The sequence below is a fragment of the Pseudomonas sp. A25(2017) genome (assembly GCF_002001065.1).
GTDB classification, from domain to species: Bacteria; Pseudomonadota; Gammaproteobacteria; order Pseudomonadales; family Pseudomonadaceae; genus Aquipseudomonas; species Aquipseudomonas kilonensis.
The window spans coordinates 57672-114890 of sequence record NZ_MUOA01000044.1 but is presented as its reverse complement, the minus strand read 5'-3'; the positions used below and the strand labels follow the sequence as shown (position 1 = coordinate 114890).

The 57219-nt window shown below is 62.4% G+C and carries 54 protein-coding genes (1 of these 54 cut by a window edge); 24 read left to right on the top strand and 30 right to left on the bottom strand.

The window, feature by feature from the left end; all coding sequences use genetic code 11:
• The 3 genes from dapE to B0E42_RS05600 all read left to right on the top strand — a co-directional run.
• A protein-coding gene (gene dapE / locus B0E42_RS05610) for a succinyl-diaminopimelate desuccinylase (protein WP_018603753.1) crosses the window boundary here: on the top strand, positions 1–460 show its 3' portion. The gene continues 692 nt to the left of window position 1, outside the view; 460 of the gene's 1152 nt are visible here — the last part of the coding sequence; its start codon lies beyond the left edge, outside the window; the stop codon is at positions 458–460.
• Complete coding sequence (locus B0E42_RS05605) at positions 460–1269, top strand: putative RNA methyltransferase (RefSeq protein WP_046065318.1); 810 nt, start codon at positions 460–462, stop codon at positions 1267–1269. The genes dapE and B0E42_RS05605 overlap by 1 nt, the downstream gene beginning before the upstream one ends.
• Positions 1270–1353: 84 nt before the next feature.
• Complete coding sequence (locus tag B0E42_RS05600) at positions 1354–1731, top strand: hypothetical protein (RefSeq protein WP_003198200.1); 378 nt, start codon at positions 1354–1356, stop codon at positions 1729–1731.
• 162 nt (positions 1732–1893) lie between these two features.
• On the opposite strand, the gene B0E42_RS05595 is transcribed toward B0E42_RS05600, so the two are convergent.
• Positions 1894–2103 (bottom strand): cold shock domain-containing protein, encoded by a 210-nt coding sequence (locus tag B0E42_RS05595; RefSeq protein ID WP_003198198.1) that lies wholly within the window; start codon positions 2101–2103, stop codon positions 1894–1896.
• Positions 2104–2329: 226 nt separating this feature from the next.
• On the opposite strand from B0E42_RS05595, the gene plsB reads away from it, so the two are divergent.
• The 5 genes from plsB (at position 2330) to B0E42_RS05570 (ending at position 7120) form a co-directional block, all read left to right on the top strand.
• Positions 2330–4828: a glycerol-3-phosphate 1-O-acyltransferase PlsB gene (plsB, locus tag B0E42_RS05590; RefSeq protein ID WP_077505927.1), complete on the top strand. Its 2499-nt coding sequence runs from the start codon at positions 2330–2332 to the stop codon at positions 4826–4828.
• Between the two features lie 187 nt (positions 4829–5015).
• On the top strand, positions 5016–5363 hold the full coding sequence (locus tag B0E42_RS05585; RefSeq protein ID WP_018603760.1) for a hypothetical protein: 348 nt from the start codon (positions 5016–5018) through the stop codon (positions 5361–5363).
• A 114-nt stretch (positions 5364–5477) separates the two neighbouring features.
• Positions 5478–5810, top strand: a complete 333-nt coding sequence (locus B0E42_RS05580; protein ID WP_077505925.1) for a YbaY family lipoprotein — start codon at positions 5478–5480, stop codon at positions 5808–5810.
• Positions 5811–5993: 183 nt separating this feature from the next.
• Entirely contained in the window at positions 5994–6398 is a 405-nt protein-coding gene (locus B0E42_RS05575) for a YbaY family lipoprotein (protein ID WP_018603764.1), read from the top strand.
• A 32-nt stretch (positions 6399–6430) separates the two neighbouring features.
• The gene (locus B0E42_RS05570) at positions 6431–7120 is read left to right on the top strand and encodes a DUF4197 domain-containing protein (protein ID WP_018603766.1); all 690 of its coding nucleotides are present in this window, start codon (positions 6431–6433) and stop codon (positions 7118–7120) included.
• Between the two features lie 135 nt (positions 7121–7255).
• On the opposite strand, the gene B0E42_RS05565 is transcribed toward B0E42_RS05570, so the two are convergent.
• Both B0E42_RS05565 and B0E42_RS05560 read right to left on the bottom strand, forming a co-directional pair.
• The gene (locus tag B0E42_RS05565) at positions 7256–10321 is read right to left on the bottom strand and encodes an efflux RND transporter permease subunit (protein WP_077505923.1); all 3066 of its coding nucleotides are present in this window, start codon (positions 10319–10321) and stop codon (positions 7256–7258) included.
• Positions 10322–10327: 6 nt separating this feature from the next.
• Positions 10328–11428: an efflux RND transporter periplasmic adaptor subunit gene (locus tag B0E42_RS05560; RefSeq protein WP_018603770.1), complete on the bottom strand. Its 1101-nt coding sequence runs from the start codon at positions 11426–11428 to the stop codon at positions 10328–10330.
• A 94-nt stretch (positions 11429–11522) separates the two neighbouring features.
• Between B0E42_RS05560 and B0E42_RS05555 the strand changes: the two genes are divergently transcribed.
• Entirely contained in the window at positions 11523–12158 is a 636-nt protein-coding gene (locus tag B0E42_RS05555; protein ID WP_018603772.1) for a TetR/AcrR family transcriptional regulator, read from the top strand.
• A 369-nt stretch (positions 12159–12527) separates the two neighbouring features.
• On the opposite strand, the gene B0E42_RS05550 is transcribed toward B0E42_RS05555, so the two are convergent.
• Positions 12528–13310, bottom strand: coding sequence for a class I SAM-dependent methyltransferase (locus tag B0E42_RS05550; RefSeq protein WP_018603774.1), 783 nt, complete (start codon positions 13308–13310; stop codon positions 12528–12530).
• A gap of 108 nt (positions 13311–13418) precedes the next feature.
• On the opposite strand from B0E42_RS05550, the gene B0E42_RS05545 reads away from it, so the two are divergent.
• A complete protein-coding gene (locus B0E42_RS05545; protein ID WP_003198181.1) occupies positions 13419–14039 on the top strand; it encodes a hypothetical protein in 621 nt (206 codons plus the stop codon).
• Position 14040: 1 nt separating this feature from the next.
• Here B0E42_RS05545 and B0E42_RS05540 read toward each other — a convergent pair whose 3' ends face one another.
• The 7 genes from B0E42_RS05540 to ppc form a co-directional block, all read right to left on the bottom strand.
• On the bottom strand, positions 14041–14739 hold the full coding sequence (locus B0E42_RS05540) for an extensin family protein (protein ID WP_024617059.1): 699 nt from the start codon (positions 14737–14739) through the stop codon (positions 14041–14043).
• Between the two features lie 16 nt (positions 14740–14755).
• Positions 14756–15577 (bottom strand): oxaloacetate decarboxylase, encoded by an 822-nt coding sequence (locus B0E42_RS05535; RefSeq protein WP_077505921.1) that lies wholly within the window; start codon positions 15575–15577, stop codon positions 14756–14758.
• Positions 15578–15608: 31 nt separating this feature from the next.
• Entirely contained in the window at positions 15609–16469 is an 861-nt protein-coding gene (locus tag B0E42_RS05530; RefSeq protein ID WP_014336767.1) for a DUF72 domain-containing protein, read from the bottom strand.
• Positions 16469–16780 carry a hypothetical protein gene (locus B0E42_RS05525; RefSeq protein WP_014336766.1) on the bottom strand — a complete coding sequence of 104 codons (312 nt, stop codon included), beginning with the start codon at positions 16778–16780 and terminating at the stop codon, positions 16469–16471. The genes B0E42_RS05530 and B0E42_RS05525 overlap by 1 nt, the downstream gene beginning before the upstream one ends.
• Positions 16781–17041: 261 nt before the next feature.
• Positions 17042–17719: a tRNA (adenosine(37)-N6)-threonylcarbamoyltransferase complex dimerization subunit type 1 TsaB gene (tsaB, locus tag B0E42_RS05520; RefSeq protein WP_018603782.1), complete on the bottom strand. Its 678-nt coding sequence runs from the start codon at positions 17717–17719 to the stop codon at positions 17042–17044.
• Positions 17720–17812: 93 nt separating this feature from the next.
• The gene (gene adk / locus B0E42_RS05515; RefSeq protein WP_077505919.1) at positions 17813–18460 is read right to left on the bottom strand and encodes an adenylate kinase; all 648 of its coding nucleotides are present in this window, start codon (positions 18458–18460) and stop codon (positions 17813–17815) included.
• 291 nt (positions 18461–18751) lie between these two features.
• Positions 18752–21382, bottom strand: coding sequence for a phosphoenolpyruvate carboxylase (gene ppc / locus B0E42_RS05510; protein ID WP_077506044.1), 2631 nt, complete (start codon positions 21380–21382; stop codon positions 18752–18754).
• A gap of 180 nt (positions 21383–21562) precedes the next feature.
• Here ppc and B0E42_RS05505 point away from each other — a divergent pair, with 180 nt between their 5' ends.
• The 3 genes from B0E42_RS05505 (at position 21563) to B0E42_RS05495 (ending at position 23445) form a co-directional block, all read left to right on the top strand.
• The gene (locus B0E42_RS05505) at positions 21563–21907 is read left to right on the top strand and encodes a hypothetical protein (protein WP_003198166.1); all 345 of its coding nucleotides are present in this window, start codon (positions 21563–21565) and stop codon (positions 21905–21907) included.
• Between the two features lie 284 nt (positions 21908–22191).
• Entirely contained in the window at positions 22192–22605 is a 414-nt protein-coding gene (locus B0E42_RS05500) for a DUF4398 domain-containing protein (RefSeq protein WP_018603788.1), read from the top strand.
• A gap of 51 nt (positions 22606–22656) precedes the next feature.
• Complete coding sequence (locus B0E42_RS05495) at positions 22657–23445, top strand: OmpA family protein (protein ID WP_077506042.1); 789 nt, start codon at positions 22657–22659, stop codon at positions 23443–23445.
• A gap of 207 nt (positions 23446–23652) precedes the next feature.
• Here B0E42_RS05495 and B0E42_RS05490 read toward each other — a convergent pair whose 3' ends face one another.
• From B0E42_RS05490 to B0E42_RS05420, 15 genes are all read right to left on the bottom strand, one after another.
• The gene (locus B0E42_RS05490) at positions 23653–23982 is read right to left on the bottom strand and encodes a hypothetical protein (RefSeq protein ID WP_014336759.1); all 330 of its coding nucleotides are present in this window, start codon (positions 23980–23982) and stop codon (positions 23653–23655) included.
• Positions 23979–24884: an alpha/beta hydrolase gene (locus B0E42_RS05485; protein WP_053178288.1), complete on the bottom strand. Its 906-nt coding sequence runs from the start codon at positions 24882–24884 to the stop codon at positions 23979–23981. Before B0E42_RS05485 ends, B0E42_RS05490 begins: the two co-directional genes overlap by 4 nt.
• Positions 24885–25037: 153 nt before the next feature.
• A complete protein-coding gene (locus tag B0E42_RS05480; protein ID WP_014336757.1) occupies positions 25038–26315 on the bottom strand; it encodes a flavohemoglobin expression-modulating QEGLA motif protein in 1278 nt (425 codons plus the stop codon).
• Positions 26316–26351: 36 nt separating this feature from the next.
• The gene (locus tag B0E42_RS05475) at positions 26352–26906 is read right to left on the bottom strand and encodes a hypothetical protein (RefSeq protein WP_077505917.1); all 555 of its coding nucleotides are present in this window, start codon (positions 26904–26906) and stop codon (positions 26352–26354) included.
• A gap of 160 nt (positions 26907–27066) precedes the next feature.
• On the bottom strand, positions 27067–27783 hold the full coding sequence (locus B0E42_RS05470) for a TetR/AcrR family transcriptional regulator (protein WP_003198153.1): 717 nt from the start codon (positions 27781–27783) through the stop codon (positions 27067–27069).
• Between the two features lie 101 nt (positions 27784–27884).
• Positions 27885–29387, bottom strand: a complete 1503-nt coding sequence (lysS, locus tag B0E42_RS05465) for a lysine--tRNA ligase (RefSeq protein WP_003198151.1) — start codon at positions 29385–29387, stop codon at positions 27885–27887.
• Positions 29388–29496: 109 nt separating this feature from the next.
• Positions 29497–30592 (bottom strand): peptide chain release factor 2 gene (gene prfB / locus B0E42_RS29735; protein ID WP_095963568.1). Its coding sequence is split into 2 segments (ribosomal slippage): positions 29497–30519 and positions 30521–30592, totalling 1095 coding nucleotides; the frame shifts between segments, so codons are not numbered across the junction.
• Positions 30593–30878: 286 nt separating this feature from the next.
• Positions 30879–31880, bottom strand: a complete 1002-nt coding sequence (locus B0E42_RS05460; RefSeq protein ID WP_077505915.1) for a diguanylate cyclase domain-containing protein — start codon at positions 31878–31880, stop codon at positions 30879–30881.
• A gap of 45 nt (positions 31881–31925) precedes the next feature.
• Positions 31926–32936, bottom strand: a complete 1011-nt coding sequence (locus tag B0E42_RS05455; RefSeq protein ID WP_077505913.1) for a chemotaxis response regulator protein-glutamate methylesterase — start codon at positions 32934–32936, stop codon at positions 31926–31928.
• Positions 32933–35197 (bottom strand): hybrid sensor histidine kinase/response regulator, encoded by a 2265-nt coding sequence (locus tag B0E42_RS05450; protein ID WP_077505911.1) that lies wholly within the window; start codon positions 35195–35197, stop codon positions 32933–32935. Before B0E42_RS05450 ends, B0E42_RS05455 begins: the two co-directional genes overlap by 4 nt.
• Positions 35194–35865: a chemotaxis protein CheW gene (locus tag B0E42_RS05445; protein ID WP_018611061.1), complete on the bottom strand. Its 672-nt coding sequence runs from the start codon at positions 35863–35865 to the stop codon at positions 35194–35196. Before B0E42_RS05445 ends, B0E42_RS05450 begins: the two co-directional genes overlap by 4 nt.
• Positions 35862–37127 carry a protein-glutamate O-methyltransferase CheR gene (locus B0E42_RS05440; protein WP_024616771.1) on the bottom strand — a complete coding sequence of 422 codons (1266 nt, stop codon included), beginning with the start codon at positions 37125–37127 and terminating at the stop codon, positions 35862–35864. The genes B0E42_RS05445 and B0E42_RS05440 overlap by 4 nt, the downstream gene beginning before the upstream one ends.
• Positions 37124–37660, bottom strand: coding sequence for a chemotaxis protein CheW (locus B0E42_RS05435; protein ID WP_024616772.1), 537 nt, complete (start codon positions 37658–37660; stop codon positions 37124–37126). Before B0E42_RS05435 ends, B0E42_RS05440 begins: the two co-directional genes overlap by 4 nt.
• Complete coding sequence (locus B0E42_RS05430; protein ID WP_018611067.1) at positions 37660–39282, bottom strand: methyl-accepting chemotaxis protein; 1623 nt, start codon at positions 39280–39282, stop codon at positions 37660–37662. The genes B0E42_RS05435 and B0E42_RS05430 overlap by 1 nt, the downstream gene beginning before the upstream one ends.
• 328 nt (positions 39283–39610) lie before the next feature.
• Positions 39611–40321: a tellurite resistance TerB family protein gene (locus B0E42_RS05420; protein WP_077505907.1), complete on the bottom strand. Its 711-nt coding sequence runs from the start codon at positions 40319–40321 to the stop codon at positions 39611–39613.
• Between the two features lie 182 nt (positions 40322–40503).
• Here B0E42_RS05420 and B0E42_RS05415 point away from each other — a divergent pair, with 182 nt between their 5' ends.
• The 9 genes from B0E42_RS05415 to B0E42_RS05375 all read left to right on the top strand — a co-directional run bounded on the left by B0E42_RS05415 (position 40504) and on the right by B0E42_RS05375 (position 49529).
• Positions 40504–41418: a LysR family transcriptional regulator gene (locus tag B0E42_RS05415; RefSeq protein WP_018611075.1), complete on the top strand. Its 915-nt coding sequence runs from the start codon at positions 40504–40506 to the stop codon at positions 41416–41418.
• Between the two features lie 201 nt (positions 41419–41619).
• Positions 41620–43077 carry a gamma-aminobutyraldehyde dehydrogenase gene (locus B0E42_RS05410; protein ID WP_077505905.1) on the top strand — a complete coding sequence of 486 codons (1458 nt, stop codon included), beginning with the start codon at positions 41620–41622 and terminating at the stop codon, positions 43075–43077.
• Positions 43078–43167: 90 nt separating this feature from the next.
• Positions 43168–44319, top strand: coding sequence for a putative ABC transporter substrate-binding protein YdcS (gene ydcS / locus B0E42_RS05405; protein WP_077505903.1), 1152 nt, complete (start codon positions 43168–43170; stop codon positions 44317–44319).
• 192 nt (positions 44320–44511) lie between these two features.
• Entirely contained in the window at positions 44512–45549 is a 1038-nt protein-coding gene (locus tag B0E42_RS05400) for an ABC transporter ATP-binding protein (RefSeq protein ID WP_018611080.1), read from the top strand.
• Between the two features lies 1 nt (position 45550).
• Complete coding sequence (locus tag B0E42_RS05395) at positions 45551–46498, top strand: ABC transporter permease (protein ID WP_018611082.1); 948 nt, start codon at positions 45551–45553, stop codon at positions 46496–46498.
• Positions 46488–47306, top strand: coding sequence for an ABC transporter permease (locus B0E42_RS05390; protein ID WP_018611084.1), 819 nt, complete (start codon positions 46488–46490; stop codon positions 47304–47306). The genes B0E42_RS05395 and B0E42_RS05390 overlap by 11 nt, the downstream gene beginning before the upstream one ends.
• A gap of 126 nt (positions 47307–47432) precedes the next feature.
• The gene (locus B0E42_RS05385; RefSeq protein WP_077506040.1) at positions 47433–48857 is read left to right on the top strand and encodes a gamma-aminobutyraldehyde dehydrogenase; all 1425 of its coding nucleotides are present in this window, start codon (positions 47433–47435) and stop codon (positions 48855–48857) included.
• Positions 48858–49003: 146 nt separating this feature from the next.
• A complete protein-coding gene (locus tag B0E42_RS05380; protein WP_003198119.1) occupies positions 49004–49267 on the top strand; it encodes a CopG family ribbon-helix-helix protein in 264 nt (87 codons plus the stop codon).
• The gene (locus B0E42_RS05375) at positions 49230–49529 is read left to right on the top strand and encodes a type II toxin-antitoxin system RelE/ParE family toxin (protein ID WP_077505901.1); all 300 of its coding nucleotides are present in this window, start codon (positions 49230–49232) and stop codon (positions 49527–49529) included. Before B0E42_RS05380 ends, B0E42_RS05375 begins: the two co-directional genes overlap by 38 nt.
• Positions 49530–49557: 28 nt before the next feature.
• Here the strand turns inward: B0E42_RS05375 and B0E42_RS05370 are convergent, their stop codons facing one another.
• On the bottom strand, positions 49558–49743 hold the full coding sequence (locus tag B0E42_RS05370) for a hypothetical protein (RefSeq protein ID WP_003198116.1): 186 nt from the start codon (positions 49741–49743) through the stop codon (positions 49558–49560).
• Positions 49744–50104: 361 nt separating this feature from the next.
• On the opposite strand from B0E42_RS05370, the gene B0E42_RS05365 reads away from it, so the two are divergent.
• Complete coding sequence (locus B0E42_RS05365) at positions 50105–51730, top strand: glucan biosynthesis protein D (RefSeq protein ID WP_077505899.1); 1626 nt, start codon at positions 50105–50107, stop codon at positions 51728–51730.
• A gap of 202 nt (positions 51731–51932) precedes the next feature.
• Here B0E42_RS05365 and B0E42_RS05360 read toward each other — a convergent pair whose 3' ends face one another.
• The 3 genes from B0E42_RS05360 to B0E42_RS05350 form a co-directional block, all read right to left on the bottom strand.
• A complete protein-coding gene (locus tag B0E42_RS05360) occupies positions 51933–53039 on the bottom strand; it encodes an NADH:flavin oxidoreductase/NADH oxidase (protein WP_024616782.1) in 1107 nt (368 codons plus the stop codon).
• Between the two features lie 395 nt (positions 53040–53434).
• Positions 53435–55144 carry a single-stranded-DNA-specific exonuclease RecJ gene (gene recJ, locus B0E42_RS05355; protein ID WP_077505897.1) on the bottom strand — a complete coding sequence of 570 codons (1710 nt, stop codon included), beginning with the start codon at positions 55142–55144 and terminating at the stop codon, positions 53435–53437.
• A 177-nt stretch (positions 55145–55321) separates the two neighbouring features.
• Positions 55322–55864: a YaeQ family protein gene (locus B0E42_RS05350; RefSeq protein WP_018611098.1), complete on the bottom strand. Its 543-nt coding sequence runs from the start codon at positions 55862–55864 to the stop codon at positions 55322–55324.
• Between the two features lie 147 nt (positions 55865–56011).
• On the opposite strand from B0E42_RS05350, the gene B0E42_RS05345 reads away from it, so the two are divergent.
• A complete protein-coding gene (locus tag B0E42_RS05345) occupies positions 56012–57211 on the top strand; it encodes a CaiB/BaiF CoA-transferase family protein (RefSeq protein ID WP_018611099.1) in 1200 nt (399 codons plus the stop codon).
• The last annotated feature ends 8 nt before the right edge of the window (positions 57212–57219 follow it).

The window sequence follows — 57219 nt, the reverse complement described above, 5'->3', positions numbered from 1 at the left end:
CGACTTCTTCCCGCCGACCAGTTTCCAGATCTCCAACCTCAATTCCGGCACCGGCGCGACCAACGTGATCCCCGGTGACCTGGTGGCGGTGTTCAACTTCCGCTTTTCCACTGAATCCACCGTCGAAGGCCTGCAACAGCGCGTTGCCGATATCCTCGACAAGCATCAGCTGGATTGGCACATCGACTGGGCGCTGTCCGGCCTGCCGTTCCTCACCGAACCCGGTGCGCTGCTCGACGCCGTATCGTCGAGCATCAAGGACGTCACCGGGCGCGAGACCCAGGCGTCCACCAGCGGCGGCACGTCCGACGGTCGCTTCATCGCCACCATGGGCACGCAAGTGGTGGAACTGGGGCCGGTCAACGCGACCATCCACCAGGTCAACGAACGCGTGCTGGCCGCCGATCTCGATGTGCTGACCGAGATCTACTACAAGACGCTGATCAAGTTGCTCGCCTGATGCTCGCCTGCCCGATCTGCAGTGAACCGCTGAACGCGGTGGACAACGGTGTGGTGTGCCCGGCCGGCCACCGCTTCGACCGCGCGCGGCAGGGTTACCTGAACCTGCTGCCGGTGCAGCACAAGAACAGCCGCGACCCCGGCGACAACCAGGCGATGGTCGAAGCCCGCCGCGACTTCCTCAACGCCGGGCATTACGCCCCGGTCGCCCGGCGCCTGGCGGAACTGGCCGCCGAACGCGCGCCCGGGCGCTGGCTGGACATCGGCTGCGGCGAGGGTTACTACACCGCGCAGATCGCCGAGGCGTTGCCCCAGGCCGATGGCTATGCCCTGGACATTTCCCGCGAGGCGGTCAAGCGCGCCTGCAAACGCAACCCGCAGCTGACCTGGTTGATCGCCAGCATGGCCCGGGTGCCGCTGGCGGACGGCTGCTGCCAGTTCCTGGCCAGCGTGTTCAGCCCGCTGGACTGGCAAGAGGCCAAGCGCTTGCTCAGCCCCGGCGGCGGCCTGATGAAAGTCGGCCCCACCGCCGGCCACCTGATGGAGTTGCGCGAGCGCCTGTACGACGAAGTGCGCGAATACACCGACGACAAGCACCTGGCCCTGGTGCCGCCGGGCATGGTGCTGGATCACAGCGAAACCCTCGAATTCAAGCTGACCCTCGACAGTGGCCAGGACCGCGCCAACCTGCTGGCCATGACGCCCCACGGCTGGCGCGCCAGTGCCGAACGCCGGGCCAGCGTGATCGAGCAGGCCGAGCCGTTCGAGGTCACGGTGTCGATGCGCTACGATTATTTCGTTCTTCAATAACCTTTTTGATTCCGGGCCCCGGGCAACCGTCCGGGGCCAGTTAAATCCGCGAATGGATTTTTCAAGACCGCAGCGAGGACATCCATGCGCCAACCCGATATCGAGATTTACCTCAAAGACGCCGACGTAGACCACAAGGCCATCGCCGCCTGGCTCGGCCAGGCCCTGGGCCCGTGCAGCGACTGGGTGCAGAAAGGCCAGACCTACAAGTGCAAGGCCGGCAATATTCCAGTGACCTGGCTGCCCAAGGCCGTGGGCAAATGGAACAGCCTGTACCTGGAAAGTGACCAGACCCCGTGGGAAGACGACATCGCCTGCGCCCGCGCCGCCTTCGCCGCACTGAACGTCGAAGTGCGCTGCGCGCCTGGGTCATGGGTCGAGGAAGAAGGCGAGGAATCGGCGGATCGCTGGATTCGCATCAGCGCCGATGGGGAAGAAGAGATTACCTGGAAGACGGCGTAACACCCGTCTCAGGTGCAGCCTAGATCCAAAGGTGGGAGCACTGTGGGAGCAAAGCTTGCTCGCGATGGCTGAAGTACATTCAACATTGGTGCAAGCCGACCGGGCGCTATCGCGAGCAAGCTTTGCTCCCACAGGGCATCTACTATGGCTTCCAGCGTGGGATTACAACCCCACCACATCCTCAGCCTGCAAGCCCTTCTGCCCTTCCACGACCGCGTACTCGACCTGCTGGCCTTCGGTCAGTGAACGGTGGCCTTCACCGCGAATCGCGCGGTAATGCACGAACACATCCGCCCCGCCTTCACGCTGGATGAAGCCGTAGCCCTTCGCGTCGTTGAACCACTTCACACTGCCGGTTTCCCGTGCTGCCATGATGCTCACTCCCACTTCTTATTTTTAAGTCGGCTTTTCGAGGGAAAGCCGTACGAACGTTAGCTGCCGTCCAGCCGTCCATAAGGGAGGCCATGGCAGTCACTGGCCGAGTATATGACAGACACAAAAACTCTCAACTGACTTTACTTCGGTGCTTTTTTGCCGATTTTCGGCGAATCCGGCACACTGGCGCCCGCCCCATCCCATTCACTCATGCAGAAGCCGTATGACCCGCTCCCCGTTCCGCCGTCTTGTGTTTGGCACCCTGCGCCGACTGTTGTATCTCTGGGTTCGCTCCGAGACGATCAACCAGTCGTCCTTCACCCTCAACCTCGACCGCAGTCGTCCGGTGTTCTACGTCCTGCAAGATCCTTCGCTCACTGACCTGGCGGTGCTCGACACCGAATGCACCAAGGCCGGCCTGCCCCGTCCGGTGCTGCCGGTCTCGGTGGGCAACCTGCTGGAGCCGGCGGCGTTTTTCTACCTGACGCCAGCGCCGGACTGGATCGGCCGCCAGGACAAGCGCGGTGCGCCACCCACCCTGACGCGACTGGTCAACGCCCTGACCCACAATGCCGCCGAAGACGCCCAGATCATCCCGGTCAGCGTGTTCTGGGGGCAGTCGCCCGACAGCGAATCCAGCCCCTGGAAGCTGTTGTTCGCCGACAGTTGGGCCGTCACCGGGCGCCTGCGTCGCCTGTTGAGCATCATGATCCTGGGGCGCAAGACCCGCGTGCAGTTCTCCGCGCCGATCCACCTGCGCGAGCTGATCGAACACGACAAGGGCCACGAGCGTACCGTGCGCATGGCCCAGCGGATCCTGCGGGTGCACTTCCGCAATCTGAAAGCAGCGGTCATCGGCCCCGACATCTCCCACCGACGCAACCTGGTCAAGGGCCTGTTGAACCAGCCGCTGGTCAAGCAGGCGATTGCCGAGCAAGCCGAGCGGGAAAAGATCTCCGCCGAAAAAGCCAAGGCCCAGGCCCTGCGCTACGGCAACGAGATCGCCTCGGACTATACCTACACCGCGATCCGTTTCCTGGAAGTGGTGCTGAGCTGGTTCTGGAACAAGATCTACGACGGCATCAAGGTCAACCACATCGAAGGCGTGCAGAAGGTCGCCCAAGGCCACGAAGTCATCTACGTGCCGTGCCACCGCAGCCATATCGACTACCTGCTGCTGTCGTACCTGCTGTTTCGCAACGGCCTGACGCCGCCGCACATCGCCGCCGGCATCAACCTCAACATGCCAGTGATCGGCGGCCTGCTGCGCCGTGGCGGGGCGTTCTTCATGCGCCGCACCTTCAAGGGCAACCCGCTCTACACCGCCGTGTTCAACGAATACCTGCACACGCTGTTCACCAAAGGTTTTCCGGTGGAGTACTTCGTCGAGGGCGGGCGTTCGCGCACCGGGCGCATGCTGCAACCCAAGACCGGCATGCTCTCCATCACCCTGCGCAGCTTCCTGCGTTCCTCGCGCATGCCCATCGTGTTCGTGCCGGTCTACATCGGTTATGAGCGCGTACTGGAAGGCCGCACCTACCTGGGCGAACTGCGCGGGGCCAGTAAGAAAAAAGAATCGATCTTCGACATCTTCAAGGTCATCGGCGCCCTCAAGCAACGCTTCGGCCAGGTGGCGGTGAACTTCGGCGAACCGATCAAGCTGACGGAATTCCTCGACGCCGAACAGCCGGATTGGCGCCAACAGGAACTGGGCCCGCAATTCAAACCGGCCTGGCTCAACGCGACCACCCACCGCTTGGGCGAGCGCGTGGCCCGGCACCTGAACGAAGCCGCGGCGATCAACCCGGTCAACCTCGTCGCCCTGGCGCTGCTGTCCACCAGCCGCCTGGCCCTGGACGACCGCGCCATGGCCCGGGTGCTCGACCTGTACCTGGCGTTGCTGCGCAAGGTCCCGTACTCGCCCCACACCACCCTGCCCGAAGGCGATGGCCGGGCGCTGATCGAACATGTAAAAGGCATGGACCTGCTGTCGGAACAGAGCGATGCCCTGGGCAAGATTCTGTACCTGGATGAGCAGAACGCGGTACTGATGACCTACTACCGCAACAACGTCCTGCACATCTTCGCCCTGCCGGCGTTGCTGGCGAGCTTCTTCCAGAGCAGCTCGCGCATGAGCCGCGAGCAGATCCTGCGCTACACCCATGCGTTGTACCCATACCTGCAATCGGAGCTGTTCATTCGCTGGTCGCTGGAAGAACTGGATGGCGTGGTCGACCAGTGGCTCGAAGCGTTCGTCGAACAGGGCCTGCTGCGTTTCGAAAATGACCTGTACCTGCGCCCGGCGCCGAGTTCGCGGCATTTCGTGCTGCTGACCCTGCTGTCAAAAAGCATCGCCCAGACCTTGCAGCGCTTCTACATGACCGTCTCGCTGCTGCTCAACAGCGGCCAGAACACCATCAGCGCCGAAGAACTGGAAGACCTCTGCACCGTCATGGCCCAGCGCCTGTCGATCCTGCATGGCCTGAATGCGCCGGAGTTCTTCGACAAGAGCCTGTTCCGCCACTTCATCCAGACCATGCTCGACCTCGATGTGCTGCGCCGCGACGAGACCGGCAAGCTCAGCTACCACGAGCTGCTGGGCGAACTGGCCGAAGGCGCGGCCAAGCGGGTGCTGCCAGCGGAAATTCGCCTGTCGATCCGCCAGGTGGCGCTGCATCGCAGTGAAGATGCCGCGGACGTCGCCATCAGCCCCGACAGCTGAAGGTTGTCGATCACTCACCGAGGAACATGGAACAGTTCCGGTGAGTTTGATCGGGCAGCCAGCGAGTATTCCGACGCTGCCGAGCGGCTAAAGCGACGTCAAACGAAGAAAAGACCTACAGAGAACTCTTGAGCAGGCCTCTAGGATGGGCTCACGTCAATGTCGACGTACTGAAAAGGAATTCAGCATGAGCCTACACACCATTACAGCATCCATTCACCTGCCTGACGGCTATGAACTGCCTGAAAGCGGTGGTACTCACATCAGCTTCACAACACCGCATACCTCCGGTGGCAGTGGCTCCAACCAAATACCTAAAATGCCATGGATCGTCAGCCTGACCGTTGATGGCGATGTTGCCACCAAAGGGGAAGAGTTTTCGCTGAACGTGCAAATCAATGGCCCGACCCCAGTGTTTCTTGATACCCCACACACCTTCATCTGGAACGGTGGTGATCAGGAAGTTGATGTCAATCTGACCCTTGCGCCCGTGTCGAACACCGAAAACACTCAGCCACTCTCGTTTGGTTCCTGAGTCCGCAACGTTCAATTGGATATGAGGCAGCGCCTCCAATCTCTTCGACGCCAGCATGTTGCTGGTGTCATCCAGCGCCACTGACGGCAAAAAACTTAATATAAGGACATTACGATGAACCACTACTACCTTTCTTGCATCGCCCACTACCTGGAAAAAATCGGCCTGGCTCCCAACTCGACTCTCTATGCGTCCCTTGAAGACATCAGTGCCGCCGACGCGCCGGCTGAAACCGTTGCGACTTGCGTGATTAACAACGCCGAAACCGCAGGCCTGGCCTTCGAACTCCGAGTGCCGAAATCGGCTGTCATCGAAAATCATACCTATGTGGTCAGGGCGCGTATCGAAACGGAAGGGGAACTGCGCTTTACCACTAAAATGGATCATACCGTCGACCCTCGCGGCAATTACTTTAAGGCGATCGAGATACTGATGTCTTCGGTTTAATACCTATGCTCCATAAACCCACCTATCAAGAATAGGCAACGTGTTTGGCGTTTGAGTTTCACCCATCGAGGGGTGGAAGAATCGTCTGGGCGGTGACGCTTCGGCTGGATTTTTACCTCTCGATGCTCCAGATTCGCTTTGGCGCCCACACGTTGCCAGGTCAAAGCAAAAAGGAACTTCCAAATGAAAAAACTCGTTCTGCTCGCATTCTTTTCCTTACTGGCCGCATGCCAATCAGCAACGCCACCCGCCGCCTCCGTCGCGAGCCTCGATGGCGAAGTGTTCTATCTGCAACGCATCGCCCTGCCGCCCAATGCTACCTTGAGCGTGAGCCTGCAGGACGTCTCCCTGGCCGACGCCCCGGCGGTGGTGCTCGATGAGCAGAGCGGCCCGATCAAAGGCCAGGTCCCGCTGCCGTTCCACCTCAGTTATGATCCAGCCCAGGTCAAGCCCGGCCATCGTTATGCCGTGAGCGCCCGCATCGAAGTGGACGGCCAGTTGATGTTCATCACCACTGAACAACACGCCGTGCAACTCGATGGCAAGGATCCGCAGCCGTTGAAGATCCGCGTCAACGCCGCACGCTGATTCCTTTTTCCAACTTTTTCAAGGACGCCATCATGCTTCGCTCAACCCTCCGTTTCACCGGCCTGTGCGCAGGCCTGCTGATCTGCGCCAATGCCATGGCCCTGTCCCTGGGCGACCTGTCGCAAAAAGACGCCACGGGCGGTCTCAAGGACGCCTTGACCCAAGGCGCGCAGGTAGCGGTCAAGCAACTGGGTACCCCCGGCGGCTTCAGCAACAACCCGGATGTGAAGATCGAACTGCCAGGCAAGCTGGGCAAAGTCGCCAGCAAGATGAAAGCCTTCGGCATGGGTGACCAGGTCGATCAACTGGAAACCAGCATGAACCAGGCCGCAGAGGCTGCCGTGGTCCAGGCCCAGCCAATCCTGGTCAATGCCGTGAAGAACATGAGCGTGGACGATGCCAAGGGCATTCTCAGCGGCGGCCAAGACTCCGCCACGCAATACCTGAACAAGAGCAGTCGCGAGCAGATCCGCGCCAAGTTCCTGCCGATCGTCAAGCAAGCCACCGACAAGGTCGGCCTGGCGCAGAAATACAATGCTTTCGCCGGCCAGGCCGCGACCTTCGGCGTGCTGGACGCCAAAAGCTCCAACATCGAAAACTACGTGACCGAGCAGGCGCTGGACGGGTTGTTCGAGATGATCGGCAAGCAGGAAGCCACCATTCGCCAGAACCCGGCGGCTGCGGCGACCAGTTTGGCGAAGAAGGTTTTCGGCACTCTCTAAGCCAAGCGCAAAAACACTGTGGGAGCGAGCCTGCTCGCGATAGCAGTATCAGCCATAACATCTCTATTGGCTGTTGCACCGCTATCGCGAGCAGGCTCGCTCCCACACTTGATCTTCAGTGCTATCAGAATCGGCTCAGGTTTTCTTGACCCTGAACCACGCCGCATACAACGCCGGCAGGAACAACAGCGTCAACGCCGTCGCCACGATCAAGCCGCCCATGATCGCCACCGCCATCGGACCGAAGAACAGGCTGCGCGACAGCGGGATCATCGCCAGCACCGCCGCCAGTGCGGTGAGCACAATCGGACGGAAGCGGCGTACCGTCGCTTCAATGATCGCCTGCCAGGGCGCCAACCCCGCCTTGATGTCCTGTTCGATCTGATCCACCAGGATCACCGAGTTGCGCATGATCATCCCCGACAGCGCGATCGTGCCGAGCATGGCGACGAAACCAAACGGCTGGCGGAACATCAACAGGAACAGCGTGACACCGATCAACCCCAGCGGCGCGGTGAGAAACACCATGGCCGTGCGGGAGAAACTGCGCAGTTGCAGCATCAGCAAGGTCAACACCACCACGATGAACAGCGGCACACCGGCGTTCACCGATTTCTGGCCGCGGGCCGAATCCTCTACCGTACCGCCCACCTCCAGCAGGTAACCATCCGGCAGTTGCGCACGAATCGGCTCCAGGGTCGGGAAGATCTGCTGCACCAGGGTCGCCGGTTGTTCCTTGCCGTAGATATCGGCCCGTACGGTCACGCTCGGCAGGCGGTTGCGGTGCCAGATCACGCCCTCTTCGAAGCCGTACTCCAGGGTTGCGATCTGCGACAGGGCCACGCTCTTGCCGTTGTCAGTCGGCACCGCCAGGCTCGGCAGCAACGACAACTCGGTGCGCTCATGCAGCGTGCCGCGCAGCAGGATCTCGATCAGTTCGTTGTCTTCCCGATACTGGCTGACGCTGGAGCCGGTGAGGGAACTGCGCAGGAAACTCGCCAGGTTGGCAGTGCTCACGCCCAGGGCTCGGGCACGGTCCTGATCGACGTTCAGGTACACCACCTTGCTCGGCTCTTCCCAGTCCAGGTGCACATTGGTCACGTAAGGGTTTTCGCGAACTTTCGCCGCCACTTTGCGCGCCAGGGCGCGAACCTTTTCGATGTGCTCGCCCGTGACGCGGAACTGCACCGGATAACCGACCGGCGGGCCGTTTTCCAGGCGCGTGACCCGCGAGCGCAGGGTCGGGAACTGTTCGTTCAGGGTACTGATCAACCAACTGCGCAGGGGTTCGCGGTCTTCGATGGTCTTGGCCAGCACCACGAACTGGGCGAAGCTGGACGCCGGCAATTGTTGATCCAGCGGCAAGTAGAAACGCGGCGAACCGGTGCCCACGTACGCCACGTAGTTGTCGATGCCGGCATGGTCCTTGAGCAGCGCTTCAAGGCGCTTGACCTGCTCGGCGGTGTTGCTCAGGGAGGCGCCTTCCTGCAGCTTCAGGTCGACCATCAGTTCCAGCCGCCCCGATGCCGGGAAGAACTGCTGCGGCACGAAACGGAACAACACCACCGAGCCGACAAACAACAGCACGGTCAAGGTGATGACGGTTTTGCGGCGACGCACGCACCACTCCACCATCCGCCGGACACGCTGATAGAACGGCGTGCCGTACGGGTCGGTCTGGCCGTCAGCCGTGCCATGTTTGGCCGCGTGAATTTTCGCCAGGTCCGGCAGGAGCTTTTCCCCCAGGTACGGCACAAACACCACCGCAGCCACCCAGGACGCCACCAATGCCAGGGTCACAACCTGGAAAATCGAACGGGTGTATTCGCCAGTACCCGATTGCGCAGTGGCGATGGGCAGGAAGCCGGCCGCGGTGATCAACGTACCGGTGAGCATCGGGAACGCCGTGCTGGTCCACGCAAAGCTGGCGGCCTTGATCCGGTCGAAACCCTGCTCCATCTTGATCGCCATCATCTCCACGGCGATGATCGCATCGTCCACCAGCAGCCCCAGCGCCAATACCAGCGCGCCGAGGGAAATCTTGTGCAGGCCGATCCCCAGGTAATACATCGCGGCGAACGTCATCGCCAACACCAGCGGGATCGCCAGGGCCACCACCATCCCGGTGCGCAGTCCCAGGGAGAAGAAGCTCACCAGCAACACAATCGTCAGCGCTTCCACCAGCACCTGGACGAACTCACCCACCCCGGTCTTCACCGCCGCCGGCTGGTCCGACACCTTGCGCAATTGCATGCCGGCCGGGAGCGTGTCCTGGATACGGGCAAAATCGACCTCAAGGGCCTTGCCCAGCACCAGGATGTCACCGCCGTCCTTCATGGCCACGGCCAGGCCGATGGCGTCTTCGCCCATGAAACGCATGCGTGGCGCCGGTGGATCGTTGAAGCCACGGCGCACATCGGCCACATCACTGATACGGAACGTACGATCGGCGACCCGGATCGGGAAGTTGCGGATCTCTTCCACGGTCTGGAAATTCCCGGAAACCCGGAGCTGCAATCGCTCGCTGCCGGTTTCGAAGAAGCCGGCGGTCGATACGGCGTTCTGTTCTTCCAGGGCCTGCTGGACCGCCGCCAAGGGCAGGCCAAGGGTCGCCAGCTTCACGTTCGACAGCTCGATCCAGATCTTCTCGTCCTGCAAACCGAGCAGTTCGACCTTGCCCACGTCCTTGACCCGTTGCAGCTGGATCTGGACGCGGTCGGCGTAGTCCTTGAGCACGGCGTAGTCGAAACCATCGCCGGTCAGCGCGTAGATATTGCCGAAGGTGGTGCCGAATTCATCGTTGAAAAATGGCCCTTGGATACCCGGCGGCAAGGTGTGGTGGATGTCGCTGATCTTCTTGCGGATCTGGTACCACAGCTCGGGAATCTGCGCCGAATGCAGGGAGTCGCGTGCCATGAAGGTCACTTGGGACTCGCCCGGCCGGGAGAACGAGACGATCCTTTCGTAATCGCCGGTTTCCATGAGCTTCTTTTCGATGCGCTCAGTAACCTGCCGCGAGACTTCCTCGGCCGTGGCGCCCGGCCAGTTGGTGCTGATGACCATGGCCTTGAAGGTGAACGGCGGGTCTTCGCTCTGGCCAAGCTTGGTGTAGGAAAGCGCGCCAACGATGGCCAGCAACAGCATCAGGAACAGTACGATCTGGCGGTTGCGCAACGCCCATTCGGAAAGATTGAAACCCATCGGGGATTACTCCTTGGCCGTCAGGTTGACCACGCGGTTGGAGCGATCCACCGGCCGCACCTGCTGGCCGTCGAGGAGCACATGCACACCGGCCGCCACCACCCAATCATCGGGGCTGAGGCCTTCCAGCACCGGAACGGTCTTTTCGCCGAAGGCGCCGACCCGCACCGGGACTTTTTTCAGGGTGTTGTTGGCGTTGAGCACCCAGACATACGTCGCGCCGTTTTCAGCCGTCAGGGCCGACAACGGCACCGACAGCGGCACCTTGTCGGCGGTCTGGATAAACACCTGCGCGCTCTGGCCCAGCTCGGCCGGAACACTGCCGGCGGTGAAGGCCACGCGGGCGGCGAAGGTGCGGGACTTGGGGTCGGCGGCCGGCGACAGTTCGCGAATGCGTCCGCTGAAACGCTGGTCGGGCTGGCTCCACAGCTCGACCGAAACCGGCTGGCCGATCTTGAACCGGCCAAAACCCTGTTCCGGCAGGCTGATCAGCACTTCACGCTCACCGTCGGTGGCCAGGGTGAAGACGGTTTGCCCGGCTGACACCACCTGCCCGACTTCTACCGAACGCCGGGCGACGACGCCATCCTGGGGCGCACGCAGCACCGAATAGCTGGCCTGGTTGTTGGCGACATCGAACTCGGCCTTGATCTGCTTGAGCCGCGCGGTGCCGGAGCGGTAAAGGTTTTCGGCGTTGTCGTACTGGGAGCGGCTGACCATCTGCCGTTCCATCAAGGTCTTGTAGCGGTCACGCTCGGCGCGGACCAGGTTCAGGTTGGCCTCGGCGGCGGCAACCTGGGCACGGGTTGCTTCCAATTGCAGGCGCACATCTTCGGGATCGAGTTCGGCCAGCGGTTGATTGGCCTTGACCCGCTGGCCCTCTTCGACCAGCCGTCGGCTCACCTTGCCGCCAATGCGAAAGGCCAGGTCGGGCTCGAATCGGGCTCGTACTTCGCCGGGATAACTGTCCATCGCCTGGGCCGAAGGCTCTGGATTGACCACCATGACCGGGCGCACGGCGACGGGCACCGGCTCGTCATGACCGCACGCAGACAATAAAAAAGCCAAGGCGACTGGCACGGCGAGGGGCAGGGCATAGCGGAACATGGCGAGTGACCTTTCGCTAATGGTGCTTGGAATAATTATACTGGCGAGTATGTTATTAATAGCAAACTCACCAGTCCAGTATTAAAGCGAAGAAATGTCGAACAATCCTCCAACTCCCTCCGGCCCCGGCCGTCCCAAGGACCTGGCCAAGCGCCAGGCCATCCTCGACGCGGCGAAGCGCCTGTTCGTGAGCATGGGTTACGCCAGTACCAGCATGGACGCCGTCGCTACCGAGGCTGGAGTCTCGAAGCTGACGGTCTACAGTCACTTCAACGACAAGGAGACGCTGTTCTCCGCTGCCGTGATCGCCAAGTGCGAAGAACAGGTGCCGCCGCTGTTTTTCGAATGGCAGGACGGCGTTCCGATCGAGCACGTGCTGCTGAACATCGCCCGTGGTTTTCACCAGCTCATCAGCAGCGAGGAGTCGGTGAACCTGCATCGGGTGATCATGGCCCTGGGTAGCCAGGATCCGAAACTCTCGGCGATTTTCTTCGAAGCCGGCCCGCAGCGGATGCTCTCAGGCATGGAACGCCTGCTGACCAAGGTCAACCAGAGCGGTGCCCTGTGCATCGACAAACCGCGCAATGCCGCTGAGCATTTTTTCTGCCTGATCAAGGGCGCGGCGAACTTCCGCCTGTTGTATGGCTGCGGCGCGCCACTGGAACCTGCTGCAGCCGAGGCCCATGTACAGGAAGTGGTGGGGTTGTTTGTGCGGGCTTATCGGCCTTAGGCCTGCCACAGTTTTTTCTGACTGAGATGGACCTGTAGGAGCAAAGCTTTCTCTGACTGAGGTGGACCTGTGGGAGCAAAGCTTGCTCTGACTGAGGTGGACCTGTGGGAGCAAAGCTTGCTCTGACTGAGGTGGACCTGTGGGAGCAAAGCTTGCTCTGACTGAGGTGGACCTGTGGGAGCAAAGCTTGCTCTGACTGAGGTGGACCTGTGGGAGCAAAGCTTGCTCTGACTGAGGTGGACCTGTGGGAGCAAAGCTTGCTCGCGATGGCGGCGGCGCGATCTCTCAGAAGACCGCGTCATCGTTCATCGCGAGCAAGCTTTGCTCCCACAGATCATTCTCCTCCCCCAGAACACCTTTTCCCACAGTTCAGGGCTTGAGCGCTTTCTTGGGGTAGATGTCGTAGCGACTGGATTTACCATCGAGCCCATGGCTCGGCTTCGGCCCTTCGATGCACGGGGCCTTGCGCGGGCGCTTGACCACCACCCGGTGGGTCGCCAGGGCCAGGGCCGCAGCAAGCAGCGCCGGGGCGTCCGGGTCATCGCCCACCAGAGGGCGGAACAGGCGCATTTCCTTCTTCACCAGGGCGGTTTTCTCTCGATGGGGAAACATCGGGTCCAGGTAGATCACCTGGGGCGGCTCGCCTTCCCAGTTGCGCATCACCTCGATGGAGTTGCCCTTGAGCAAACGCATGCGCGCCACGATCGGCGCCACGTCGAAGTCCTCCGCCGCGCGGGCCAGGCCATCCTCCAGCAGGGCTCCAATCAGCGGTTGACGCTCGATCAGGCTCATTTCGCAGCCCAGGCTGGCCAGCACAAACGCATCCTTGCCCAACCCGGCCGTGGCATCCAGCACCCGCGGACGCACACCTTGGGCAATGCCGACCGCCTTGGCGATCATCTGGCCGCTGCCGCCACCGTACAAACGCCGATGGGCCGCACCGCCTTCGACGAAGTCCACCCGCACCGGCCCTGGCGCGTCCGGGCCCAGTTGCTGCAACTGCAGCCCCTGCTCGCCGACCTGCAAGGCAAACTCGCCATCGTCCACTTGCAAAGGCAGGCCAAGCCGCTCAGCCCAGTGCTCGGCCTGCGGTTGGAAGGCCGGGGCCAGGGCCTCGACATGGATGCGGCAGGCCGCGGGTTGCTCACTCATGGAAGTTGTTCATTCTTGGAAACATGCTCAAAAAATTAAGGATCGGCAAAAACGGCCGATAACAACGGTGAACGGCATTTTGCCAGAGCTGAGCGTCGACCGAGAAAAATGTCAGACATTCAATCCACATCGATAGGCGTTATCTCCCCTTACGGCGATTACAGCCTGCGTAACACCCAAGCGCTGAGCGGCGTCAGTCACCTGTGGCAGGATTTTTTTGCCCGGGCCCTGGCCGATCAACTGGGTGATAACGCACCGGCACCTGGCAGCTACCAGCCAGTGGCCCTCGATGAGGCCGTTGAACCGACCCTCGGCGCCGAACTGCTGGAGCACATCGTCAGCCAGCGCACCTGCGAAGTGACCGAAACCCCGGTCAAGCCGCCTGAGCCGCTGTTCCTGCCCATCGCCGAATTCGAACTCGACCTGCTGGACAAGCCCTTCCCGCCCTTCCCAGCCGAAGAAATCGCGGCCCAGCAAAAACAGCAGACCTTCGAAAGCAACTGGGTTCGCCCACTCGTCCTCACCGCCGGCCAACCGCTGCCGGAACCCGGCCCGGCACCGCAACCGCGCCCACTGCACCTGCCAATCGCCGAGTTCGAACTCGACCTGCTGGACAAGCCGTTCCCGCCCTTCCCGGAAGAGGAATTGGTGGCGCAGCAGAAACAACTGGATTTCGACACCCGCTGGGCACGTCCGATCGTGCTGCAGAACCTGCGTATCGCCGCTTAAATCAACGACAGATCCACCATGGCCCCACGTCCAGATGAAAATGGTTGCGGTGCGCCGCGTTGTAATCCGGGCTCAAGACCACACTGAACATATCGCAGGCGCCGTCGCGGGCCTGACGCAGAAACCGCGCATCGGCATCGTCCTTGGGCCAGTCCTTGAGCACGCTGACCGTGCGGCCATCGGCCAGGCGAAACCCAGCGATGTCCAACGCACTGGCGGTGGCGTGCTGGCTGCGCGAGCCGCTCTCACGGCCATACATGTTGCGACAGGCGAAACTGCCGAGATGATCGACCCGCGTCACTTTCTGCCCGTAGACCGCCATTGCCGCCGGCTGCAACCCATGGCGCTCGAACAGCGCGAAGGCCACGGCCAGTGGGCAACTGGCGAGGAAACTGCTGCTCAGCGCCACTTCACCACCCTGCACCCTCAGCACATTGGTCAGCGGGCACGTCGAATTGGCGCCGCTGTCCGCCTGGCGGGCGGTGCGCAGCCCCGAGGTGGCGAGGGCCTGGTCGCACAGCTGTGGGTCATTGCGCAGGGCCATGAGCTTGAAGCGGGTCAGCAGGTTGGGCGCAAGGTTGACGTCCAGGGGCGCCCAGGGATTCCATTGGGGCGGCAGCGCCACCCAACCACGCCATACCCCCAGCACTGCAACACCAACGAGCAGTGCCACTACCGCAAGAACTTTCAAAAACCGCACGACGTTGCCTCGGGCCTCAACCCTTGAATAATTGATTGGCCTGCTTGAACGGCATCGAGCGGCGCGTGAAGGTGAACGTGCCTTTTTGCTGGATTTCCTCGGCGGCGCGGAAGAACTCGCCATACGCCGCCAGGGCCAACGCCGATCCGACGCTGATGCGCTTGACGCCCAACTCGCTCAACTGCGCCACCGTCAGGTCCAGCGCCCCGGACATCAGCACGTTCACCGGTTTCGGCGCCACGGCCTGTACCACCGCGAGCACTTGCTCGGCGCTGCTCAGCCCCGGGGCGTACAACACGTCGGCCCCCGCGTCTGCGAAGGCCTTCAAGCGGCGAATGGTGTCGTCCAGGTCCGGATTGCCATGCAGGAAGTTCTCCGCCCGGGCCGTCAGCAGGAAGGGATACGGCAAGCTGCGCACGGCCTCGGCGGTGGCCTTGACCCGCGCCACGGCATGGTCGAAGCAATAGATCGGGCTGTCTTCGCGCCCCGTGGCATCTTCGATCGAACCACCCACTGCACCGGCCCCCGCCGCACGGAGCAGATTACGCGCGCAATCGTCGGGGGCATCGGCAAAACCGTTCTCCAGGTCCACGGCCACGGGCAGGTTGGTGGCCGCCACAATCGCCCGCACATTGGCCAGCGTGTCCTCCAGGCCCAGCGCGCCATCGGGCCGGCCCAACGAAAAGGCGTGGCCGGCACTGGTGGTCGCCAGGGCTTCAAAACCGAGGCTGGCCAGCATCTTGGCCGAACCGGCATCCCACGGGTTGGGAATGACAAAAGCCCGTTCACGTTCGTGCAAGGCCTTGAACGCCTGGGCTCGACGAGTTTGCGCATCCATGTAGTTCGCTCCTGAGCAGGTAGGGTTGGCCTCAGAGCAAACCCAGTTGCTCGGCGGCGGGCTCTCTATATAGCTCAGGCAGGGCCGGCAAGCCAGGTAAACGACTCATCAGGCGAGTGTGGAAGCGTTGCGCGAGTTTGGCTGCCAGCAGGTTGTCGGCGGTGTGCAAGAAGATATAGGGCGTGCGCCCTTCTTCGATCCACGCGGCGATTTTTTCCACCCAGGGCGTCAGGAACGGTTCATTGGCTTCCAGCACCGGATGACCAATGAAGCGCACTTGCGGACATTGGGTGAACGCCGCGGGCCGGGGTGGTACGCGGGGCTTTTTCGATTGCGCGTGGAGCACCGCAGGATCAGTCGAGGTGCAACTGAACAAGGCTCGGGGATCGAGGCAGATGCGTTCGACACCACGATCGAGCAACAGACGATTGAGGCGCCGTTCGGCGTCGCCCTTGGCAAAGAACTCATCGTGACGGACTTCCACAGCCAAGGGGCGCTGCAAGGCGTCGATGAACCCCGCCAATTCCGGCAACCGATTCGGGGTGAAGGCCTTGGACAGTTGCAGCCAGTACGGCGAGACACGCTCACCCAAGGGGCTGAGCAGTTGCAGGAAGGTTTCGGTGGCCGTCAGGCGCTCACGCAAGTCGCCGTTGTGGCTGATGTCACCGGGAAACTTGGCGGTGAAGCGAAAGTGCTCGGGCATGATTTCGGCCCAGCGCTGGACCGTGGCCGCAGAAGGGCTGGCGTAGAAGGTCGTATTGCCTTCCACGGCATTGAACACTTGGGAATAGAGATTCAGAAAGTCGGTGCTTTTCGCGTCCTGGGGATAGAGATAATCACGCCAGGCGTTTTCGCTCCAGGACGGACAGCCCAGGTAGTAAGGCAAGACCATCAGATGTAGAGATCGAGTCCCAGCACTTCCATATCCCAATCGACGAAACCGGCGGTGCTCAGGTAGCTCGCCAGGGCCGTGGCGACACTGCGGCTCATTGCACGGTGATAAAGCATGTCTTGCTGACGGGCGGGGAGATTGCTCAGGCGTTGCGCGGAGGCCTTGGCGGCGCGGGCGGCCAGTTGCTCTTCAGACGGGAACTCCAGTTCGCCATCGATATCATCATCGAAGGACTCTTGCTCAGCGATTTTGCCTGCACGAGGCTTGCGCTTGATGGGATAGGACTGGGATGAAACGCCGTCTATACGCATAACAGAATGCTCGGTATCAATGATGGCAATTTAGCGGCACTTTCACAGCCGCGCAAATGCGCAAGTGATAACTAGAACACATAAAGTCCAAAAGGTTTAAAAACGGGCTGAAAAAGTGACGACTGGCAATATTGGGTGTGACTTTTGGCAGGTGAAATGTCTTTGTGGGAGCAAGGCTTGCCCGCGATGAAGATGACGCGGTCTGCCCGGGAACCGAGGCGCCTGTATCGCGAGCAAGCTTTGCTCCCACAACGCCTGGGGTTATCGCTCGGATTTTGGCGTGGCGACTTTGTCCCGCAGGTACACCGGTTGCGCATCATCGGCCACAATGGCTTCACCACGGGCCCAGGCGAAGCGGGCCAGGGCCAGCAGGTCTTCGGCGTGAGGCAGCAGGGTGGCGTCCTGGCCGGCCAGGTTGACGGCGATGCGCTCGCCGTAGCCCCAACCGGTACCGGCGCCGAACCAGTCACCGCCGGCGTCGCTCGGCAACGCCGCCGCTTCGGGCGGCAATACCGCTTCAGCACCGACCAGGCGCATCTCGCCGTCGGTTTCGCGATAGCAGCCCCAGTACACCTCGTCCATGCGCGCATCGATGGCCGCTGCAACTTGGCGGGCGCCTTGTTCGCGCAAGGCGCGCTGGGCCAGCACCGCCAGGTTCGACACTGGCAACACCGGTCGCTCCAGGGCAAACGCCAGCCCCTGCACCACGCCGATGGCGATGCGCACGCCGGTAAAAGCCCCCGGCCCGCGACCGAAAGCAATCGCGTCCACTGCCTGCAAGGTCGTCCCGGCATCGCTCAGCAGTTTCTGGATCATCGGCAACAGTTTCTGCGCGTGCAGGCGCGGGATCACCTCGTAATGGCTCGTGACCTTGCCGTCGTGCAGCAAGGCAACGGAACAAGCTTCAGTCGCGGTGTCCAGGGCCAGCAAGGTGCTCATCGTTGTGTCCGTAAATCAGGTGGAAAAAAGTGCGCCAGTATAAACAACTACGGCCCGCAAGCGGGCCGTAGTTGATGCAACTGATCAGACTTTTCAGCTCAGCGCTTCGAGCACCTTGCCGGTGATCGCATCGACCGAGCCAACGCCCGGGATGTGGCTGTACTTCGGCTTGCCCTGGGCAGCCGACAGATTCTGGTAGAACGCCACCAGCGGCTTGGTCTGGGAATGGTAGACCGACAGGCGATGACGCACGGTTTCTTCGGTGTCGTCCTTGCGCTGCACCAGCTCTTCGCCAGTCACGTCGTCCTTGCCGGCGACTTTTGGCGGGTTGTAGACGGTGTGATAGACACGGCCGGACGCTTCGTGAACGCGACGGCCGGCAATGCGCTGGACGATCTCTTCGTCGTCGACCGCGATTTCGACCACGTGATCGAGCTCGACACCGGCAGTCACCAGGGCTTCAGCCTGGGGAATGGTGCGCGGGAAGCCGTCGAACAGGAAGCCGTTGGCGCAATCGTCTTGAGCGATGCGATCCTTGACCAGGGCGATGATCAGGTCATCCGACACCAGGCCGCCGGCATCCATGATGCTCTTGGCTTGAACGCCCAGTGGCGTGCCCGCCTTGACCGCGGCACGCAGCATGTCGCCAGTGGAGATTTGCGGGATACCGAATTTTTCGGTGATGAACTTTGCCTGAGTACCTTTACCGGCCCCGGGAGCTCCCAGCAGAATGACGCGCATCGATGTGCTCCTCAATTTTTTTATGTAAAACGCTCGGATTCGCCTCGTGGGGCCAATCTTCGAAAAACAGGATCGTGACCGCCCAAACGGCCAAAGGCTGATCAAGATACACAGCAGGCCCGACCCACACAAGCCGCCGAAAGTCGGAGGAACCCGCGCCCGATACGACCTTCGCAGGGGGTGGCGAGAGTCGCAACCGGGCAACAAACTGTCGCCTGGCCAACCTGTCCCCTCCCCCGGCGGACAACGCCCGGGAACACCGGGCGAGCCGTTTCGGTGCGCTGCCTAACCTTAGCCGGTATTGCGCAAACCGGCGGCAATCCCCGCCACAGACACCAGCAACGCCTGTTCCACGGGGCTGCCCTGGGCCACATCCTGCTGCCGCGAGCGCGCCAACAGTTCGGCCTGCAACAGGTGCAGCGGGTCGAGGTACGTGTTGCGCAGGCGAATGAATTCCAGCGTGGCAGGGCTATGTGCCAGTAGCTGCGACTGACCGGTCAACCCAAGGACCACCCCACAAGCCTGCGACAATAGGTCGCGTAAATGCGCCCCCAAAGGCAGCAGCCCAGGTTCCACCAAACGCTCGTCGTAGGAGCGGGCAATATCGGCGTCGGCCTTGGCCAGCACCATCTCCAGCATGTCGATGCGGGTCCGGAAGAACGGCCATTGCTCGCGCATCTGCCCCAGCAACTCACCTTCGCCGCGCTCCAGGGCCTTGCTCAGTGCGGTTTCCCAGCCGAGCCAGGCCGGCAGCATCAGGCGGGTCTGGGTCCAGCCGAAGATCCACGGGATCGCCCGCAGGCTTTCGATGCCACCGGCCCGACGCTTGGCCGGACGGCTGCCCAGGGGCAGGCGCCCCAGTTCCTGCTCGGGGGTGGACTGGCGGAAGTACTCGACAAATTGCGGGTTTTCCCGCACCACGGCGCGGTAGGCACGGACGCCATCGGCCGCCAGTTCGTCCATCAGGTCCCGCCACTGCGGCGTGGGCGGCGGCGGTGGCAACAGCGTCGCTTCAAGCACGGCGGCGAGATAAAGGTTGAGGTTCTGTTCGGCGATATCCGGCAGGCCGAATTTGAAACGAATCATTTCGCCTTGCTCAGTGGTGCGGAAACGCCCGGCCACCGAACCCGGTGGCTGGGACAGGATCGCCGCGTGCGCCGGACCACCACCACGGCCCACGGTGCCGCCGCGACCATGGAACAACAGCAGTTCGACTTGCTGCTCGCGGCAGATGTCCACCAACCGCTCCTGGGCCCGATACTGCGCCCAGGCCGCCGCCGTGGTCCCGGCATCCTTGGCCGAGTCGGAATAGCCGATCATCACTTCCTGAGGACCTTGCAGCCGCGAGCGATAACCGGGCAGCAGCAACAGCCGCTCGATCACCGGCCCGGCGTTGTCCAGGTCGGCCAGGGTCTCGAACAGCGGCACCACGCGCATTGGCCGCAACACGCCAGCGTCCTTCAATAACAGCTGCACGGCGAGGACATCGGAAGCCGCACCGGCCATGGAGATCACGTAGGAACCCAGGGACGCCGCTGGCGCCGCAGCCACTTCCCGGCACGTCGCCAACACTTCCGCCGTATCGGCCGACGGTTTGAAATGGGCCGGCAGCAGCGGACGCCGGTTGCTCAGTTCCGCCAGCAAGAAGCTGATGCGCTGCTCCTCGTTCCAATCCTCATAGCGGCCCAAGCCCAGGTAGTCGGTTATTTCCGTCATGGCGGCGGTATGGCGCGTCGAGTCCTGGCGCACATCGAGGCGCACCAGGAACAGGCCGAAGGTCACCGCCCGGCGCAGGCAATCGAGCAGCGGCCCGTCGGCAATCACGCCCATGCCGCATTCGTGCAACGAGTGGTAACACAGCTCCAGGGGGTCCAGCAGCTCGCGGTTGTGCTGTAACACGTCGGCGCCTGGCGGCGTGGCGGCGCTCAGGGAGGCGTGGGCCCAGTTGCGGGTGGCGCGCAGGCGTTCACGCAGTTGCTTGAGCACGGCGCGATAAGGTTCGGCGCTGTCGCCGGCCTGGGCGCGCAAGGCCTCGCTGGCGTGTTGCATCGACAGCTCGGCCGCCAGTTGATCGACATCACGCAGGTACAGGTCCGCCGCCATCCACCGCGCCAGCAACAGCACCTCGCGGGTCACGGCGGCGGTGACATTCGGGTTGCCGTCACGGTCGCCGCCCATCCACGAGGCAAAACGGATCGGCGCGGCCTCCAGCGGCAGGCGCAAGCCGGTCGCGGCATGCAGGGCCTGGTCGGCCTTGCGCAGGTAATTGGGGATGGCCTGCCACAACGAGTGCTCGATCACCGCGAAACCCCACTTGGCCTCGTCCACCGGGGTCGGTCGGGTGCGGCGGATTTCTTCGGTGTGCCAGGCTTCGGCGATCAACCGCTGCAGGCGCTCGTGAATCTGCGCGCGCTCGGTGCTGGTCAGGTCGCGGTGATCCTGGGCCGCCAGTTGCGCGGCGATGGCGTCGTATTTCTGGATCAGCGTACGGCGAGCCACTTCCGTGGGGTGGGCCGTGAGGACCAGTTCGATCTCCAGCCGCCCCAATTGCCGGGCCAGGGCTTCGGCGCCATGGCCCTCGGCGCGCAGCCGGGCGAGCAACTCGGGCAGCACCCGTGCCTCGAAGGGCGCCGGTTGCGACTCTTCGCGGCGGTGGATAAGTTGGTATTGCTCGGCGATGTTGGCCAGGTTGAGAAACTGGTTGAACGCCCGTGCCACCGGCAGCAGTTCGTCCTCGCTCAACTGGTTGAGGCTGGCGCTGAGTTCGGCGTCCACAGAGCCGCGTCGGTCAGCCTTGGCGCCCTTGCGGATCTGCTCGATCTTGTCGAGAAACGTGTCCCCGTACTGTTCGCGGATGGTATTGCCCAGCAGTTCGCCGAGCAGGTGGACGTCCTCGCGCAAGCGGGCATCGATATCGGTCATCAGCATTTCTCCAGCAAAAAAGTCCGGACAGCTCTTGGATCAGAGAGTGCCGATGCCCGTCGCTTATGACAAGCGACGAAGGGACTTTAAACCTTGCACAACAAAGCTAGTCTCATGAGTAAGCCACACAACGGCTTGTCACTCACCGCGCCTGCCACGAGCAGACTGATTGAGGTCATCATGAAAATTCGTGAGCTTGCCCAGCATTGGGAAGAAAACGCCAAGGGCCGCCTGACCCAGACCGGCTACACGATCCATCTGGACGTGGAAGCCGCCGCCCGGCTGGCAGCGATCTGCGACATGTACCCCAAGCGCCAGCCCGAGGAACTGCTCGGCGAGCTGATCGGGGCGGCGCTGGAAGAGCTGGAAGCAAGCTTTCCCTACATCAAGGGCTCACAAGTCGTCGCCACCGATGAAGAAGGCGACCCGCTGTACGAAGACGTCGGCCCGACCCCGCGATTCCTCGCGTTGTCCCGCCGGCATCTGCACGAACTTTCCTCGCAGAACGACAAATCCAAACACTGACTTCTTTCATTCCTGGTTGCGACTTTCCGGCGCGGTGGCTTTTCCACCTGCGCCGCAATACCGCTGCGCGCCTTGAAAGTTCAGCTTTTCTGCCGCTGACCGATCAGTCAGTAATTCTTTTGGCGAATGGCCATCTTCGCTGAACTTTTGAAAAACGCCTCGGGTCACACCGAGTAACCATACTGGAACGGTTGTTTAAATAAACGCGCCTTGGCGCCAGCGCCAAACCAGACGTCACGGCTTCGGTCCCAGCATGGATTTGTCGTTTTTTCAGGAGTTTCCCAATGGAGTTGAAGCCTATGAATACCTGCACTGCCAAACCCTCATCCACTGGCCTGCGCGGCTTGAAGTTGGCTGCCCTGGCGATCGGTAGCAGCTTCATTCTCGCCGGTTGCGCCGGTAATCCACCTTCGGAGCAGTACGCGGTGACCCAATCGGCGGTCAACAGCGCCGTCAGCGCCGGCGGTACCGAATTCGCCGCCGTGGAAATGAAATCGGCCCAGGACAAGCTCAAGCAAGCCGAAATCGCCATGCATGACCAGAAGTACGACGAAGCCAAGCGACTGGCCGAACAGGCCGAGTGGGATGCCCGCGTCGCCGAGCGCAAGGCCCAGGCCGCCAAGGCCGAACAAACACTCAAGGACTCCCAGAAAGGGGTTCAGGAACTGCGTCAGGAAGGCATGAACAAGGTTCAGTAAGCCGTTCACGCCACGACGTACTTCTCATTGATAAAAGGACGACAGACTATGATGCACAAACACTTGATGATGCCCGCCCTGCTCGCTGCCTGCGTAGCCCTGGCCGCTTGCTCCCACGACCCGAACGCGAACCTGGAACAGGCGCGCACCAACTACAACGGCCTGCAGGCTGACCCGGCGGCGACCAAAGTGGCTGCCCTGGAAACCAAGGACGCGGCGGACTTCCTGGCCAAGGCCGACAAGGCCTACCTGGACAAGGAAGACGAAGCCAAGGTCGACCAGTTGGCCTACCTGACCAACCAGCGCGTTGAAGCGGCCAAGCAGACCATCGCCCTGCGCAACGCCGAAGCCGAACTGAAAAATGCCGGTGACGAACGTGCGCGTGCCTTGCTCGATGCGCGTAACGCGCAGATCAAGCAACTGCAGGACAGCCTCAACGCCAAGCAGACCGAACGCGGTACGCTGGTGACCTTCGGCGACGTGCTGTTCGCCACCAACAAGTCCGACCTGCGCGCCAGCGGCATGACGAATGTGAGCAAACTGGCGCAGTTCCTCCAGGAAAGCCCGGACCGCAAGGTGATCATCGAAGGCTATACCGACAGCACCGGTTCGGATTCCTACAACCAGTCGCTCTCCGAGCGCCGCGCCAGCTCCGTGCGCACTGCCCTGGTGAAAATGGGCGTGGACCCGGCCCGCATCGTGACCCAGGGGTACGGCAAGGAGTTCCCGGTGGCCGACAACACCAGCGTCTCGGGTCGTGCCATGAACCGTCGCGTGGAAGTGACCATCTCCAACGACAACCAGCCAGTGGCCCCGCGCTCGACCTTGAGCGCCAACTGATCGGCTGAGAGCCACAAAAAAGCCCCGCCTGACTTCAATCAGGCGGGGCTTTTTCATGGTCGCATACATTGTGTCGAGCCGGCCATATTCCTTGTGGGAGCGAGCCTGCTCGCGATAGCGGTGGTTCAGTCAACACCTATATCGACTGACCTGCCGCCATCGCGAGCAGGCTCGCTCCCACAGGGGGAGTTGTGGTGTGCTGGGGGACTACGGTTGAAGTTTCTGCGGCGTTTCCTGGCCCATGCAGCGCACCGCGCGTTTCTTCTCGTTGATCAGCACGCCGGTCAGGCCTTTCTGCTCGGTGTCGAACAGCACCAGCACGCCATCGATGCATTGGGCGACCTGGGGGGCCGGTTCCAGGGACACCTTGTAGTCCTCGCCTGGTACGGTCTTGAGCATGGTGAACTGGTTGAGCAGCAACGCGTCCTCGGGCTTGGCGAAGTGCAGGTAACCGTAGTACCAGAGCACCCCCACGGTGCCGAGGATGCTGCAGATACCGGTGATGATCAGGGGGATGGCGTTACGTTCTTCGCTCATTGCGGACTCTCTGGTGATTCAACGGGTGATTTCGGGTAGTTCGGGACCTCGCCCAGGCGGCGCAGGCCGTCGAAGTGCTGGGGGTCGTCGAGGTAGCGCAGCATCACGGTGCGCCAGGTTGGGTCGGCGAATGTCTGCACATGGCCGCCGCGTGTCAACTGCAAGACCCGCGGCGGCGGCGCAGCTTGATACAGACGGATGCCGTTGGAAAGGGGCACGATGGGATCGTCCAGGCTGTGGTAGATCAATTTCGGCACGCCATTCAATTGCGCCACGGAACTGATCGCGCTGTCACCGTCCGGCACCAGCCAGGACAACGGCACCTGGAACGGCCAGGTCAGCCACGAGGTACTCAGGGCAAAACGGCCAACGTCGCGATAACTGGCGGGCACGCCATCGAGCACCAGGGCCTTGAGCTGCCGTTGGCGCTGCGGGTGCTCGACCAGGTAATGCACCGCCAGCGCGCCGCCCAGGCTCTGGCCGAGCAACACCAGCGGCTTGCCCTGCACCTCCGGCGCCTGGTCGAGCCATTGAAACGCGGCGTCGATGTCCTGATAGATCGCCGGCAGGCTCGGCTCGCCTTCGGACACGCCGTAACCCCGGTAGTCGACCATCAACACCTGGTAGCCCTGCTCCGGCAACCACCAGCTCCCGCCCAGGTGCCAGGCCAGGTTGCCGCCGTTGCCGTGCAAATGCAGGACCGTGCCCTTGACCTCCACACCCGGTTTGACGGGTAGCCACCAGCCGTGGAGCTTGAGACCGTCGGCGGTGGTCAGGGTGACGTCGCGGTACTCGAGCTTGGCCCGCTCCGGGGTAAACGGCAGGCCGCGTTCGGGGTAGAACAGCAGTGAGCTGCAACCGCTCAGGGCCAGCAACAGGCAAATGATGCCGAGGGTTCGCATCCGGTGAAGCCTCGCAAAAAATCAGAGTTGGAACACCGTCCCTGTGGGAGCGAGCCTGCTCGCGAAGGCGGCATTGCAGTCAACATTGATGTTGAATGTTCAATCGCTTTCGCGAGCAGGCTCGCTCCCACATTTTTCGGACAGTGTGGGTGTTCAGAGGATATTGGAATAATCCGCTTCGATCCGGTCCAGGCTCAGGTGGTTCAGGAAGTTGGAGAAACACATCCAGGCCGACAGAGCGTTCATGTCGCGGAACTGCTCGGGCAGGTACTTGGGTGGTACGACCAGGCCTTCGTCCACCAGTTGCCGCAACGTGCGCATGTCCTCGAGGGTGGTCTTGCCGCAGAACAGTAGCGGCACCTGTTCCAGCTTGCCCTTGCGCACGGCCAACTGAATGTAGTTGTAAACCATGATGAAGCCTTTGAGGTAGGACAAGTCTTTGGTGAATGGCAGACCCGTCGGCACCGACCCTCGGAAAACCCGACTGGCGTTGCCGTAGCTTTCGGCCATTTCAAAACCCTGCTCGCGGAAGAACTCGAAGACCTGCAGGAAGTCGGCGCCCTCCTCCACCATGTGAATGGCCCGGGTGCGGTTGGTCAGTTTGCGCAGGCGACTCGGGTAGGAGGCGAAGGTGATGATTTCCATCAGGATCGCCAGGCCTTCCTGGGTCACGGTGGACGAGGGCGGGCCCTTGGACAGGAAGGTGCAGATCGGCTGGTTGAGGCCGTTGAGGGTGGTGCCGACGTGCACCAGCCCTTCGTGGACTTCCAGCGCTCGCACGTCGCGCTCGTTGAACATCGCATCGGTGCGGATCTTGATGTAGTCCGCACCCGCCGCTGCATCGGCCACAATGCCATCGGACTCGAACACCCGGATGGTTTCCTCGGCTTCGCCAAACACCCGGTTGAGGCGGTGCTGCAGCAGGCTGACGGCTTCCTTGGCGCTGAGGACTTTCGGCTCGTCCTTGAGGTCGCCACGGCCATCGATGTTGTTCAGGTAATCGGAGAGCATCAGGCCCAGGTCGGCCAGGGTCGGGTCGCCGGCGTGGAAGGCATCGGAGGCGGCGCCATAGAGCTCCTGGGAGATCAGCCCGAAATCCTCGGTGCCACGCGCTTCGAGCATGCGCACCACCATGCGGTATTCCTTGCACATGCGGCGCATGATCTGGCCGACCGGGTTGAACTGCCCCAGTTGGCGGGTGATGTCACGCTCGATGTTCTGGAACTCCAGCTTCACCTTGCTGGAATCGAAGGACAGTGGCCGGTTGAGGTAATAGTCGCGATCCACCGCAGGCATTTCCTTGCCCTTGGCCTTGAGAAACCCCTTGCGGATGCTCTCGTCCCACTTCACCGCGTCGAGGATGCGAATCGGCGTTTGCGCCAGCACAATGCGATCGGACAAGGTGCGTATCGTCTGCTGGTAATCGTCCACCCGGAACTCCTGTGAAAAAACGTCCGCTTGTTGCTGTTATTGGGATTTGACCAGCCGCTGGTAGCGCACGGCCTCCGAGAACACGTCGGAATTGGCCGGGTCATCGAGGTAACCGAAAACCTTGTTCATGTCGCTGTCCACCAGCACGCCGTCACCTTCCTCGCTCTGGTTCGGTAGGCCGCTGAGGATCTTCTGGCCGATGGCCTGGTTGATCTGCTCCAGGTCCAGGTTGTAAACCACCAGCTCCTGCTTGTCGGTCAACTCGAAACCGGCGATCAGATAATGGCCGCCAAACCGGGCCGGCACCTTGGCCGACACGTACCAGCGGCTGCCATGACGGGACACCGTCAGGGGAATGGCTTCGCGCTCATGGGGCCTGGCCCTGAAGTAGCTGATGGCCTGGTAGCGGTGCTTGCCGACCTGCGTCAGCTCCAGGTTCAACGGTTCACCCCAGGCATTGGTGCTGGTCCAGTCACCGAGCAGGCCCGCGGGCGCGGCTTCGCTGTCAGGCAACGGTGCCTTGAACGACACCAGGCAACCACTGAGCAGCAGCAACGAAACGGCCAGTACAACGGCACGCCAGGCTTTCATTTGAACTCCCTATGGCACGGCACCTTGTCCTTACATGTGAGAGCAGGTGTGTGTGGGAGCAAAGCTTGCTCGCGATGAAAACACCTCGGCCTATCGAGGGACCGCGTTATCGTTCATCGCGAGCAAGCTTTGCTCCCACCTAGCCTACTCCCACAAGGGGTTACACCGACGCCAGTACCAGGTGCATGTAGCGGGTCAGGATGCCGAGCATATCTTCATCGGCTACCGGCTCGGCGCCATTGAGCAAGCCCTGATATTCCATCCGACCGATAATCGCCGTCAACACTTTGGCATCCTGTTGCGGCTCACGGGAGCCCAATACCTGGAAAAACTGACAGGTGCCGTGCAGCAAAATCTGCTGGTGGGAACGCACCAATACCGCCAGGCGCGGGTTGAGCAGCGCTTCCTGGCGAAAGGCCTGTTCGGCCATCAGGTACTCACGGCGACTGTCCAATTGGTGTTGCACGTAGTCGGCGGTCATCCGGGCAATGTCGTCCGCCAGTTGCGAACGCGATTGGGCGCTGCCGTCCCCATAGGCGACCATTTCCCGCAGCAGGCCTTCGTTGTTGGTCCACAGCTTGGCCATGAACGCCGCGCTGCGTTCCACATACTGGGCGAAGGTATCGGTGAGCAAGTCATCGATGTCCTTGAAATAATACGTGGTGGCCGACAGCGGCACGCCGGCTTCGGCGGCCACTGCGCGGTGGCGCACGGCTCGCACGCCATCACGCACCACAATGCGCATGGCCGCGTCGAGAATCTCCTGGCGACGCTGCTCGCTGCCCTGTCGGCTGGCCTTGCGGCCCTGGTACTGAACACTTTCAGCGACAGCCGTGGCGACGCCCGCTGCACCTTCTGAAGCCATTGCACGATTCACGACAGGTCTTCCTCGCTCTTTGAAAAAGTAACCAATTGATACGCTTGTACCAGACAGGCAATAAAAAGCCGCCCTTCCAGGCGGCTTTTTAGTTGAAGCACTTACGCTTGTGGCCGCATGTGCGGGAAGAGAATCACGTCCCGGATCGACGGTGAGTTGGTCAACAACATCACCAGGCGATCGATGCCGATACCTTCACCAGCGGTCGGCGGCATGCCGTATTCCAGGGCACGCACGAAGTCGGCATCGTAGTGCATGGCTTCGTCGTCGCCGGCGTCCTTGTCAGCCACCTGGGCCATGAAACGCTCGGCCTGGTCTTCTGCATCGTTGAGCTCGGAATAGGCGTTGGCGATTTCACGGCCACCGATGAACAGCTCGAAACGGTCGGTCACGCTTGGGTTCTCGTCGTTGCGACGGGCCAGCGGCGACACTTCGAACGGGTACTGGGTGATGAAGTGCGGCTGTTCCAGCTTGTGCTCGACCAGCTCTTCGAAAATCATCACTTGCAGCTTGCCCAGGCCTTCGAAGCCGAGCACCTTGGCACCGGCCTTCTTGGCGATGGCGCGGGCCTTTTCGATGTCGTTCAGGTCATCGGCCGTCAGTTCAGGGTTGTACTTGAGGATCGAGTCGAACACCGACAGGCGCACGAACGGCTCGCCGAAGTGGAACACCTTGTCGCCGTACGGCACGTCGGTCGTCCCGAGAACAAGCTGGGCCAGCTCGCGGAACAGTTCCTCGGTCAGGTCCATGTTGTCTTCGTAGTCGGCGTAGGCCTGGTAGAACTCGAGCATGGTGAACTCGGGGTTGTGCCGGGTCGAAACGCCTTCGTTACGGAAGTTGCGGTTGATCTCGAAGACTTTTTCGAAGCCACCCACAACCAGACGCTTGAGGTACAGCTCCGGCGCGATACGCAGGAACATTTCCATGTCCAGGGCGTTGTGGTGGGTTTCGAACGGCTTGGCCGCCGCACCGCCGGGGATGGTCTGCAACATCGGCGTCTCGACTTCCAGGAAGTCACGCTTCATCAGGAAGCTGCGGATGTGGGCGATGACTTGCGAGCGCACGCGGAACGTCTGGCGCACGTCTTCGTTGACGATCAGGTCGACGTAGCGCTGGCGATAGCGCTGCTCGGTGTCGGTCAGGCCGTGGTGCTTGTCCGGCAGCGGGCGCAGGGACTTGGTCAGCAGGCGCACGCTGGTCATCTCGACGTACAGGTCGCCCTTGCCGGAACGGGCCAGGGTGCCTTCGGCGGCAATGATGTCGCCCAGGTCCCAGGTCTTGACGGCGGCCAGGGTTTCTTCCGGCAGGGTCTTGCGGTTGACGTAGACCTGGAGGCGCCCGGTCATGTCCTGGATCACCATGAACGAACCACGATCGAGCACGATACGACCGGCCACCTTGACTGGAATAGCCGCCTCGGCCAGCTCTTCCTTGGTCTTGTCCGCATACTGCTTCTGCAAGACGTCGCAGTAGGCGTCGCGGCGGAAGTCGTTGGGGAAGGCCTGGCCCTTGGCGCGCTCGGCAGCAAGCTTTTCCTTGCGCAGGGCGATCAGGGAGTTTTCTTCCTGTTGCAGGGCTTGCGGGTCGAGTTCTAGGTCGCTCATGTCTTTAAGGATTCCATCACAGGTTCGTTGCCCCCGGCCCCGGGCCGGAGTTTGCGGGCGAGTCATGCTCCCTGATGGAAGCGTGCCTGCCCGCCGCATGGGTGTCGCGTTACAGCCCTTGTTTGAGGCTGGCGATCAGGTATTCATCGATATCGCCATCGAGCACCTTGTCGCAATCGCTGCGTTCGATGCTGGTCCGCAGATCCTTGATCCGCGAGGCATCGAGCACGTACGAACGGATCTGGTGACCCCAGCCGATGTCCGACTTGGTGTCTTCCAGCGCCTGGGACGCCGCGTTGCGCTTCTGCACTTCCTGCTCGTACAGGCGAGCCCGGAGCATCTTCATCGCGGTGTCTTTGTTGGCGTGCTGGGAACGCTCGTTCTGGCAACTGACCACGGTGTTGGTCGGTACGTGGGTAATCCGTACGGCCGAGTCGGTGGTGTTAACGTGCTGACCACCGGCTCCGGAGGAACGGTAGGTGTCGATGCGCAAGTCCGCCGGGTTGATCTCGATCTCGATGTTGTCATCGATTTCCGGCGAAACGAATACGGCCGAGAACGAGGTGTGGCGGCGGTTGCCGGAGTCGAACGGGCTCTTGCGCACCAGGCGGTGCACGCCGATCTCGGTCCGCAGCCAGCCAAAGGCGTATTCGCCCTTGATGTGCACCGTGGCGCCCTTGATCCCGGCGACTTCACCGGCCGACAGTTCCATGATGGTGGCGTCGAAACCGCGTTTGTCAGCCCAGCGCAGGTACATGCGCAGCAGGATGTTGGCCCAGTCCTGGGCCTCGGTGCCGCCGGAACCGGCCTGGATGTCCAGGTAGGCGTTGTTCATGTCCATCTCGCCGCTGAACATGCGACGGAATTCCAGCTTGGCGAGGTTCTCGTCCAGGCGTGTCAGCTCGGCGACGACATCGCCGACTGCACCTTCATCGTTCTCTTCGACAGCCATGTCCAGCAGGTCGCGGCAATCGGCCAGGCCGCTGGACAACTCGTCCAGGGTCTCGACGATCTGCGCCAGCGCAGAACGCTCGCGGCCCAGTTCCTGGGCGTACGAAGGGTTGTTCCAGACATTCGGATCTTCAAGCTCGCGATTGACTTCGGTCAGACGCTCATGCTTTTGATCGTAGTCAAAGATACCCCCGAATAGTTTCGGAGCGCTCGGACAGGTCCTTGATGGTGTTCAGGATCGGGTTGATTTCCATGGCGGGCAGCACTCGTTGGCGAACTTTTGAAAGCCGGCGAGTATAACGTAATCAAGCGCCAGCGGCAGCCCGCCTGGCGGCTTTAGGGGTAATGAGGTTCAGGGATTGATCTGCACAATCCCCCTGTGGCGAGGGGATTTATCCCCGCTGGGCTGCGCAGCAGCCCCAAATACAGTCAACTCAATTTGCCTGACACACCGAGTTGTCGGGCTTTAGGGCTGCTGCGCAGCCCAGCGGGGATAAATCCCCTCGCCACAAAAGCATTCAAGCCGACATTCAGGGTGATCTATTCGAAACCCACCCGATTACGCCCATTGTGCTTGGCCAGGTACAACCCCTTGTCCGCCGCCGAGATCAGTTGCCGGCAATCGCTACCCTGCTGGGGGATGAAGGTCGAGACGCCGATGCTGACAGTCAGGTTTGCGCCGCCGTCGGGCGTGGTGTGGGGGATTTTCAGGGTGGCGACGCCCTGGCGCAGTTTCTCGGCCATCAGCCGGGCGCCGCCCGGCGAGGTGCCAGGCAGGACCAGGGCGAACTCCTCGCCGCCGTAGCGGGCCGGCAAGTCGGACGGACGGCTGCACGCCTCGCGGATCGCCGTGGCGACCTTGCGCAGCGCTTCGTCGCCTTCCAAGTGGCCGAAGTTGTCGTTGAAGGCCTTGAAGTAGTCCACGTCGATCATCAGCAGCGACAGTTGGCTCTGGTCGCGCATCGCCCTGCGCCATTCCAGCTCCAGGTATTCGTCGAAGTGCCGGCGATTGGACAATCCGGTCAGGCCGTCGGAGTTCATCAAGCGTTGCAGCACCAGATTGGTGTCGAGCAGTTGCTGCTGGCTGACCCGCAGCGCCCGATAGGCCGCGTCGCGTTGCAACAGCATCATGTAGGAACGCGAGTGATAGCGGATGCGCGCCACCAGTTCGATGTTGTCCGGCAACTTGACCAGGTAGTCGTTGGCCCCGGCGGCGAACGCCGCGCTCTTGATCAACGGGTCCTCCTTGGTGGACAGGACAATGATCGGGATATCGCGGGTGGCCGGATGGTTACGGTACTCGCGCACCAGGCTCAAGCCATCCAGGCCGGGCATCACCAGGTCCTGGAGAATCACCGTCGGCTTGATGCGAATCGCATGGGCGATGGCCTGGTGAGGATCGGAGCAGAAATGGAAGTCGATGTTGTCTTCGTTCGATAGCCCGCGCCGCACCGCTTCGCCGATCATCGCCTGGTCGTCGACGAGCAAGACCATGGCGGCGTTCTCATCGCGCTTGAATTCGTCGAGCTGCAGATCATTCATGGTGGCTTACCTGAGTACGCCCTGGCGCAAGGCTGGCGGGGTTCATCATGGGGTAAAAATCTCCAACAGCCGTGGCGCGATGGCGTCCAGGGCGAGAATATGGGCGGCGGCGTCGATGGCGGCCGCCGCTTTGGGCATCCCGTACACCGCACTGCTGCGCTGGTCCTGGGCGATGGTCGCATAGCCCTGCTGGCGCATCAGTTTAAGCCCTTGCGCACCGTCGCGACCCATGCCGGTGAGCAATACACCCACCGCGTCACCGCTCCAGTACTGGGCGACACTTTCAAAAAACACGTCGATGGAGGGCCGGTAGATCTCGTTCACCGGCTCGGCGGTGTAGGCCAGGGTGCCGTCCTTCAACAAGCGCAGGTGATGATTGGTCCCGGCCAGCAACACCGTGCCGCTCTGTGGCGTCTCGCCCTGCCGGGCCAGGCGCACCGTGTGGCCCGAGACACTGCCCAGCCACTCGGCCATGCCGGCGGCGAACACTTCGTCCACATGCTGGACCAGCACGATGGCCGGGGTAAAGTCACGCGGCAGCGCCTTGAGCAGCACCTCCAGCGCCGCCGGCCCGCCCGCCGACGACCCGATGGCCACCAGGCTCTTGCGCGACACTGCCGCACGCTGCGCCGCTGGCGCGGGTCGTTCACGCTTGTTGCGCTCACCGATCAACCAGCCGATGTTGGTGATCTTGCGCAGCAACGGCGCTGCAGCGTCCGCCGGGTTACCGACCCCCAAGGCCGGGGTATCGACCACATCCAGCGCGCCATGGCCCATGGCCTCGAACACCCGGTGGACGTTCTGCTGGCTGTCCCCGGTGACAATCACAATAGCGCATGGGCTGTCGGCCATGATCCGCCGGGTGGCTTCCACGCCATCCATGATCGGCATGAACAAGTCCATGAGGATCAGGTCCGGGGTGTATTCGGCGCAGCGTTGCACCGCCTCGGCGCCGTTGGCGGCCACCCAGACCAGTTGATGCGCCGGCTCGAACGCCAGGGCGCGGCGCAGGGCCTCGACCGCCAGGGGCATGTCATTGACGATGGCGATCTTCAAGCGCGCGCCCCTCCGATCAATTCAACCACGGCGTCGAGCAGGGCGTCGTCGTGAAAACTCGCCTTGGCCAGATAATAGTCGGCCCCGGCGTCGAGACCACGACGGCGGTCTTCTTCGCGGTCCTTGTAGGACACCACCATCACCGGCAGCGACTGCAAGCGGTTGTCGCGCCGCAACAGCGACACCAGCTCGATGCCGTCCATGCGTGGCATGTCGATGTCGGTGATCAGCAAGTCGAAATCCTCCGAGCGCAATGCATTCCAGCCATCCATGCCATCCACCGCCACCGCCACGTCGTAGCCGCGACCCCGCAACAACTTGCGTTGCAGCTCGCGCACGGTCAGGGAATCGTCCACCACCAGGATCCGCTTGCGCGGGGCCTGGGCCTGGTTCTGTCGGGCGATGCGTTCCAGGCGCCCGGTATCGAGCAATTTGTCCACCGAACGCAGCAGGTCTTCGACATCGACAATCAACACCACCGAGCCATCGTCGAGCAAGGCCCCGGCGGAAATGTCCTGGACCTTGCCCAAGCGTTCGTCCAGGGGCAGGACCACCAGGGTCCGCTCGCCGATGAAGCGCTCCACCGCCACGCCGTAGATCGTCTCGCGCTCGCGGATCACCACGACCTTGAGGGTCTGGCTACTGCCTTGCGTCGCCGGGCGATTGAGCAACTGGCTGGCGGCGACCAAGCCGATATGCCGACCTTCGTGCCAGAAATGCTGGCGACCTTCGACCTGGACGATGTCTTCCGGCGCCAGGTCGCACATGCGTTCGATGTGGGCCAGGGGAAAGGCGTACGCTTCATCGCCGACTTCCACCACCAGGCTGCGCACCACCGACAGCGTCAGCGGTACCTCGAGGTGAAAGCGACTGCCCTCGCCCGCCGTCTGCTCCAGCACCACCGCACCGCGCAGTTGCCGGACCATGTGCTGGACGGCGTCCAGGCCGACGCCGCGCCCGGACACTTCGGTGACTTTGTCGCGCAGGCTGAAACCGGGCAGGAACAGGAAGGTCAGCAGCTCCTCTTCGCTCAGGCTGGCGGCGGTTTGCTCAGGGGAAAGGCCGCGCTCGACGATGCTGCGGCGCACCCGTTCCAGGTCCACCCCGGCGCCATCGTCCGCCAACTCCAACACCAACAGGCCAGCCTGATGGGAAGCCCGCAGGCGGATCAGGCCTTCGGCGGGCTTGCCGGCCAGCATTCGTTGCTCCGGGGTTTCGATGCCATGGTCCACGGCGTTGCGCAGCAAATGGGTCAGCGGCGCTTCGAGCTTTTCCAGCACATCGCGGTCGACCTGGGTTTTCTCGCCCTCAATCTCCAGGCGCACCTGTTTGCCCAGGCTGCGGCCCAGGTCACGGACCATGCGTGTCTGCCCCGAAAGCACATCGGCGAACGGGCGCATGCGACAGGCCAGCGCCGTGTCGTACAGCACCTGCGCCCGTTGACTGGCCTGCCAGGCGAACTCATCCAGCTCGGCGGTTTTCTGCGCCAGCCATTGCTGGGTTTCGGCGAGCAAACGGCGGGCATCGCCAAGGGCTTCCTGGGCTTGCAGGCTCAGGGCATGGTCCTTGAGGTGTACGTTCAGCTCTTCAAGGGCGCGCAGGCCGCTGCTTTGCTGGCGCTTGAGGCGTTGCATCGTCGCCAGCCAGGGCTTGAGGCGCTGGGTCTCCACCAGGGATTTGCTCGACAGATCAAGCAAACTGTTGAGGCGTTCGGCCGTGACCCGCAAGACCCGCTCGCCGCCTTCGGTGACCCGTTTGCGCTTGGGGGCAGGCTCCGTTGCCGGGGGCAGTTCCACTTCCGGCAGCTCGACGCGTAGCGGCTCGACCGGTGTCTCGACGGTTGGTAAGACCATTGCCGGGGCCTGTGGCGCGTTGGGATCAAGCAGACGCCCCATCAACCCCACATAGGCGTCGATGTCCGCGGCGCCGACGCTGTTGCCCGGGGTGGCGATGCGCGTCAGCAGGTCGGTGCCTTGCAGCAAGGCGTCGATGTGTTCGGCGCCCAACACCAGGCGCCGCTCCTGGGCACTGACCAGGCAATCCTCCATCACATGGGCCACGCTGACCCCGGCGTCCACCCCGACAATGCGCGCCGCGCCCTTGAGGGAGTGCGCCGCGCGCATGCACGACTCGAGGTATTCGGCCTGGGTCGGATCGCGCTCCAGGGCCAGCAGGCCGGTGCTCAGCACCTGGGTCTGGGCTTCGGCTTCCAGGCTGAACAGTTCCAGCAACGAGGCGTCGCGCATCTGATCAGGGGTCATGACAGGCTCCGGGCCACGGCGGACAGCAGCTGTTCTTCATCCAGCCAGCGCAGGCTGCGGCCCTTGAAGGGCAGCACACCACGGGTGTACTTGCCCGACGATTGCGAAGCGCTCGCCAGGATGCGTTCATCGATGGCGTGGATGCCGTCCACCTCATCCACCGGCACCACCACCGGCCCGCCCTTGGCCGCGACAATCAACATGCGCGGCATCACCCGTGCGCCGGCAACCACCGCCGCGCCGGGCTCCAGGTCCAACAGCTCGACCAGCGACAGGCAGGCCACCAGCGCCCCGCGTACATTCGCCACGCCCAACAAGGCCCGCGAGCGCTGGTGGGGCAAGGAATGGATCGGCTGCAACGGCGCCACTTCCACCAGGCTGCGAGTGGTCAGGCCCAGCCATTCCTCGCCGAGGCGGAACATCAGCAGCGAGCGCGTGACCACATCGGTGTCCACCGGGGCCAGGGACACCTCCCGCTGATCCTGCGGCAAGGCATAACGGTCGAGCAGCCGGGTGGCGGCCGCCGAATACACCGAGCAATTGCGGCAGTGGATATGCTCGACCAACAGCGGACAGGATTTGTCGCCATGCACGCCGATGCGATTCCAGCAGTCGTCGATTGCCTGGGCATCGTCATGGGTGACGGTGTAAGAAGCCGAACCGCTCATCGTTTGTGCTCACTGTCTGCCGCGCGCCCGCTACGGGCGGCGCGTTCCTGCAATCGACGGGCTCCGGCCGCGTCTCCCTGGGAAGCCAGCAGCGCCGCCAGATGCACCAGGGCCTCGGCGTGTTGCGGTTCAAGATAAAGCGCCTTGCGATAAAAACCCTGGGCTTCAAGGGCGCTGCCAGCCATGTCGCTGAGCAGGCCCAACCAATAGAACACCTGGGCGTTTGGCGCGTGGCTGCGCAAGTAGGCCTCGCAAGCCACGCGGGCCTCGGCGCTTTTGCCGCCGTTGGCCAGGGCGGCGATATTGGCCAGCAAGGTCGCGGCATCGCTGCTTTTGGGCTCGACAATCGGCGTCACGCTCGCCGCAAACGGCCGCGGCCGAATCACTGGCGGAACGACGCGGGGCGGAGGCTGACGAACTGGCAGCGGGGTCGGCATCAAGGCCGGCAACGGTTGCGGCTCGGGGGCACCCTGGCGGCTGAAGGCGAACGATTGGGCGATCCCGATCGAGCGCATGCCCAGTCGGCCCAGCAAACTGCCCTCGGCGGGGCCGATAAACAGCACACCGTCCTGATGGGTCAGGCGCTTGAGCACCTCGAACACCTGCTGTTGGGTCGGCTGGTCGAAATAGATCAACAGGTTGCGACAGAACACAAAATCGTAAGGTGCCTCGTTCACCAGCAAAGCCGGATCCAGCAGGTTACCCACTTGCAAACGCACCTGTTCGCGCACCCGCTCGCTGAGGCGATAACCCTCGTCTTCGGCGTCGAAGTACCGCTCGCGAAAACCCAGCTCCGCGCCACGGAAGGAATTCCTGCCGTAGCGCGCTTCCTTGGCCCGCGCCACCGACAGCGGGCTGACGTCCAGGCCGTCTACCTTGAACTGATGCGGTCCCAGGCCTGCGTCGAGCAAGGCCATGGCAATCGAATAAGGTTCTTCGCCGGTGGAACACGGCAGGCTGAGGATGCGCAGCGCGCGCAGGTGCTTGATCTCGGCCAGGCGCTTGACGGCCAGCCTGGCGAGGGTCGCGAAGGATTCCGGGTAGCGGAAGAACCAGGTCTCCGGGACGATCACCGCTTCGATCAGCGCCTGCTGCTCCTGGGCCGAATGCTGCAGGGCCTGCCAATATTCATCGGCGGTTCGCCCGGGCACGGCAATGATGCGTTGGCGCACAGCCCGCTCAATGATCGCGGTGCCGACGGAGGTCACATCCAGGCCGATGCGCTCCTTGAGGAAGTCGAAAAAACGCTGGTCGTTGTTCATGGCGTGGCCTCGAGGTCATCGAGGTTCAGCGGCGGCGCAGGAAACAGCAGCGCCCGAACGGATTCATCGAGCAGGTCATTGACCCGCACCCATTGCAGCAACCCCAGGGCATCTTCACGGACAGGGCCGAGGTACGGCGCCTGCCGGTTGTCCAGGCCATAAGGTTTGAAATCGGCCGGGTCGCAGCGCACGGTGTCGGTCGCCTGTTCCAGGATCAACCCCAGCACTTGTCCCGTTTGTTGCGCGTCGCCCTGATAGCGCACCAGCACCAATCGCGTACTGGTCCGGGCCTCGGCGCTCTGGCCGAAGGTCAGGGCGCACAGGTCGATCACCGGCACCACCGTGCCGCGCCAGGCAAACACCCCCGCCACCCAGGACGGCGCCCGGGCAATCGGTTTGAGAGGCAGGCGCGGCAGCACTTCCACCACATCGATGGCCTGCAGGGCGTAACGTTCGTTGCCGATGCAGAACACCAGGAACAACGACTGGCGGGCCGTCGGTGCGGCGCCACGGCGGGTCTCGAGTTCGCCCATCAGACTTTGAAACGCGAGACGCCGCTGCGCAGCCCTACGGCGACCTGGCTCAGCTCGTCGATGGCGGAACTGGCCTGGCGCAGGGAATCCACGGTCTGGCTGCTGGCATCGCCCAACTGCACCAAGGCGTGGTTGATCTGCTCGGCACCGGTGGCCTGGGCCTGCATGCCTTCGTTGACCATCAACACGCGCGGCGCCAGGGCCTGAACCTGATGGATGATCTGCGACAGTTGCTCACCCACCTGCTGCACTTCGGCCATGCCCCGACGCACTTCTTCGGAGAACTTGTCCATGCCCATCACACCGGCCGATACCGCGGACTGGATCTCGCGCACCATCTGCTCGATGTCATAGGTCGCCACGGCGGTCTGGTCGGCCAGGCGTCGTACTTCAGTGGCCACCACGGCAAAACCGCGACCGTACTCGCCGGCCTTTTCGGCCTCGATGGCCGCGTTGAGGGACAGCAGGTTGGTCTGGTCGGCCACTTTGACGATGGTCACCACCACCTGGTTGATGTTGCCGGCCTTCTCGTTGAGGATCGCCAGCTTGGCGTTCACCAGGTCGGCGGCGCCCATCACCGAATGCATGGTTTCCTCCATGCGCGCCAGGCCTTGCTGGCCGGAGCCGGCGGCCACCGAAGCCTGGTCGGCGGCGGTGGACACTTCGGTCATGGTGCGCACCAGGTCTCGGGAGGTGGCGGCGATTTCCCGAGACGTCGCGCCGATCTCGGTGGTGGTGGCGGCGGTTTCGGTGGCCGTGGCCTGCTGCTGGCGCGAGGTGGCGGCGATCTCGGTGACCGAGGTGGTGACCTGCACCGAAGAGCGCTGGGCCTGGGACACCAGCGAGGTCAGCTCGGCCATCATGTCGTTGAAGCCGGTTTCCACGGCACCAAATTCGTCTTTGCGCGCCAGATTCAGGCGCCCGCTCAGGTCGCCGCTGCGCATGATCTCGAGAATCTCGACGATACGGTTCATCGGCCCCATGATCGCCCGCATCAACAACAACCCGCACAGCACGGCGATGATCAGCGCGACCAGGAACGACAGGCCCATGGCGATCTTGGCCGCGGTGACCGCATCGCCGATGGTCAGGGTGGCGTTTTCCGCCAGCTCACGATTGCGCTCGATGATCTGGTTCAAATGCCCGCGGCCGCCGATCCATTCTGGCGTCAGCTCTTTGTCCAAGGCCTGCCGCGCACCTTCGTAGTCCTTGCGCTGGTACAAGTCCAGGACCTTTGCCATGGCCTGGTTGAACGCCAGGTGATTGGCCTCGAACTCGTCGAAAGAGGCCTGGTCGGCGGGGTTCTGGATCAGTTTTTGATAGTTCTGTATTTCTTCGCGCAGGTGCTGCTCGAAGCCCTGGTAGCGGGCCTTGTCCTGGGCGGTGATTTCCCGGTTGCCCGAAAGGCCGACGATTTGTTGGGTCAAGACGTAGCTGTCGACCCAGCCGCCGCGAATCATGGAACTGAAATATACCCCCGGCACCGCATCGGTCCGGACCTTTTCTCCGCTGTCCTGGATCTTCAACAACCGTGAATACGAGACAACCACCATCAACAGCATGATGGCGATGATCACCGCAAAACTCGCCAGGATGCGTTGGCGCAATGTCCAATTCTTCACAGTAAAACCTCGGGCACTTGAAATGTTGGGCAGTATAGCCGAGGGCGGCGCCGGGCCAGTATGGCGGTGTGAGGGGATTTGACCTGTGGGAGCGAGCTTGCTCGCGATAGCGGTGCATCAGTCAAAAACACTGTGACTGACCGGGCCCCATCGCGAGCAGGCTCGCTCCCACAGGGAAATGGGTTGGACACAAGACCGCCAAACACCACAAAACCACTGTGGGAGCGGGCTTGCTCGCGAAAACGGTGCATCAGTCGACATTTCCATTGACTGACACACCGCCTTCGCGAGCAAGCCCGCTCCCACAGGGGAATGAGTTGGGACTGATCTATACAGTCGCCTGGCGTACCTGTTTCTCCAACTCCACCTTCAACCCCGGATCCAGCTTGAGTTGGCGCGCCAGTTCGTCGAGGTAGGACTTCTCCATGAAGTTTTCCTCGTCCACCAGCATCACGCTGGCGATGTACATTTCCGCCGCCATTTCCGGGGTGCTGGCGGCGCGGGCGACGTCGGTGGGGTCCAGGGGCTTGTTGAGTTCGGCGTGCAGCCAGTGTTGCAGTTCCTGGTCGTTATCGAGCTTGGTGAACTCGCCTTCGATCAACTGCCGTTCACGCTCATCCACGTGACCGTCGGCCTTGGCCGCCGCCACCAGCGCCTTGAGGATCGCCTGGCTATGCTGCTCGACCTGCGCCGCAGGCACGCGGTCGAGGGTCTGCGGTTCGGTTTTCGGTGCGTTGCCCTGTTGGGCCTGCCAGTTGCCATAGGCTTTGTAGGCGATCACGCCCAAGGCAGCCAGGCCACCATAGGCCAGGGCCTTGCCGCCGAAGCTGCGGGCTTTCTTGTTGCCCAGCAACAGGCCCATGGCCCCGGCGGCCAGTGCCCCGCCGCCCGCGCCGGAAAGCATCCCGCCCAAGTTGCCGGAGCCACCGAGCAACCCGCCCAGACCGCCGGACGACTTGCCTTGGGAACCGCCAGCCTTGTTCTGCAACATTTCCTGGCCGGACTTGAGAAGCTGATCGAGCAATCCACGGGTGTTCATTTGTCGTCTCCACATTTCGGGTCAACGTAAGGCCACCAGCCTAGATCGAAAGTGCCCCGGCGCCTCCGGCGAGATTGCTTCCAGATGTTGCCTGGCTCATTCAAAGACGCGCTCACCTACCCTTCTAAAAAAACGATATACACTCCAGCACATCGATAAAATCGCCCACTGGGTATTCGACCATGATGACCCTGCGTCAGATCCGTCATTTCATCGCCGTGGCTGAAACCGGCTCCATCTCCGCCGCTGCGCAAACGGCATTCATTTCCCAGTCCACCCTGACCCTGGCCATCCAGCAGTTGGAACAGGAAATCGGCGTCAGCCTGTTCAACCGCCACGCCAAAGGCATGACCCTGACCCACCAGGGCCATCAATTCCTGCGCCAGGCCCATCTGATCCTGGCCACCGTCGACAACGCCAAGCGCAGCCTGCAGCAAAGCACCGACCAGGTCGCCGGCCAAGTCACCATCGGCGTCACCAGCCTGGTCGCCGGTTATTACCTGGCGGACCTGCTGACCCGCTTCCAGCGCGCCTATCCCAACGTGGAAATCCGCGTGATGGAAGACGAACGCCCGTACATCGAGCATTTGCTGGTCAGCGGCGAAATCGATGTCGGGGTGTTGATCCTGTCCAACCTGGAAGACCGCCACGCCTTGCAGACCGAAGTCCTGACGCATTCGCCCCACCGCTTGTGGCTGCCGGCGCAGCACCCGCTGCTGGAGCACGACAGCATCAACCTGGCCGACGTGGCCCGCGAGCCGCTGATCCAACTGAACGTCGATGAAATGGACCGTAACGCCCAGCGCCTGTGGCGCGGTGCCGGCCTGCAACCGAAGATCACCCTGCGTACGGCCTCGACCGAAGCGGTGCGCAGCCTGGTGGCAGCGGGGCTGGGCGTATCGATCCAACCGGACATGACCTACCGCCCCTGGTCGCTGGAAGGCGACATCATCGAAGCGCGACCGATTGCCGACCTCAACCAGACCCTCGACGTCGGCTTGGCCTGGCGCCGAGGCACGGCTCGACCGGCGTCGGTCGACCCGTTCCTGGCCGTCGCCCGGGAACAGCCCCATGGCGGGCGAAAGCCATCTATTTAATCGAACGCAGCCTTGAGTATTTCGAATTTGTCGGCCTTAAGGCCGAGCACTAGTCTTGCTGCACCACCGCAATCCATTGTGGGAGCGAGCCTGCTCGCGAAGCGGTGTTACAGATAGACCGCTATCGCGAGCAGGCTCGCTCCCACAGGTTTTGTGTTGTAACTGATAGCAGTAGTCACTTCCAAAAAAGAGAAGGCGAACATGGCTGGCACGCAAACCCCGTTGTGCACCACGTTGCTGATCAACGGGGAACTCGTTCCCGGTGAAGGCATTGTCGAGCCGATCCTCAACCCGGCCACCGGTGAAGTCGTGGCTCACATCGCCGAGGCCAGTACCGAGCAGGTCGAAGCCGCGATCCTCGCCGCCCATCAGGCCTTCGACGGCTGGTCGCGCACCACGCCGCAACAACGCTCGAACCTGCTGCTGGACATCGCCAGCGCCATCGAAAAGAACGCCGATGAGCTGGCCCGCCTCGAATCCCTGAACTGCGGCAAGCCGCTGCACCTGGCGCGCCAGGACGACCTCAGTGCGACGGTAGATGTATTCCGTTTCTTCGCCGGCGCCGTGCGCTGCCAGACCGGCCAGCTCAGTGGCGAATACTTGCCCGGCTACACCAGCATGGTGCGTCGCGACCCGATTGGCGTGGTGGCGTCCATTGCACCGTGGAATTACCCGATCATGATGGCCGCGTGGAAAATCGCCCCGGCCCTGGCCGCCGGCAATACGTTGGTGTTCAAGCCATCGGAGCACACGCCGCTGTCGATCCTCGCCCTGGCGCCGACACTGGCCCAGATCCTGCCACGAGGCGTCATCAACATCCTCTGCGGGGGCGGCGAAGGTGTCGGCAGCCATCTGGTCAGCCATCCCAAGGTGCGCATGGTCTCGCTGACCGGCGATATCGTCACCGGGCAGAAGATCCTCCAGGCAGCAGCGAAAACCCTCAAGCGCACGCACCTGGAGCTGGGCGGCAAGGCGCCAGTGATCGTGTGCAACGATGCCGACATCCAGGCCGTGGTCGAAGGCGTGCGCACCTACGGTTATTACAACGCTGGGCAGGATTGCACGGCGGCGTGTCGGATCTACGCCCAAGGCGCAATTCACGACCGTCTGGTGGCCGAACTCGGCGCGGCGGTCAGCAGCCTGCGCTTTGCCGGCAAGCGCGACGCCGACAATGAGATCGGCCCGCTGATCAGCACCCGCCAGCGCGACCGCGTGGCCAGTTTTGTCGAACGCGCCCTCGGCCAACCACACATCGAACGCATTACCGGCGCGGCGGTGCATTCCGGCGCCGGTTTCTACTACCAGCCCACGCTGCTGGCCGGCTGCAAGCAAAGCGACGAAATCGTCCAGCGCGAAGTGTTCGGCCCGGTCGTCACCGTGACCCGCTTCGACGAACTCAGCCAGGCGGTGGACTGGGCCAACGACTCCGAATACGGCCTGGCGTCCTCGGTATGGACGCAGAACCTGGACAAGGCCATGCAGGTGGCGGCGCGCCTGCAATACGGCTGCACCTGGATCAACAGCCATTTCATGCTGGTCAGCGAAATGCCCCACGGCGGCCTGAAACGTTCGGGCTACGGCAAAGACCTGTCCAGCGATTCGCTCCAGGACTACAGCGTGGTGCGCCACATCATGGCCCGCCACGGCCAGCATCTGTAGATAACAGCACTACTCTAATAACAGGCCATCCATGGCGCTTCACCCTGTTCGAACACTGCCCCGACCATAATTAAAGCAAGAGGGATTTCCATGTACGCGCACAAGACCGTATTGCTCAGCGCAATCACCACGACGCTGCTGACCAGCGTCAGCCTCCAGGCCGCCGAACCACTCAAGGCCGTTGGCGCCGGCGAAGGCCAACTGGATATCGTCGCCTGGCCGGGTTACATCGAACGCGGCGAAAGCGACAAGGCCTACGATTGGGTCACCGGTTTCGAGAAGGAAACCGGTTGCAAGGTCAATGTGAAAACCGCCGCCACCTCTGACGAAATGGTCAGCCTGATGACCAAGGGTGGCTACGACCTGGTCACCGCCTCGGGCGACGCCTCGTTGCGGCTGATTGCCGGCAAGCGCGTGCAGCCGATCAACACCGCACTGATCAGCAACTGGAAAAACCTCGACCCGCGCCTCAAGGATGCGCCGTGGTACGTGGTCAACCAGCAGACCTACGGCACCCCGTACCAGTGGGGCCCGAACGTGCTGATGTACAACACCGAGGTGTTCAAGCAGGCGCCCACCAGTTGGAGCGTGCTGTTCAGCGCCCAGGACTTGCCCGACGGCAAGCCGAACAAGGGGCGCGTGCAAGCCTACGATGGCCCGATCTACATCGCCGACGCGGCGCTGTACCTCAAGACCGCCAAGCCTGAGCTGGGCATCAAGGACCCGTACCAACTCGACGAAACCCAGTACAAGGCCGTGCTGGAAGTGCTACGGGCCCAGCAGCCGTTGATCCACCGCTACTGGCACGACACCACCGTGCAGATGAGCGATTTCAAGAACGAAGGCGTGGTGGCGTCCGGCGCCTGGCCGTATCAGGTCAACGGCTTGATGAACGAAAAACAACCGATCGCCTCGACCATTCCGAAAGAAGGCGCCACCGGCTGGGCCGACACCACGATGTTGCACGCCGAGGCCAAGCACCCCAACTGCGCGTACAAATGGATGGACTGGTCGCTGCAACCGAAAGTCCAGGGTGACGTCGCCGCGTGGTTCGGCTCGTTGCCGGCGGTGCCGGCGGCGTGCAAGGGCAGCGAACTGCTGGGCGCCGAGGGCTGCAAGACCAACGGTTTCGATCAGTTCGACAAGATCGCCTTCTGGAAAACCCCACAGGCCGAGGGCGGCAAGTTCGTGCCGTACAGCCGCTGGACCCAGGACTACATTGCGATCATGGGTGGGCGTTAAACCCAATCAGTCGGTGTAGTTCACTGTGTGGGAGTAAGGCTTGCCCGCGATGAAGATAATGCGGTCTCCCGGGGAACCGAGGCGCCTGTATCGCGAGCAAGCTTTGCTCCCACAGCACTGCTCCCACAGGTTTGGTGCACGGCAACTCACCTCCGATCCAACAGCAGTCGCGCTTTTTTGGAGCCCCGCACCATGACGCTTGCAGTCCAATTCACCCAGGTATCCCGTCAATTTGGCGAAGTGAAAGCCGTTGACCGGGTTTGCATCGACATCCAGGACGGCGAGTTCTTTTCGATGCTGGGCCCGTCCGGTTCGGGCAAGACCACCTGCCTGCGACTGATCGCCGGGTTCGAACAACCCAGTGCCGGCTCGATCCGCATCCACGGCGAAGAGGCCACCGGGCTTGCGCCGTACCAGCGGGACGTCAACACGGTGTTCCAGGATTACGCCCTCTTCCCCCATATGAACGTGCGCGACAACGTGGCCTACGGCCTGAAAGTCAAAGGCGTCGCCAAGGCCGAGCGCATCAAGCGCGCCGACGAAGCGCTGGAGATGGTTGCCCTGGGCGGTTACGGCGAACGCAAGCCGGTGCAGCTCTCCGGCGGCCAGCGTCAACGGGTGGCCCTGGCCCGCGCGTTGGTCAATCGCCCGCGAGTGTTGCTGCTCGATGAACCTTTGGGCGCCCTCGACCTGAAGCTGCGCGAACAGATGCAGGGCGAATTGAAGAAGCTGCAACGCCAGCTGGGCATCACCTTCATTTTCGTCACCCACGACCAGACCGAGGCGCTGTCGATGTCCGACCGCGTGGCGGTGTTCAACAAGGGCCGCATCGAACAGGTCGACACCCCACGCAACCTGTACATGAAACCGGCGACCACCTTCGTCGCCGAATTCGTCGGCACCTCCAACGTGATCCGTGGCGAGCTGGCCCGGGAACTGAGCGGTTATCCACAGCCGTTCTCGATTCGCCCGGAACACGTGCGTTTCGCCGAGGGCCCGTTGGCCAGTGGTGAGATCGAAGTCCACGGCCTGCTGCACGACATCCAGTACCAGGGCAGCGCCACGCGCTACGAGTTGAAGCTTGCCAACGGCCAGACCCTGAACCTCAGCCAGGCCAACACCCAGTGGCTCGACAACACAGCCCAGCACCAGACCGGCCAGCACCTGAGCGTACGCTGGGCCCGGGAGGCGATGGTCGCGCTGCACGACACCGTCAGTGGCGAGGTGTGAGATGAACACCCTGGCCATCGCTCAAACGCCCACGCCCGGTTCACCGTTGCGACGCTTTTCCAACCTGCTGTACCGGCGCCCCAACCTGTACCTGTCGATGTTGCTGGTGCCGCCGCTGATCTGGTTCGGCGCGATCTACCTGGGCTCGCTGCTGACCTTGCTGTGGCAGGGTTTCTACACCTTCGACGACTTCACCATGGCGGTCACGCCGGACCTGACCCTGGCGAATTTCGCGGCGCTGTTCCAGCCGTCGAACTTCGACATCATTTTGCGCACCCTGAGCATGGCGATAGCGGTGTCCATCGCCAGCGCCATCGTCGCGTTCCCGATTGCCTACTACATGGCGCGCTACACCAGTGGCAAGACCAAGGCGTTTTTCTACATCGCGGTGATGCTGCCGATGTGGGCCAGCTATATCGTCAAGGCCTATGCCTGGACGCTGCTGCTGGCCAAGGGTGGCGTGGCGCAATGGTTCGTCCAGCACCTGGGCCTGGGGCCGGTGTTGCAGTTCGTGCTGGGGATCCCGGGCGTGGGTGGCAGCACCTTGTCCACCTCACACCTGGGGCGTTTTCTGGTATTCGTCTACATCTGGCTGCCGTTCATGATCCTGCCGATCCAGGCGTCCCTGGAGCGTCTGCCGCCATCGCTGCTGCAAGCCTCGGCCGACCTGGGCGCCAGGCCACACCAGACGTTCATGCAGGTGATCCTGCCGCTGTCGATCCCCGGCATCGCCGCCGGCTCGATCTTCACCTTCTCGCTGACCCTGGGGGATTTCATCGTGCCCCAGTTGGTGGGCCCGCCGGGCTACTTCGTCGGCAGCATGGTCTACGCCCAGCAAGGCGCCATCGGCAACATGCCCATGGCCGCGGCGTTCACCCTGGTGCCCATCGTGCTGATCGCCCTGTATTTATCCATCGTCAAGCGACTGGGAGCTTTCGATGCACTCTGACTCTCAAGACCGGGCCTCGTGGGGCTTGCGGATCGCGGCGTGGGGCGGGCTGGTGTTCCTGCATTTCCCGATCCTGATCATCTTCCTCTACGCCTTCAATACCGAGGACGCCGCGTTCAGCTTCCCGCCCAAGGGCCTGACCCTGAAGTGGTTCAGCGTCGCCTTCGCGCGCCCGGATGTGCTGGAGGCGATCAAGCTGTCGTTGCAGGTCGCGGCCATCGCCACGTTGATCGCCATGGTGCTTGGCACCCTGGCCTCGGCGGCGCTGTACCGACGCGATTTCTTCGGCAAGCAAGGCATTTCGCTGATGCTGATCCTGCCGATTGCCTTGCCAGGCATCATCACCGGTATTGCGCTACTGGCGACCTTCAAGACCTTGGGCATCGAACCAGGGATGTTCACCATCGTCGTCGGCCATGCCACTTTCTGCGTGGTGATCGTCTACAACAACGTCATCGCCCGCCTGCGCCGCACCTCCCACAGCCTGATCGAGGCCTCGATGGACCTGGGGGCCGACGGCTGGCAGACCTTTCGCTACATCATCTTGCCCAACCTGGGGTCGGCACTGCTGGCCGGCGGGATGCTGGCGTTTGCGCTGTCATTCGACGAGATCATCGTCACCACCTTCACCGCCGGCCACGAACGCACCTTGCCGCTGTGGCTGCTCAACCAACTCAGCCGCCCTCGCGATGTGCCAGTGACCAACGTGGTGGCGATGCTGGTGATGATGGTCACGATGGTGCCGATATTGGGCGCGTATTACCTGACCCGAGGCGGTGAGAGCGTGGCCGGTAGCGGCGGGAAATAAACCAAGTACTGACGATGACGACCCAATGTGGGAGCGAGCCTGCTCGCGATGGCGTTTCTGAAAGCGCCAAAAGCATCGCGAGCAGGCTCGCTCCCACAGAAAAGCAAGAATCAAGAGGACATGGACATGCAAACCAAACTGCTGATCAACGGCCATCTGGTGAACGGCGAAGGCCCTGGCCAGGCGGTGTTCAACCCATCGCTGGGCCGGGTGCTGGTGGAGATCAATGAAGCCAGCGAAGCTCAGGTCGATGCCGCCGTGCGCGCCGCCGATGCCGCCTTCGAGGCCTGGTCGCAAGTGCCGCCCAAGGACCGTTCCCTGTTGCTGCTCAAGCTGGCCGATGCCATCGAAGCCCACGGCGAAGAACTGGCGGAACTGGAGTCGGACAACTGTGGCAAACCCTTGAGTGCCGCGCTGAACGACGAGATCCCGGCGATTGCCGACGTGTTCCGCTTCTTTGCCGGCGCCAGCCGCTGCATGAGTGGTTCGGCAGGCGGCGAATACCTGCCGGGGCACACCTCGATGATCCGCCGCGACCCGGTGGGCGTCATCGCCTCCATCGCGCCGTGGAACTACCCGCTGATGATGGTCGCCTGGAAAATCGCCCCGGCCCTGGCGGCCGGCAATACCGTGGTGCTCAAGCCGTCGGAGCAGACCCCGCTGACGGCGCTGCGCCTGGCGGAACTGGCGTCGGAAATTTTCCCGGCCGGCGTGCTCAACGTGATATTCGGTCGTGGGCAAACCGTCGGCAACCCGCTGGTCACCCACCCGAAAGTGCGCATGGTGTCGCTGACCGGCTCCATCGCCACTGGCTCGAACATCATTTCCAGCACATCCGACAGCGTCAAACGCATGCACATGGAACTGGGCGGCAAGGCCCCGGTGATCATTTTCGACGACGCCGATATTGACGCGGCGGTGGAAGGCATTCGCACTTTCGGCTTCTACAACGCCGGGCAGGACTGCACCGCCGCCTGCCGCATCTATGCCCAGAAAGGCATTTACGAGCAGTTCGTCGAGAAGCTCGGCGCCGCGGTGGGGAGCATCAAGTACGGCCTGCAGAACGCACCAGACACCGAGATGGGCCCGCTGATCACCGCCCAGCACCGCGACCGCGTGGCCGGTTTCGTCGAACGGGCCATCGCCCAGTCGCATATCCGCCTGATCACCGGCGGCAAGGCCGTCGACGGCAACGGGTTTTTCTTCGAGCCGACGGTGCTGGCCGACGCCCAGCAGGATGACGAAATCGTCCGTCGGGAAGTCTTCGGGCCAGTGGTGTCCGTCACGCAATTCCTCGACGAGGCACAAGTGCTGGCCTGGGCCAACGATTCGGACTACGGCCTGGCCTCATCGGTGTGGACCGCCGACATCGGCCGTGCCCATCGCCTGTCGGCCCGCCTGCAATATGGCTGCACCTGGGTGAACACCCACTTCATGCTCGTCAGCGAAATGCCCCATGGCGGTCAGAAACGTTCCGGCTATGGCAAGGACATGTCCATGTATGGGCTGGAGGATTACACGGTGGTGCGGCATGTGATGTTCAAGCATTGACGCCAAGACAACCTTGGCAACACATGCCCACGCCTGCCCCGCGTTCGTCCTGCTAAGGTTTTCGTCGATCGGTGCACGCTCGCCGGTTGACGCAAATCCTGGCAGCACCTAGGGTGTCTACAACGTATACACCTTGGAGATCAGCCATGGCCTCGCCCGTTTTGTCCTTTCGTGTGGAAGAAGGTCTGGCCCAACAGCTGGACTTGCTGGCCGCCGCCACCGACCGCGACCGTCAGTATCACCTCAAGCGTGCACTGGTCCGATATGTGGAGGCCGAATCCTGGCATCTGCAAGCCATCAGCGAAGGCATAGCCGATGCCGACGCTGGAAACCTGACCGATCTGGACGCCGTGAAGGCTAAGTGGGCAAAACGTGCCGAGCATCGTACTGACCGACAAAGCACAGAGTGACCTCTACTCGATCCACGAACATTACCAAAGCGCCATCGGTGCAGAAGGCGCCGATGCCGTCATCAGCGCCATCCTGGAGACACTGCGCCAACTGCAACGCTTTCCCGGCTCGGGGCGTCCGTCAGTCGTTCCTGATATTCGAGAGCTGGTACTGACGCGCTACCCATTCGTAGCCCCCTACCGGCTCATGCATGGGCAACTGCAGGTCTTGCGGATACTGCACCAGCGCACCGAACGTCCCCAGGACTGGTCGTTGGAGTGATGTCGGCCGGTGCTCCCCGCCCCGGCCGCTAAAACCGCGAAACACTGCGCATCGCATCCACCAGATAGCGCATGGCGATGCGGTCGTTTTCCGACAACTCCCGATAGCGCTCCACCAGTCTCAATTCTTCCAGGCTGAGCCGGCGTGTCCTGCGTGGGTTGGTCAGGCCTGGAAAGATCCCCAGCATTTCGGTAATGCCCTGTATTTTTGTCATGAGTTGTCCTTCTTTACGTCGAGGTTGACCTGATAACGCCGTCTGAATCCGGGTTAGATCGCCTATCACGCTAAAGAATAGGGAGGATTCAAAGCGTGAAAAGGGAGTTTTAGAGTAATTAGTCAAAAAAAGTCAGAATCGACATAAAAAAAGAAATAACTGTAAGAAAATTTGACCAAGCCACGCTTTCCTTGCTCTCAAAGCCCGTATTTCCCCTATGATTTTGCGCCTCGGTGAACCGATCCTGCTCTCAGGCATCTGTTCTAACGTTCGTCGCGTTTGGCCAAAGGCATGTCCGAACTCATTTATCAGTCTCTGTAGCCAGGATCGGCTCGGGACTGTTTCGAGAAAGGTTGTATTTATGCACCGCAGGAATCTGCTCAAGGCCTCCATGGCCTTCGCCGCCTACACTGGGCTGTCGGCCTCCGGCCTCATGGCCGCACGCGCCTGGGCCGCCGATCAGACTGCCGACGGCGAAGCCCGCCCCTTCGATTTCAACGGTTTGAAGGATCAGGCCAAGCGGCTGGCCGAGAGCCGCTATGTCGACACCAAGCAAGTCCTGCCAGAAACCCTGGCCCAAATGTCGCCGCTGCAGTTCAACGCCATCCAGTACGACGTCAATCACTCGCTGTGGAATGAGCTGGACGGGCAACTGGACGCACAATTCTTCCACGTCGGCATGGGCTTCAAGCAGCCGGTGCGCATGTACAGCGTCGACCCGAAGACGCGCATGGCCCGTGAGGTGCACTTCCGCCCGGAGCTGTTCAACTATGAGAAAACCACGGTCAACACCTCGCAATTGAAGGGTGACCTGGGCTTCGCCGGCTTTCGCGTCTTCAAGGCGCCGGAGCTGGACCGGCACGACATCCTTTCGTTCCTGGGGGCCAGCTACTTCCGCGCCGTGGATGCCAGCGGCCAGTACGGGCTGTCGGCCCGCGGTTTGGCCATCGACACCTATGCGAAGAAGCGCGAGGAGTTCCCGGACTTCACCAAGTTCTGGTTTGAAACCCCGGACAAGAACAGCACCCGCTTCGTGGTCTATGCCCTGCTCGACTCCCCCAGCGCCACCGGTGCCTATCGGTTTGACATCGATTGCCAGCCGACCCGGGTGGTGATGGAGATCGACGCGCACGTCAATGCCCGTACTGCCATCGAGCAACTGGGCATCGCCCCCATGACCAGCATGTTCAGCTGTGGCACCGTCGAACGGCGCATGTGCGACACCATTCACCCGCAAATCCACGATTCCGACCGACTGGCCATGTGGCGCGGCAACGGCGAGTGGGTGTGCCGGCCGTTGAACAACCCCGCCACCCTGCAATTCAACGCCTTCGCCGACAAGGACCCGAAAGGTTTCGGCCTGGTGCAGACCGACCACGACTTTGCCAGCTACCAGGACACCGTGGACTGGTACAGCAAGCGCCCAAGCCTGTGGGTCGAACCGACGACGGCCTGGGGCGAAGGCTCGGTCGGCTTGCTGGAGATTCCTACCACCGGCGAAACCCTGGACAACATTGTCGCGTTCTGGACGCCGAAAAAACCGGTGGCCGCCGGCGACTCGCTGAACTATGGCTACAAGCTCTACTGGAGCGCACTGCCGCCGGTCAGCACCGACCTGGCCCACGTCGACGCCACCCGCTCAGGCATGGGCGGTTTCATCGAAGGCTGGGCACCGGGCGAGCATTACCCGACCGTCTGGGCCCGTCGCTTTGCCGTGGACTTCAGCGGCGGCGGCCTCGACCAACTGCCGCCGGGCACCGGTATCGAACCCGTGGTGACCTGCTCCCATGGCGAAGTGAAGGACTTCAACGTGTTGGTGCTGGATGCAATCAAGGGCTACCGCATCACATTCGACTGGTACCCGACCGACGACAGTGTAGAGCCGGTGCAGATGCGCCTGTTCATTCGCACCAAGGACCGGACCTTGAGCGAGACCTGGTTGTACCAGTACTTCCCGCCGGCGCCGGACAAGCGCAAGTATCCCTGATAGGGATCGGGTGTCTGGGCTGGCCCTATCGCGAGCAGGCTCGCTCCCACAGTAGTTTCGTGTCGTTCACATAACCTGTGATCCACACTCAACCCTGTGGGAGCGAGCCTGCTCGCGATGAGGCCGGTACAAACACTAAAAATTCCAGACAAACAAAAGCTCCGGCCAATGACGACCGGGGCTTTTTTGTTTTACCAAACACTCAATCGCGCAAATCCGACTCATGAATCGGCTGGTCCCGATGCGTGGCCCGCTGGTACTGCGCCGGCCACGTGGCCTTGCGGCCGCCCAGGTCATCATCGGCATGCAAGGCCCAGTACGGATCACGCAACAATTCGCGGGCCAGGAAAATGATATCGGCCTGGCAGGTGCGCAGGATGTGTTCGGCCTGGGCCGGCTCAGTGATCATGCCGACGGTGCCGGTGGCGATTTCCGACTCCTTGCGCACCCGCTCGGCGAAACGGGTCTGGTAACCCGGGCCGGTGGGAATTTCCGCATTCGCCGCCGTGCCGCCCGATGACACATCGATCAGGTCCACCCCCAGCGCCCTGAAGCGCCGCGCCAGCTCCACGGTTTCGTCCGGGTTCCACCCGTCCTCGACCCAATCGGTGGCGGAAACGCGAACGAACACCGGCAGTTCTTCAGGCCATACGGCCCGCACCGCTTCGGTGACTTGCAGCACCAGGCGGATGCGATTTTCGAACGAGCCGCCGTATTGATCGCGCCGCTGATTGCTCAAGGGCGAGAGGAACTGATGCAGCAGATACCCATGGGCCGCGTGAACCTCGACCACTTTGAAGCCGGCCGTGAGGGCGCGCTTGGCCGAATCGACGAAGGCCTGGATCACACCGGCGATCTGCCCGTCGTCCAATTGGACTGGCTGGGTGTGCTGCGGGTCGAAGGCAATCGGCGATGGACCGACCGGCATCCAGCCGCCATCCGCCGGCTTGACGCTGCCATGCTTGCCCAACCAGGGTCGCCAGGTGCTGGCCTTGCGTCCGGCATGGGCCAGTTGTATGCCCGGCACGGCCCCTTGGGCGGTGATGAACCGGGTGATGCGTTGCAAGGGTTCGATCTGTTCATCGTTCCACAGCCCCAGGTCCTGGGCGGTGATGCGGCCGTCGGCGGTAACAGCGGTGGCTTCGGTGAACACCAGGCCGGCACCGCCCACGGCACGGCTGCCCAAGTGCACCAGGTGCCAATCGTTGGCCAGGCCATCGGTGCTCGAATACTGGCACATCGGCGATACCGCGATGCGATTGGGCAGGGTCAATTGGCGAAGGGTATAGGGTTCCAGCAGCAGACTCATGGGGCACCTCTCGAATCAGTGGGCAGGCTCCAGGGTTCTGTTTGAAAAGTCGACGAGTGACAAAAGGTGCAACACCCGCCCCCGCGGGCAAAAAACTCGACAAGACGTCACAAGGGCTATCAAGCAGTGCTTAGAGCCTAGTCGACAACCCGGCAGGACGGAGGGTTCAGAACTTAAAAACCGACGGTGTGGCGAGGGCGCTTGCTCCCGCTTAGGTCGGTCACTGTGTGGCGAGGGGATTTATCCCCGCTCGACTGCGAAGCAGTCGCGAACCCGGCCAACGCCGTTTGACTGGAGAAATGCGGTGCCGGGACATTTTGGGGGCTGCTGCGCAGCCCAGCGGGGATAAATCCCCTCGCCACAAGAAGTCATCACTTAATCGATAGCACTTGTGGCTACCGCGGCTCGATATGGGCAATCATCAATTGCACCGTTTCCTGACCGCGGAACTCGTTGAGGTCGAGCTTGTAGGCCAGTTCCACCCAGCGCACGGTAGGGTTGGGCCAGATCTCGCGGTCGATGCCAAAGGCGATGCCATCAAGCTTCACCGAGCCGCACTCGCTCTTGAGGACGACCTTCAAGTGCCGCTCGCCCACCACGCGCTGTTCGACCAACTGGAACAGGCCGTGGAACATCGGCTCAGGAAAATGCTGGCCCCAGGGGCCGGCGTGGCGCAGTGCCCGGGCCAGTTCCAAGTGGAACTCCTCGACCGCCAGGGTGCCATCCGACAACAGTCGACCGGTCAGGTCTTCTTCACGCAATTGCCGGCGCACTTCCGCGTCGAACGCTTCGGCGAACAACGGAAAATTCGCCTCCGGCAGCGTCAGTCCCGCCGCCATGGCGTGACCGCCGTACTTGCTGATCAGGGTGGGATGCTGCGCCGCCACCACGCTCAGCGCATCGCGAATGTGAAAGCCCGGCACCGAGCGGCCCGAGCCCTTGAGCAAACCGTCCCCGGCATCGGCAAAGGCGATGGTCGGACGGAAATAGCGTTCTTTCATCCGCGAAGCGAGGATGCCGATGACCCCTTGGTGCCACTGCGGATCGAACAGGCACAAACCGAACGGCATCGACTCCACCGGCAGGTCCTTGAGCTGGGCCAGGGCTTCGCGCTGCATGCCCTGCTCGATGGACTTGCGGTCCTGGTTCATGCCGTCCAGTTGCGCGGCCATCTCCCGCGCCAGGGCCGGGTCGTCGGTGAGCAGGCATTCGATGCCCAGGCTCATGTCGTCCAGGCGCCCCGCCGCATTCAGACGCGGCCCGAGGATAAATCCGAGGTCGGTGGAGGTAATCCGTGAAGCATCGCGCTTGGCCACTTCCAGGATTGCCTTGATGCCGGGCCGGGCACGTCCGGCGCGAATCCGTTCCAGGCCTTGGTGCACCAGGATCCGGTTATTCGCGTCCAGGGGCACCACGTCGGCCACGCTGCCCAGGGCCACCAGGTCGAGCAATTCGCCGATGTTCGGTTGGGGTGTGCTGGCATACCAGCCCAGGCTGCGCAGACGCGCCCGCAGCGCCATCAGCACATAGAAAATCACCCCGACACCGGCCAGGGCCTTGCTCGAGAACTCGCAGCCCGGCTGGTTCGGATTGACGATGGCGTCGGCTGCCGGCAGTTCAAGGCCGGGCAAGTGGTGGTCGGTGACCAGCACCTGGAGCCCCGCCGCTTTCGCCGCCGCCACGCCTTCCACACTGGAAATACCGTTATCCACGGTGATCAGCAACTGCGGTTCGCGGGCCAGGGCGACTTCGACGATTTCCGGGGTCAGCCCGTAGCCATATTCGAAGCGATTAGGCACCAGGTAGTCGACATGGGCCGCACCGAGCAGACGCAACCCGAGCATGCCCACGGTGCTGGCGGTCGCGCCATCGGCGTCGAAGTCGCCCACGATCAGGATGCGCTGGCGTTGCTCCAGCGCCGTCACCAACAGATCCACCGCGGCGTCGATCCCCTTGAGCTGCTGGAAGGGAATCAAGCGCGCCAGGCTCTTGTCCAGTTCAGCCTCGGACTGCACGCCACGCGCTGCGTACAGGCGGGTCAACAGGGGCGGCAGGTCACCGAGAAATGGCAGGGTATCGGGCAGTTGGCGGGGTTCTATGCGCATGGGGTGACGAAAACTTCTCTTTAATGGTGAAAATCCTGGTGGCGAGGGAGCTTGGCACTGTAGGAGCTGCCGAAGGCTGCGATCTTTTGATCTTTTGATCTTTCGCTTGAGACTCAAGCGTCAGGGGAAAGATCGCAGCCTCGCTTCGCTCGGCAGCTCCTACAGGGCCCGGTGGGCTCAGCCACGCTCGCCCAGCAACCATTGCAGCTGGACTTCATGTTGGCCACGGTCGTCGGTCACGAAAATCGTGCCCTCACTGATCATCACGTCCCACTTGATCACCCGCGGCATGTCCTGGGCCAGGGTTTCGAGCACTTCCTGGGGTACAGCGGCGATGTTGACGTTTTTCAGGTTCTTGACCGCCGGGATCACCTTGCCTTCCCAGACCCGCAGGCTGCCGTAGGCCAGCAGGCTGGTGCGCTCGGTCCGGCGCGAGCACCAGGTCAGGCGATCGGCATCCGGCTGACCGACTTCGATCCAGTGCAGCACACGGTCATCCAGGCTTTTTTCCCACAGCGCCGGCTCATCGACGTCTGACAGACCACGACCAAACGCCAGCAGTTCGTTGTACCAGAACGCGTAGGCCAACAGGCGCACGGTCATGCGCTCTTCGGTTTCCGAAGGGTGGCGGGCGATGGTCTGCTTCACACTCTCGTACACATTGCGGTCAAGGTCGGTGAGGTTCAGTTCAAACTTATAGGTCGTGGACGGCTGGGCCATGAACGGGCTTCTTGATACGAGGAAAGGCGGCAAGTCTAACCGATGACGCGGGCAATCCACGAATTGCCGACCATCAACCTGCGGCGACCGGCCTTGGCCTATGATAAAACGCTCTATTCGTTCTGCCTTTGTCCTACAGGATCTGTCATGTCGCTTACTGCCAAACCCCTTGCCGGCGTCAAAGTCATCGAACTCGGCACCTTGATCGCCGGGCCCTTCGCCTCGCGCATCTGCGGTGAATTCGGTGCCGAAGTCATCAAGGTCGAATCGCCCGACGGCGGTGACCCCCTGCGCAAGTGGCGCAAGCTGTACGAAGGCACCTCGCTGTGGTGGTTCGTCCAGGCACGCAACAAGAAGTCCCTGACCTTGAACCTCAAGCACCCCGAAGGCCTGGTGATCCTGAAAAAACTGATCGGCGAAGCCGATATCCTGATCGAGAATTTTCGCCCCGGCGTACTGGAAAAGCTCGGCCTGGGCTGGGATGTCCTGCACGCACTGAACCCGAAACTGGTGATGGTGCGGCTTTCGGGCTTCGGCCAGACCGGGCCGATGAAGGATCAACCGGGGTTTGGCGCGGTGGGCGAATCCATGGGCGGCCTGCGCTACATCACCGGGTTCGAAGACCGTCCGCCGGTGCGCACCGGAATTTCCATCGGCGACTCCATCGCCGCCCTCTGGGGCGTGATCGGCGCATTGATGGCCCTGCGTCACCGCGAGATCAACGGCGGAACCGGGCAAGTGGTGGACGTGGCCTTGTACGAGGCGATTTTCGCCATGATGGAAAGCATGGTGCCGGAGTTCGACGTGTTCGGCTTCATCCGTGAGCGCACCGGCAACATCATGCCCGGCATCACCCCCTCGTCCATCCACACCAGCGCTGACGGCAAGCACGTACAGATTGGCGCCAACGGCGACGCGATCTTCAAGCGCTTCATGCAGATCATCGGCCGTGACGACCTGGCCAATGACCCGCAACTGGCCAGCAATGATGGCCGTGACAGCCGCCGCGACGAGCTCTACGGCGTCATCGATCGCTGGGTCAACTCGCTGCCGCTCGATAGCGTTATCGACCAACTGAACCAGGCCGGAGTGCCGGCCAGTCGGATCTTCAGCGCCGAGGATATGTTCAGCGACCCGCAGTTTCTGGCTCGTGAAATGTTCCTGCAGGCCAAGTTGCCCGACGGCAAGGCGTTCAAGATGCCAGGGATCGTACCGAAACTCTCCGACACCCCGGGCACCTCCGAATGGGTCGGGCCGGCGCTGGGTGAACACAACGCACAAGTGCTCGGCGAGCTTGGCTACGACGCACAGCAGATCACCAAACTGCGCGCCGACGGGGCCATTTGACGCTCTGT

Coding starts and splice junctions, on each gene's coding strand:
- B0E42_RS05605 (WP_046065318.1), top strand. CDS start 460: ATGCTCGCCTGCCCGATCTGCAGTGAACCGCTGAACGCGGTGGACAAC.
- B0E42_RS05600 (WP_003198200.1), top strand. CDS start 1,354: ATGCGCCAACCCGATATCGAGATTTACCTCAAAGACGCCGACGTAGAC.
- B0E42_RS05595 (WP_003198198.1), bottom strand. CDS start 2,103: ATGGCAGCACGGGAAACCGGCAGTGTGAAGTGGTTCAACGACGCGAAG.
- plsB (WP_077505927.1), top strand. CDS start 2,330: ATGACCCGCTCCCCGTTCCGCCGTCTTGTGTTTGGCACCCTGCGCCGA.
- B0E42_RS05585 (WP_018603760.1), top strand. CDS start 5,016: ATGAGCCTACACACCATTACAGCATCCATTCACCTGCCTGACGGCTAT.
- B0E42_RS05580 (WP_077505925.1), top strand. CDS start 5,478: ATGAACCACTACTACCTTTCTTGCATCGCCCACTACCTGGAAAAAATC.
- B0E42_RS05575 (WP_018603764.1), top strand. CDS start 5,994: ATGAAAAAACTCGTTCTGCTCGCATTCTTTTCCTTACTGGCCGCATGC.
- B0E42_RS05570 (WP_018603766.1), top strand. CDS start 6,431: ATGCTTCGCTCAACCCTCCGTTTCACCGGCCTGTGCGCAGGCCTGCTG.
- B0E42_RS05565 (WP_077505923.1), bottom strand. CDS start 10,321: ATGGGTTTCAATCTTTCCGAATGGGCGTTGCGCAACCGCCAGATCGTA.
- B0E42_RS05560 (WP_018603770.1), bottom strand. CDS start 11,428: ATGTTCCGCTATGCCCTGCCCCTCGCCGTGCCAGTCGCCTTGGCTTTT.
- B0E42_RS05555 (WP_018603772.1), top strand. CDS start 11,523: ATGTCGAACAATCCTCCAACTCCCTCCGGCCCCGGCCGTCCCAAGGAC.
- B0E42_RS05550 (WP_018603774.1), bottom strand. CDS start 13,310: ATGAGTGAGCAACCCGCGGCCTGCCGCATCCATGTCGAGGCCCTGGCC.
- B0E42_RS05545 (WP_003198181.1), top strand. CDS start 13,419: ATGTCAGACATTCAATCCACATCGATAGGCGTTATCTCCCCTTACGGC.
- B0E42_RS05535 (WP_077505921.1), bottom strand. CDS start 15,577: ATGGATGCGCAAACTCGTCGAGCCCAGGCGTTCAAGGCCTTGCACGAA.
- B0E42_RS05530 (WP_014336767.1), bottom strand. CDS start 16,469: ATGGTCTTGCCTTACTACCTGGGCTGTCCGTCCTGGAGCGAAAACGCC.
- B0E42_RS05525 (WP_014336766.1), bottom strand. CDS start 16,780: ATGCGTATAGACGGCGTTTCATCCCAGTCCTATCCCATCAAGCGCAAG.
- tsaB (WP_018603782.1), bottom strand. CDS start 17,719: ATGAGCACCTTGCTGGCCCTGGACACCGCGACTGAAGCTTGTTCCGTT.
- adk (WP_077505919.1), bottom strand. CDS start 18,460: ATGCGCGTCATTCTGCTGGGAGCTCCCGGGGCCGGTAAAGGTACTCAG.
- ppc (WP_077506044.1), bottom strand. CDS start 21,382: ATGACCGATATCGATGCCCGCTTGCGCGAGGACGTCCACCTGCTCGGC.
- B0E42_RS05505 (WP_003198166.1), top strand. CDS start 21,563: ATGAAAATTCGTGAGCTTGCCCAGCATTGGGAAGAAAACGCCAAGGGC.
- B0E42_RS05500 (WP_018603788.1), top strand. CDS start 22,192: ATGGAGTTGAAGCCTATGAATACCTGCACTGCCAAACCCTCATCCACT.
- B0E42_RS05495 (WP_077506042.1), top strand. CDS start 22,657: ATGCACAAACACTTGATGATGCCCGCCCTGCTCGCTGCCTGCGTAGCC.
- B0E42_RS05490 (WP_014336759.1), bottom strand. CDS start 23,982: ATGAGCGAAGAACGTAACGCCATCCCCCTGATCATCACCGGTATCTGC.
- B0E42_RS05485 (WP_053178288.1), bottom strand. CDS start 24,884: ATGCGAACCCTCGGCATCATTTGCCTGTTGCTGGCCCTGAGCGGTTGC.
- B0E42_RS05475 (WP_077505917.1), bottom strand. CDS start 26,906: ATGAAAGCCTGGCGTGCCGTTGTACTGGCCGTTTCGTTGCTGCTGCTC.
- lysS (WP_003198151.1), bottom strand. CDS start 29,387: ATGAGCGACCTAGAACTCGACCCGCAAGCCCTGCAACAGGAAGAAAAC.
- B0E42_RS05460 (WP_077505915.1), bottom strand. CDS start 31,880: ATGAATGATCTGCAGCTCGACGAATTCAAGCGCGATGAGAACGCCGCC.
- B0E42_RS05450 (WP_077505911.1), bottom strand. CDS start 35,197: ATGACCCCTGATCAGATGCGCGACGCCTCGTTGCTGGAACTGTTCAGC.
- B0E42_RS05445 (WP_018611061.1), bottom strand. CDS start 35,865: ATGAGCGGTTCGGCTTCTTACACCGTCACCCATGACGATGCCCAGGCA.
- B0E42_RS05440 (WP_024616771.1), bottom strand. CDS start 37,127: ATGAACAACGACCAGCGTTTTTTCGACTTCCTCAAGGAGCGCATCGGC.
- B0E42_RS05435 (WP_024616772.1), bottom strand. CDS start 37,660: ATGGGCGAACTCGAGACCCGCCGTGGCGCCGCACCGACGGCCCGCCAG.
- B0E42_RS05420 (WP_077505907.1), bottom strand. CDS start 40,321: ATGAACACCCGTGGATTGCTCGATCAGCTTCTCAAGTCCGGCCAGGAA.
- B0E42_RS05415 (WP_018611075.1), top strand. CDS start 40,504: ATGATGACCCTGCGTCAGATCCGTCATTTCATCGCCGTGGCTGAAACC.
- B0E42_RS05410 (WP_077505905.1), top strand. CDS start 41,620: ATGGCTGGCACGCAAACCCCGTTGTGCACCACGTTGCTGATCAACGGG.
- ydcS (WP_077505903.1), top strand. CDS start 43,168: ATGTACGCGCACAAGACCGTATTGCTCAGCGCAATCACCACGACGCTG.
- B0E42_RS05400 (WP_018611080.1), top strand. CDS start 44,512: ATGACGCTTGCAGTCCAATTCACCCAGGTATCCCGTCAATTTGGCGAA.
- B0E42_RS05395 (WP_018611082.1), top strand. CDS start 45,551: ATGAACACCCTGGCCATCGCTCAAACGCCCACGCCCGGTTCACCGTTG.
- B0E42_RS05390 (WP_018611084.1), top strand. CDS start 46,488: ATGCACTCTGACTCTCAAGACCGGGCCTCGTGGGGCTTGCGGATCGCG.
- B0E42_RS05385 (WP_077506040.1), top strand. CDS start 47,433: ATGCAAACCAAACTGCTGATCAACGGCCATCTGGTGAACGGCGAAGGC.
- B0E42_RS05380 (WP_003198119.1), top strand. CDS start 49,004: ATGGCCTCGCCCGTTTTGTCCTTTCGTGTGGAAGAAGGTCTGGCCCAA.
- B0E42_RS05370 (WP_003198116.1), bottom strand. CDS start 49,743: ATGACAAAAATACAGGGCATTACCGAAATGCTGGGGATCTTTCCAGGC.
- B0E42_RS05365 (WP_077505899.1), top strand. CDS start 50,105: ATGCACCGCAGGAATCTGCTCAAGGCCTCCATGGCCTTCGCCGCCTAC.
- B0E42_RS05360 (WP_024616782.1), bottom strand. CDS start 53,039: ATGAGTCTGCTGCTGGAACCCTATACCCTTCGCCAATTGACCCTGCCC.
- recJ (WP_077505897.1), bottom strand. CDS start 55,144: ATGCGCATAGAACCCCGCCAACTGCCCGATACCCTGCCATTTCTCGGT.
- B0E42_RS05350 (WP_018611098.1), bottom strand. CDS start 55,864: ATGGCCCAGCCGTCCACGACCTATAAGTTTGAACTGAACCTCACCGAC.
- B0E42_RS05345 (WP_018611099.1), top strand. CDS start 56,012: ATGTCGCTTACTGCCAAACCCCTTGCCGGCGTCAAAGTCATCGAACTC.